Below are 54,914 nucleotides of genomic sequence, written 5' to 3'. Positions count from 1 at the left end.
AGCATCCCGCCCGCCTTCCTGACCGCGGGGCACGCTCCGCACCACTTCCGGGCGTCCCCCTGGACGCACGGGGACTTCGTGCCGCTGTGGCGGCCCTCCGAACCGGGCACCGGGCCCGGCTAGTCGCGTTCCGATCTTCCGCCGTCGTGTGCTCCGCGGCGCGATCCGCGCTGCCCGCGACCGTCGTACTCGAATCGAAAAACCACGCGTGGAAGAGGGAACGAAATGGAAGCGAGCGTGTTCGACCTGGGAAAGGTGCGAAGAGACGCGGTGGTCACCATCCGCCTGGACGCGATGGCCAACGTCAGGCTGCTGACCGCGGTCAACTTCCAGGCCTACCGGCGCCGGCAGTACTACCGGATGCACGGCGGGGTGGCCACCGCGCCGATGTTCAAGATCCACATCCCGGCCAACGCCCACTGGTTCCTGGTGATCGACGTCGAGGGCCTCGAAGCGCGGCCCCTGCGCCCGCGGGTGAGCGTCGAACCGGAAGCGGCCGTCACGACCCGGGGACCCGGCGCCCCCCGGTGAACGTCGCGGCCCCGGTCGCACGGTCGGGGCCGCCGCGGGGGATCTTCCCCCGCGTCGGCGGCCGGGTGCCGGGGTACCCGGCCCGGATGCAGACGTTCCTGCCGTGCGCCGACTTCACCGCCAGCGCCCGCACGCTCGACCGCCGCCGCCTCGGCAAGCAGCGCGTGGAGGCGCTCCAGGTGCTGCGCGCGCTCGTGATCCCCGGCTACGGCTGGCGCCACCACCCGGCGGCGAAGATGTGGACGGGGTACGAGGAGGCGTTGACGCGCTACGGCCTCGAGGTCTGCGCGGTGTGGTGCGAGCTGGGCGCGGCGGACACGTGCGCGGTCAAGCTGGGAGAGGAGTTCACCCGATCGGTGGGCGGTCCCGAGGTCCGGACGCAGGCCGAGCTCAAGGCGGCGGGTGACGTGCCGCCGTGGCTGGGCGACGAAGCGCTCCACCGCAGCCACCAGTCGGCGCTGGTGCGCAAGGATCCGGACCACTACGGCACGCGGTTCCCGGGGGTGCCGCCGGACTTGCCGTACGTGTGGCCGCCATCGGACCGCCCGAGCCGGACGGCTTGAGCCGACGCGCACCTGCCTGAAGTCGCTCGGCGCGCCGGATCCGGTGCAGCTCCGGGGCGCCGAGCGAGGCCGCTCGGTGGCCTGGGTCAGGGGCGGTTGCGCGCCGCTCGAAGCTAGCGCCCTCGGCCGCCGTGGGTGAGGGCTGCCGCGAGCCGCGCGAAACCTGCTGCTCGGCCATCCCGCGCTGCCGCGAGCCGCACCGCAACTCCACCGAAATCCCAGCCGAACCCCCACCGGACCTGCGGCGTCACTGGTCCGCACCCGCGCCCGCACCGACCCTTCGGCGGATTTACAACGTTGTACCAACGATGTAAAAAAGTCCCTGCCCGGCTCGCCCGCCGTTGGAAGGGGCCACCGATGTCCTCCCGAGAACGCGATCACCTCACCCGCCGTGACCTGCTCCGCCTCGCCGGGGGCACCGCCGCCGCCGTGGCCGCCGCCCTCTGGCTGCCCGAGACGGCCGCCGCGGCCGCCGGGACCACCACTGCCGCCGGGACCTTCAGCCCGATCCGGCCGCCCGCCACGCCGCTGATCGTCCGCTCGCCCTACCTGTCCACCTGGCAGCCCGCCGACACGCTCCCCGGCACCTGGTCGAGCTTCTGGACCGGCCACATCACCGCCCTGTGCGGCCTCGCGCGCATCGACGGCGCCGCCTACGTCTTCGCCGGGGCACCCGCCCTGCCGTCCGGGCCGGCCCTGACCCCGATGACGCAGGTGAGCCTGCAGGTCACCGGCACCCGCTCGACCTACCTCCTCACCGGCGGCGGGGTGAACCTCACCGTCACGTTCTTCTCCCCGGTCGACCCCGCGAACCTGCAGCGCCAGTGCGTCCCGTTCGGGTACGTCACCATCCAGGCCGCCAGCGCCGACGGCCGCGCGCACACCGTCGACCTGCACTTCGACACCTCCGCCGAGTGGGTGCACGGCAACACCGCCACCCCGGTCACCTGGCAGCAGCAGCAAGCGAACGGCTACACCCTCCTCAGCTGCACCCCGGCGAACCCCGCCGTGCTGCAGGAAAACGGCGACCAGGCGAGCTGGGGCTCGCTCGTCCTGGCCGCGCCGGCGGCCGGCGTCAGCTGGCAGATCGGGGCGGACACCGTCGTGCGGGCCGCGTCGGCGGGTCAGGGCGCCCTGAACAACACCAGCGACACCGCGCAGCCACGGGCGATCAACGACCGCTGGCCGGTGCTGGCCTTCAACAAGAACCTCGGCACGATCCCGGCCGGTGGCACGGCGACCCCGTTCACCCTGGCGATCGGGCACGTCCGCACGCCCGCCGCCCGCTACCTCGGCACCGAGCTGCGTCCCTGGTGGACGCACTACTGGGGCAGCTGGCAGGACATGGCGGTGTGGTTCGCGAACGACTACGCCGCCGCGCTGTCGGCCGCCACCGCGATCGACCAGCGGCTGCACGACGACGCCGTCGCCGCGGCCGGGGGCGGCGGCACCGGCGAGCACTACGCCGGGATCTGCGCGCTCGCCCTGCGCCAGGCGTTCGGCGGCACCGAGCTGGTCGACCGGGGCGGCGCGCCCTGGGCGTTCCTCAAGGAGATCTCCTCCGACGGCAACATGTCCACAGTGGACGTCACCTACCCGGCGTTCCCCGCCTTCCTGTACCTCTCGCCCACCTACCTGCGCCTGGTACTGGAGCCGCTGCTCGACTACGCCGAGCGCGGCGGCTGGCCGATGGCGTACGCCGAACACGACCTCGGCGCGCACTACCCGGACGCGACCGGGCACAACGACGGCAACGAAGAGAGCATGCCGGTCGAGGAGTCGGCGAACATGCTGATCATGGCGGCCGCGCTGGTGCAGCGGCTGCCGTCGGCGGAGGCGGCCTCGTTCGTCACCGCGCACTACCGGATCCTGCGGCAGTGGGCGGAGTACCTGATCGCCAACACCCTCGACCCCGGCTTCCAGAACCAGACCGACGACTTCACCGGCTTCATCGCCCACAGCGCGAACCTCGCGCTGAAGGGGATCGTCGGCATCGGCGCGATGGGCATCATCGCCGCCGCGGCCGGGAACCCGGCCGACGCCCAGCGGTATCGCTCGACGTCCCGCAGCTACGTCAGCCAGTGGGTGACGCTCGCCGAAGACGGCCAGCACCTGCGGCTCGCCTACGACCAGCCCGGCACGTGGAGCCTGAAGTACAACGGCTTCGCCGACCGCGTGCTCGGCCTCGACCTGGTCCCGCTCGGCGTCGCGGCGCAGGAAGCCGCCTGGTACCAGGCCCGTGCGGGCGCCCACGGCGTCGTGCTCGACCCGCGCAACAACTACACGAAGGCCGACTGGGAGCTGTGGACCGCGGCGTGGCTGGCCGACCAGCCGAACATCCGCACCACGCTCGTCGAGGGCGTCTACAGCTACGCGAACACCACGCCCCAGCGCGTGCCGTTCAGCGACTGGTACGTGGTCGCCGACGCCAACCAGCGCGGCTTCCAGGCCCGCCCGGTCGCCGGCGGCTACCTGGCGCTGCTGACCCGCCCGGCCGCGTCGACGACAGTGTGGCGGAAGCTGCAGAACCAGCGGTCGGGCAAGGTGCTGGCCGTCTCGAACATGTCCTTGGCCGACATCGCCGAGGTGACGCAGTGGGCGGACAACGGCACCGCCGACCACCTCTGGGCCGTCGTGGACAGCGGCGACGGCACGGTCCGGATCGTCAACCGCAACAGCGGCAAGGTCCTCGCCGTGCACGACCAGAGCCTCGACAACGGCGCCCACGTCCAGCAGTACCAGGACAACGGCACCCCCGACCACAACTGGCGGATCGTCGACGCCGGCGGCGGCTGGTCGAAGCTGGTCAACGTCCGCAGCGGCAAGGTGATGGCGGTCGACCAGCAGTCCACGGCGGACGGCGCCCAGGTCACCCAGTGGGACGACAACGGCTCGCCGGACCACCTCTGGCGGTTCGTCTGACGCCGTTTGCGACACTGGCGCGGTGTGCGCCGACTTCACCCGGATCCGCCGCTTCCTCGAGGAGCGCGACCCGCCGACGCCGTGCCTGGTCGTCGACACCGACGCCGTCGCGGCCCGGGCGGGGGAGTTCGGCGCGGCGTTCCCCGGCGCGCTGATCCGGTACGCGGTCAAGGCCAACCCGGCGCCGCCGGTGCTCGACGCGCTGGTGGCGGCCGGGATCGGCTTCGACGTGGCCGGTCCGGCGGAGCTCGAGCTGTGCCTCGGCCGCGGCGCCGCCCCGGCGGAGATCGCCTACGGCAACCCGATCAAGAAACCGCGGGAGATCGCCTTCGCGTTCGGACGCGGCGTCCGGGAGTTCACTTCGGACGCTCCCGCCGACGTCGACCACCTGGGCCGGTACGCGCCGGGCGCGGCGGTGTCGATCCGCGTCGTGCTCGACGCGCCGGACTCGGCGACGCCGTTCGGCCGGAAGTTCGGCTGCGCCCCGGCCGAAGCCCTCGACCTGGTGCTGCGCGCGGCCGCGCTGGGGCTGCGGCCCGGGATCGCCTTCCACGTCGGCTCGCAGCAGCCGGACGTCACCGCCTGGGGGATCGGGGTCGCCACGGCGGCGAAGCTGTTCGCCGAGGCCGCGGCGCACGGCGTCGAGATGACGCGGCTCAACCTCGGTGGCGGCTTCGCGACCGCCCACCGCACCGCCGTCCCGTCCCTGGCCGCGTACGCGGCGACGATCGCGGCGGCTCTCGACGCGGCCTTCCCGGCCGGGCGCCCGGAGCTGCTGCTCGAGCCCGGCCGTGTCCTCGTCGCGGACGCCGGCCTGCTGCGGACCGAGGTCGTGCTGGTCGCCGACCGGGGCGAACGGCGCTGGGTGTACCTCGACATCGGCCGCTACAACGGCCTGGCCGAGGCCGAGAACGAAGCGATCGCCTACCGTTTCGAGCCGGTGGGCTGCCACGACGGCCCGAGCGGGCCGGTGGTGCTCGCCGGTCCCACCTGCGACGGCGACGACGTGCTCTACCAGCGGACGCGGTACGAACTGCCCCGCTCGCTGCGGACCGGCGACCGGCTCGACGTGCCGGGCACCGGGGCCTACACCGCCAGCTACGCGTCGGTGGGGTTCAACGGGATCGAGCCGCTGCGCACGTACTGCGTCGGGCGGTGGGGAGATGCAGATGCCTGACGTCGGCCGGTTCACCGGGCGCCACGTGCTCGCCGAGCTCCACGGCGTCGACCCGGAGCTGCTCGACGACCCGGAGCGGCTCGGGGAGCTGCTGCGGGCCGCGGTGACGGAAGCGGGCGCGACGGTCCTCGACGTCGTGGCGCAGCGGTTCGCACCCCAGGGGGCCACGGTGATCGCGCTGCTGGCCGAGTCGCACGCGTCCGTCCACACCTACCCCGAGCACGGGTCGCTCTTCGCCGATGTGTTCACCTGCGGGGAACGCGCCGATCCCGAGCACGCTCTGCGGCTGCTGGCGACCTCGCTGCACGCCGCTTCGGTCCACCTGTCGGTCCTCCACCGGGGAGAACGCTGATGCCCCTGATCCACGAACCGGTCGGCGACGGCCTCACCCGCGTCTGGGAGGTCGGCGACGTGCGGTTCCACGAGCGCACGCCGTACCAGGAGGTGCTGATCGGGACGACGGCGCAAGGGGTTTCGCTGTTCTGCGACGGCGAACGCCAAAGCACCGAAGCCAGCCAGCTGGTGTACCACGAAGCTCTGATGGTGCCCGCGCTCCTGCTGGCCGAGCGGGTGCGGCGGGTGCTCGTCGTCGGCTCGAGCGAAGGGGTCGCGAGCCGGCTGGCGGTCGCCGCCGGCGCTTCGCTGGTCGACCACGTGGACATCGACGCCGACGCCGTCCGCGCCTGCGCCGAGCACCTGCCCTACGGCTACACCCCGGCGGAGCTGGCGCGGGCCGAACGCGGCGACGGGCCGGTCCGGGTGTCCTATGCGGACGGCTGGGCCTTCCTCGCCGCGGCCGAGAGCCGGGGCGAGCACTACGACGTGATCGTGATCGACCTGCCGGACGAGAACACCGACCCGGACGCCCAGCACAATCGCTTGTACGGCACGGACTTCCTCGCCCGCTGCGTGCGCCTGCTGGCGCCGGGCGGGGTGGTGACCTGCCAGGCGGGCTGCCCGACGCTGTGGCGCAACGAGACGCTGCGGGCGTCCTGGCGGCGGTTCCGGGAGGTGTTCGGCGCGGTGCTGTACTTCGGCTCCGACGAGCACGAGTGGGCGTTCCTGTCCGGCCGGGCGGACCCGGTCGAGGACCCGGGCGCGCTGGTGGCGCGGCGGTTCGCGGAGCGGGGGAGCGGGGCGGCGACGCTGGACGCCGAAGCGCTGCTGGGCGGGTGCACCCCGCCGCGTTCCCTCCGCGTCGGTGGTCTGAACCAGCCGTCTTGACCTTCGATTCCCCGAATATCGAGCCCCGGGAAACGTGAATTAGCGGGAAATGGATTTCCCGCGCTCGGTGCGTGTTCGTGTTACTCCATTCAGTGGCCGTCGAAAAGGTTGCGATCGCGCTACGATCCTCTCCGCGCGCGATCATCATCACCACCAGGCACCGTGGCCCATTTGGAGGAGCGTCATGCTCGGTATGTCGGTCGTAGGCGCATTGATTCTGTCCACCCTCGTCGCTCCCGTCGATGCCACGGCGGATTCGGCCCCGAGCGAAAAGATCACGCTCGACATCAAGACGATCAACGGCTCCGGCTGCCCGGCGGGCACGGCCACCGCGTCGGCGGACGTCGCGTCCGACAACACCTCGTTCACGGTGCGCTACACGAACTTCACCGCGAAGGCGGGCGGCGGCGTGTCCGCCCTCGAAGGCCGGAAGAACTGCCAGATCAACGTGCTCGTCCACGTGCCGCAAGGGTTCACGTACGCGATCGCCGAGGTGGAGTACCGCGGCTTCGCGCACATCGAGAGCGGAGCGAGCGCGCTCGAGCAAGCCAACTACTACTTCACCGGGACGTCGCCGACCGCCCGGGTGCGGCACACCTTCCCCGGCCCGTTCCACGGCGTGTGGCGGGCCACCGACACCACCGACGTGGCCGAGCTGGTGTTCGCCCCGTGCGGGGAGAGCCGCAACCTGAACATCAATGCGGAACTGCGGGCGGACGCCGGTTCCTCGTCCGGCGGCAGTTACATCGAAATGGATTCCGAACACGCGAGCGTGGACACGATTTACCACTTCGCGTGGAAGACCTGCTGAATTACGGCGGTCATTGTCGAGGCGCCCGCTCACCGACTGAGGGCTTTGGGCCGGTGAGCGGGTTTGCCGTACCCTTTTGCCCGTACCCTCAGACGTGGGTGACCAGTAACGTCACGCCCGCTTCCTCACCCGCACCGTGGCTCGCGGGCCCTTCGGCGGCTGGTTCTCGTTCGTCATCGCTGCCTCCCTCGCGCCCGCCCGGTTCTCCTCGAGCCGGATCTACCTCGTCAGTCGACGAAGCGGCGGCCGAGGTTCTCTCGGGAGAAGAGTGAGACGCGGATCACGCGAGAGGGTGACCGGCGATCAGCTCGGCGCCGCACCGCGTTCGGTCTCGGCGCTCGGCGCCAAGCGGCACCGGCGTTCGAACCGCTCCATCAGGACGGTAGCGATCAGGACGGCCACTGGGGTGCTCACCGCGATCCACATGTAGGGAGAGCTACCCAGGCCCGCGCGCTCTCAATCGCCCGCGGACAGCCGGGTGATCAGGTCCAGCAGGCCGGCGCGGAACGCGTCGTCGTCGCCGAGCCCGCCGAGCAGCGCGGGTTCGGCCCGCACGGCCTGCTCGTGCACGGCCCGGCCCTGGGCGGTCAGCCGGGTCAGGTGGCGGCGGCCGTCGGCCGGGTCCGTGGCCCGGCTGACGAACCCGGCCTTGGCCAGGCGGTCGAGGGTGCGGCTCATCGTCTGGTCGGTCACCTGGCAGCGCTGGGCCAGCGTCCGCTGGGGGAGCGGCCCGTCCCGCAGGGTGTGCAGCGCGATGAGACCCGCGTGGGTGAGGCCCATGCCGTCGAGCACGGCCACCCAGCGTTGCTCCACCAGCCGTGCGGCCACGGCCAGCAGCCGGCCCGTCGGCCACGTGCCGAGGTCGGGTTCGGGGGTTGTGCTCACCATCACTCCGGGTCGTCGTGCAAAATGTTCAGCTTGCTGAACAATTGGGCGTGTTCGCGCTCGAAAGGACCTTAGCGACCATGAACGAGAACCCGCGCCGCCTCCGCTGGCTGATCCCGGCTCTCCTGGTGATCGCCTGGCTCGGCCTGGGTGGGTTCGGCGGCCCGTTCGCCGGCAAGCTCGGCGAGGTTGCGAAGAACGACAACGCCGCCTTCCTGCCGCGCTCGGCCGAAGCCACCGAGGTCGCCGACGAGCAGAAGGCGTTCAGCCCGCGCCAGGTGCTGCCCGCGACCGTCGTCGCCGAGCGCCCGAGCGGCCTGACCGCCGCGGACCGGCAGTTCCTCGAGGCCAAGGCGCAGGAGCTGAGCCGCGTACCCGGCGTGGCCGGCCCGCTGGGCAAGCCGGAGCAGGCGCCGCGGGACGACCAGGCCGCGCAGCTCGCCGTGCCGATCTTCGCCGAGGGCAACCCCGCCGACGTCGTCAAGGAGGTCCGGGCGCGCCTCGGCGGCGCCCCGGACGGCCTCACCGTGCTCGTCACCGGGCCGGCCGGGCAGATCGCCGACCTGGTCAAGGCCTTCGGCGGCATCGACGGCATCCTGCTGCTCGTCGCCGGTGGCGTGGTCGCGCTGATCCTCGTCGTGGTCTACCGCAGCCCGCTGCTGCCGTTCCTGGTGCTGCTCTCGGCCGTGTTCGCGCTCGGCCTGGCCAGCCTCGTCGTCTACTTGCTGGCGAAGCACGACGTCCTCGCGCTCAACGGCCAGAGCCAGGGCATCCTCTCGATCCTCGTCTTCGGCGCGGCGACCGACTACGCGCTCCTGCTGGTGGCACGGTTCCGCGAGCAGCTGCGTGACACGCCGAGCCGGTTCGACGCCCTGAAGCTCGCCTGGCGCGCAACGCTCGAACCGATCGCGGCTTCGGCGGGCACCGTCGTGCTCGGCGTGCTGTGCCTGCTCTTCAGCGACCTGAACTCCAACAAGGGCCTCGGCCCGGTGGCGGCGATCGGCATCGGCGCCGCTCTGCTGGCGTCCACCACGTTCCTGCCGGCCGTGCTGGCCCTGTGCGGCCGCGGCGTGTTCTGGCCGTTCAAGCCGGCACTGGGCTCGCCGCACCCGGAGACGGCCGGGATCTGGGGCCGGGTGGCGCGCCTGGTCGGCCGCCGGCCGCGCACGGTCTGGGTGGTGACGGCCCTGGTGCTGGGGATCGGCGTCGCGTTCCTGCCGCAGCTCAAGGCGTCCGGCACCGCGCAGTCGGACGTCTTCCTGACCGAGGTCGATTCGGGGACGGGCCAGGAGATCCTCGGCCGCCACTTCCCGGGCGGCCTCGGCGCACCCGCGATCACGATCGCCGACGCCGGCGCGCTGCCCGCGGTCCTGAAGGCGTCCACAATGGACGGAGTGGCGCAGTCCTTCCCGGTGCCCGGCCCCGGCGGCCGCCCGAAGGAGGTCGGCGGCCGCGTCCAGATCCTCTCGGTGCTGACGGATCCGGCGGACTCGGAGGCGGCGGTCGCCACGGTCGGCCGCCTGCGCGACGCGGTGCACGCCGTGCCGGCGGCGAACGCCAAGGTGGGCGGCCCGACCGCGATCCAGCTGGACACGCAGCAGACGTCCAAGCGCGACCGCGCGCTGATCATCCCGATCGTGCTGCTGGTGATCTTCCTGGTGCTGGCCCTGCTGCTGCGGTCGTTGCTCGCGCCCCTGCTGCTCATCGCCACGGTGGTGCTGTCGTTCGCGGCGACGATGGGCGTGTCGGCGCTGGTGTTCAACCACGTCCTCGGCTTCCCGGGCGCGGACCCGGTGGTGCCGCTGTTCGGGTTCGTGTTCCTGGTGGCGCTGGGGATCGACTACAACATCTTCCTGATGACCCGGGTGCGGGAGGAGGCACTGACCCGGGGCACCCGGGCCGGGACGCTGCGCGGGCTGTCGCTGACGGGCGGGGTGATCACCTCGGCCGGCGTGGTGCTGGCGGCGACCTTTTCGGCGCTCGCGGTGATCCCGATCCTGTTCCTGGCCCAGATCGCGTTCATCGTCGCGTTCGGCGTGCTGCTGGACACCCTGCTGGTGCGGTCGCTGCTCGTGCCGGCGTTGACCGTCGACGTCGGGCGGCGGATCTGGTGGCCGTCGAAGCTGGCGCGCGCGGAGGCGTAGGGGACCGGCTCAGGAGTCGCGGCGGGCGCGCGAGTCCACGCCTTCGCCGGTGAGGTACGCGGCCGTGCCGGTTCGGGTGAGCAGCCGCTCCGGAGCGGCCCGGCGGTGGTCCAGGCGCAGGCGGGCACCCGCGTCGGCGACGACGCGGAGCACCTTCAGCAGCTCCGACGAGTCGCAGAAGCCGAGCTCGCCGCAGTCCAAGCGCACTTCGCGGACGCCGGGGCAGGCGGCCAGCCGGTCGGTGACCAGCCGCAGGAGCGTGCCGGTCGTCGCGAATTCGAGGTCGCCCGCGATCGTCACGCGGGCCGTCCCCTCCTCCGGGGTGGTCCACGTGCAGGTCAGCCCGGTGGTCATGCCGGCTGCTCCGATCCGGCGGCCGGCTCCGCCAGGCTGCCCTGGGTTTCGGCCTCCTCGACCCGCCGTCGGCCCGCACGATCAGCGGTGGCGGGTGGCCCGCGCAGGTCAGCCGCAGCCGGACGGTGGCGCCTTCGCGCCGCGCGGAGGCCAACACGAGGGTGACGAACCGGGCGTCGGCGTTGTCGCCGAGCGTGCGGTTCAGCCGGCCGGGCAGCCGGTGGTGGTCGACGGCCATCGGCAGCAGCGCCCGCAGCGTGGTGCGGATCTTGCCGGTCAGCACGGCCGCGTCGAGGCCCTTGCCGCAGACGTCGCCCAACACGGCGAGGGACCCCTCGCCCTCGGCGGTGACCACCGGGTGGACGTCGTAGAAGTCGCCGCCGATCCGCTCGCCGTCACGGGCCGGGCGGTAGCGGCCGGCGAACTCGATGCCGCCGAGCTGTTCGAGGGTCGGCGGGAGCAGATCGCGCATCAGCGTGTCGGTGATGGACGCCTGCAGCGCGAACACCCGCGCCGCCGACATGGCCGCCCCCGCCCCCGCCCCCGCCCGCGCCGCGAACAGCCGGGCGAAGAGTTCCTCCTGGTCGGTGAACGACGCCCGGTCGCCGCGGCGGAGCAGGACCAGGGCGCCGGCGGGGACGCCGTGGCCGGGCAGCGGCGTCACCACGATGGAGCCGACCGGCCCGAAACCCTCCGGCAGCACCCAGGCCGGTGCCGCGTCCGGGTCGAGCCAGCGTGACGGCACCGGCGGGAAACCCTGCAGCGCTTCGCCGAGCCCGGGCAGCTCGTCGGGGTCGATGTCCAGCCGCGCCCGGACCGGCTCGCCGCCGCGCACGCAGGAGACGGCCGGGAAGTTCGCGCCCGCGGCGGGGGTCAGCACGAGTGCGGCGTCGGCGAGGTGGTGCGCGGCCAGCCGGGCGGCGACCTCCAGGCAGCGGTCCAGGTTGAGCGAGCCCAGCAGCGCGGCGGAGGTGTCGCCGAGGAACGTGGTGCGCTCCCGCTCGCGGGCCAGTGCCTCGCGCGCCGAGCGGGCGTCGGTCTCGTCGACGAGCCACCAGGTCACGGCCTCGCCGTGCGGGACCGGGTGCGCGGCGAAGGCCCGCTCGCCGACCTCGCCGCGGACGACCTCGTCCGGGCCGCGGTCGTGGGCGGCGGCCAGCCAGTCCGCGACCGCCCCCGCCGCGGGGCAGCCGGAGCCGGCGCTGGGGACAGCAGGCGGGCGGCCTCGTTGAGCGCGCGGATCGTGCCGGACGGTCGATCACCACGGCCGCGGCCGGCGCGGCCGCCCAGCCCCGGTGCCGTCGATCGCGACGGCGGGCGCGGCAGGCGCCGGATCAGCTACAGGCACCGGCCGGATCGGGGTCGGTGGCCAGTTCCGCCCACAGGGTCTTGCCGCTGGGCCGGCGCAGCTGGCCCCAGGCCGCGGCGCAGCGTTCGACCAGCAGGAGCCCGCGCCCGCCCTGGTCGGACGGGGCCCGGCGGCGAGCGGGCTCGCCCTCGCTGTCGTCGACCTCGATCCGCAGCTTGGCGACGCCGGGCAGCAGGCGGACGTAGTAGGGCGCACGGCCGTGGCGCAGCGCGTTCGACGTCAGTTCGTCCACCACCATGACCGCCGTGCCGACGAACTGCGCCGGGAAGCCGCGCAGGACCGTCCGGACCCAGTGGCGGACCCGCGCCAGTTCGGAAAGCTCGGGGGAGATGCCGAGTTCGTGCCGGGTAAATCGGAGTTTCACGTCGGCCTCCTTCGCCGTGCCGGCCTCCGCGGGGAGGCTCTCCCCTTCTTCATGCCCGGAACCGGGCTCCCCGACACGCGTGTCCGAGGTCGTCATGCCGCACCCCAGGAAGCTTCGGCCGCTTCACGAGCGGCGTGCACGGGCAGGACGACGCCGGGGCCGAGGCGGCCGGAGCCGCCGTACCGCACCTCGGCCGCGTCCACGACGACCCGCGGCCGGGGCGGCGCTGCGTCGGTGGTCATCGACAACTCCAGGATGGGGGACCGGGATCCGGGCTGGCGGTTCAACCCCTTCCGGACGCAATCTACCAGCGCTGTCGACCCCGGGCAGCACGGTGTCCCGTCACTGTCCTTTAAGGACTTCCTCACGGGGTGCGGGCGCCGGCACCGGTTCCGCGGCGGCCGGCGGCACCACGGCGGCGTTCACGGTGCGGGTCAGCCGCTCGTAGGGCGCCCGGTGCTCGTTGTCCAGCAGCACCGCCAGCGGCGTCCACACCCCCACGACGAACACCGACGCGGCCAGCGCGACCGGCAGGAGCAGCCGCTCCGGGTGGTGGCCCAGGTCCCAGTGGTCCAGATCCAGCAGCAGCCAGGTCAGCCACAGCGGCGAGAGCAGGACGCCGTTGCGGACCAGCAGCGCGATCGGTCCGGCCCGGCGGCCGCCGCGGCGGGTCACCCGCAGGAGCATCGCCCGCTTCCCGGGCGTCGACCCGGTCACCGCGGGCAGCACCACGAACCACACCAGGGCGAGGATGACGACCGGCGTGTCGCGGTGGCGCAGGTCCTCGCCGAACAGCGTCAGCAGGCCGAAGAGGAACCCGAGCAGCGCGGCGAACCCGAGCAGGTCGGTGGCCAGCGCGAACAGCCGCCGGGTGAAGGTGACCTTCGTGGCGTAGCGGCGCCGGTCGTGCTCGGGTTCCGGCGACGGCAGCAGGCGCCCGAGCGGGCCGGCCAGCAACCAGCCGACGACGACGCCCGCGGTGTTGAGGATCAGGTCGTCGACGCTGAAGAGCCGGTACGGGCACGGGTAGACGAACCACAGCCCGGTCAGCTGCGTCAGCTCGAAGAACAGCGACACGCCGAAGCCGACCAGGGCCGCGGGCAGCAGCCGCATCCGCTGCGCGTACCGCACGTAGAACCCCAGTGGCGCCAGCATCACGACGTTGAGCGCGGTGGTCCAGACCGCCGGGTTGTGCAGCAGCGCACCGGGGCTCCAGTGGCCGCGGGCCCGCTGGGAGACCACCTCGACGAAGTAGAACGGCCGCAGCTGCGGCGAACTCGCGTAGGTGTGGCCCGCGCAGTACGCCGGGTCGGCCGGCAGCGGCAGCACCGTCTGCGTGGCGATCGCCAGCAGGTAGAACAGGAAGGCGTAGAAGACGAACGTCGGCCATCCGCCGGCGCGGCCGCGGCGGCGGTAGCTGACGAAGGCGGCCGGGAGCATGACGGCCAGCGCGACGAGCGGGAAGAGGAGCAGGGCGGTCCGGACGGGGACGAGATAGGTGGCGACCACGGAGCCGGTGGTACCCAGCCGTGGGGGAAGCGAAGCGTGCTTCCCCCGGACGACTGGGCGAGCACCGGCCCGGGCCTACTGCGGCGGCGCTTCCTGCTGGCCGCCGCCCTGGTTGTGCAGGTAGTCCTTCACCTTGTCCGAGCCCTGGTCGATCTTGTCGGCGTGGTCGCCGAAGCGCTGCTTGGCCGCCTCGGCGGCCTTGTCGACGCCCTGGTCGGCCTGGTCGGGGTGCTTCCCGAGGGTTTCCTTCGCCTTGTCGAACAGATTCATCGTGCGCCTCCGTCGGTGAGCCGATCTTCGGACTCCCCGAGGAGAACACCGGCGGCGCGGGCCCGCAACGCTCCTTCCCTCGTCCCGGGGATTCCCGGTGTTTCCGCGGGTGAAAGACGGGGTGCGAGGGTTTGCCGCGGCCGGGCGCGGGTATCGGGGGCCGCTTTCCGGCCGGCCGGTCCTCGTCGCCCGGCGCGGTGGCGGCAGCATCATCCCGGCCACCGGCGGCGTGCGGGACCCGGCGGCGCGTGAACCGCGCGCCGCCCCCGCTCGTATATCCGGTGACGATCGCCGCCCCGCCGCACGGGCCGGCGGTCACCACCGTGCACACGACGTGAGGCTCGCCATGGTTGGAAACACCGGTCTGCCGCTGGGGCGGCTCACCCGCCGCCGCACCTCGGGCCCGGGGGCGGCCCTGCCCGACTTCGGACTGCCCCGGCTCGGACAGCGGCGCCACGTCGTCGCGAGCCGGGTCCTCACGGTGCTGGCCGCGCTGCTCGTGCTGTTCGGGCTGCTCGCTCCGGACGACCTCAGCTCGTTCTCCGCCGCCGCACTCGTGCGCGTGCCCGTCGAGGGGCTCGTCATCGGCGCGTTCCTGCTGGTCCTGCCGCCGCGGCCGCGCCGCGTCGCCGCCGTGCTCGCCGGGCTGGGGCTCGGGCTGCTCACCCTGGTGAAGGCCCTCGACACCGGCTTCTACGCCACCCTCGAGAAGCCGTTCGACCCGATCTACGACTGGAGCTTCTTCCACGCCGGCGTCGAGTTCCTGGCCGGGCAGATCGGGGACGCGGCCACGATCGCCGCGCTGGTCGGCGCCGGCCTGCTCGCGGTGGCCGTCATGGTGCTCATGGTGCTGGCGATGCTGCGGCTGAGCCGCGTCGCCGCCGGACGGCGGACCGCCGCGACGCGGGTGGTGGCCGTCCTCACCGTGGTCTGGATCGTCTCCTCGGTGTTCGGCGTCGAGCTCGCGCCGGGGCAGCCGGTCGCCGCGCAGAGCGCCGCCGCGCTGGCCTACGGCGACCTGCGCCAGGTCGGCGCCGACCTGCGGGACCAGCGGCCGTTCGGGGAGGTGGCCGCCGACGACGCGTTCCGGACCACTCCGGGCGCGCAGCTGCTGAACGGGCTGCGGGGCAAGAACGTCGTGCTGACCTTCGTGGAGAGCTACGGGCGGATCGCGCTGGACGACCCGGTCATCGGGGCGAAGATCGGCCCGACGCTCGACGCGGGCACCGCCGAACTGCGCGCCGCGGGCATCGGCGCGAAGAGCGCATTCCTGTCGTCCTCGACGTTCGGCGGCGGCAGCTGGCTGGCGCACTCGACCGTGCAGTCGGGGATGTGGACCGACAACCAGCAGCGGTACAACGACCTCCTCGCCAGTGACCGGCTGACCCTCGGCGGGGCGTTCCAGCGGGCGGGCTGGCGGACGGTCTGGGACGTGCCCGCGCACACCAAGGACTGGCCGGAGGGGCAGAAGTTCTACCACCCGGACGCCTACTACGACGCCCGTTCCATCGGCTACCACGGGCCGGGTTACGCCTACGCCACCATGCCCGACCAGTTCTCGCTCTCGATGCTGCAGCGCAAGGAGCTCGCGAACACGGCGAAGCAGCCGGTGATGGCGGAGGTCGACCTCGTCTCCAGCCACGCGCCCTGGTCGCCGCGGCCCTGGCTGGTCGACTGGAACCAGGTCGGCGACGGCTCGATCTTCAACCCCCAGCCCGCGGCGGGCGAAGCACCGGAGTCGGTCTGGAAGGACCCGGAGAAGATCCGCGAGGCCTACCGCGACGCGACCGACTACTCCCTGAAGACGGTGATCTCGTTCGTCAAGCAGTACGGCGACGAAAACACGGTCCTGGTGTTCCTCGGTGACCACCAGCCGCCGGTGGTCACCCCGCAGGGCGCGGTCCACGACGTGCCGATCACCATCGTGGCCAAGGACCCGAAGGTCCTCGACCGGATCGCCGGCTGGGGCTGGCAGGACGGCCTCCACCCGGGTGCGCAGGCGCCGATCTGGAAGATGGACTCCTTCCGCGACCGCTTCCTCAACGGCTTCGCGCGCTGACCGTCCTCTTCGGACGCTCTGGGGTGGTGGTGCCCCGCGCCGGGGCCCGGTTGACCGGCGCCGCGGCTGCGCCGACGGCACCTCGCGGCGACCATCCCGGCCCGATCCGGGCGACGCCGAGGCCATCGAGCAACGGCAGCAGCTGCGGGGCGGGTCGATCTCGACCACCGCCGGTGGTGGGAGAAATCGGTTTTTGCGGGTGAGGATGGCGAATGCGCCATCCGTCCAGGGGCCCGGGCTAGCCCGGATGGAGCAGCGGGGTGACTTTCCGCTGCGCGCGGATTCACTGGCCCGATGAATTGCCGGTAATTCTCGCGCACTTCTACGCTCAAGACGTCGGGTTCTCGGCGGTTGAGGAGTGGTCATGCGAAGGAAATGCGCGGTTTTTGCGATCGCGGTGTTTTCCCTGTTCGGTCTGTCGGTCGTGCCGGCGGCCGCGGCGACCGGTGCTGTCGCGCCACCCGGCTGCCTCGGCGAGCGCTACGGGACCCTGTTCGGGCAGGGCGTGTCCGTCAGCTGCTTTCCCGGCGAGGGCTACGGATATCGGGTGATCGCGTACTGCGCGAACGGCAGTGCGTTCTGGCTGGCGGCCGGTCTTCCGGTGCCCTACGGATTCGGCCCGGCGGTCGCGGAGTGTTCCGGTGCGCTGTTCGTGCCCGCCCGGGTGGTCGCCTACCGGGTCGACGAAATCTGATTCACGCACGGAACCGCCCGGCCGCCGTTTTCCCGGTGGCCGGGCGGCGGCGTGCCCGGATTCCCGTGTCGCATTCACGGGTGGAGTGCGCCCGTGGAGGGGACGGCAGGGCACGTCCGGTGCCCGGCAGACTCCGGTCCGGGCTCTCCGCCTCGCAGCCGTGTTGTACTTGGTCCAGACCTTTTTGCAACGCCGCGAAGAAGGGGTGGTGACCGGCGCGGGCGGGCCGTCGGCCAGTCCGCGCTTCGGTCGTGCGCGAGAAAACCCATGTTCGGCAACCAGTCTTCAAAGTCCATAGTGGATGGACGGCACGGAATTCCGGACAGAAGACCGGACAAATCTGGACCGGCGCGGGCCGCGACCGCACACTCGGCGGACGGTGTGTTTCTTTCCCCCGGCCTTGGAGGAGTTCCCATGCGTCGAAGAATCGCCCTGGCTCTCGGCGGCGCCGCCGTCCTCACCGCGTCACTCGCCTCCGCCTCCCTCACCCCCGCGGCCGCCCAGGCGTCGCCCGGCCTGATCGCCGCCATGCAGCGGGATCTCGGGCTCACCGCCGCCCAGGCGTCGGCCCGGCTCACCCAGGAAATGACGGCCACCCGGGTGCTGCCCGGCGCGCAACGGGCCGCCGGCACCGCGTTCGGCGGTGCGTGGTTCGACCCGGCGCGGGGCAAGCTGGTCGTCGGCGTGACCGACCCGGGCGCGGCCGCCGCCGTCCGGCAGGCCGGGGCCGAACCCGTGGCGGCCCGGACCAGCGCGGCGAAGCTCGACGCCGCGAAGGCCGCGATCGACGCCTCGGCCAAGGCGGAACCCGCCCCGGCCGCGGTGAGCGGCTGGCGCGCCGACCCGCGCGCCGGCAGCGTCGTGGTCACCGTGCGGCCGGGCGCGCGCGGCGCCGACGTCGACGCCTTCCTGGCCCGGGCGGCGAAGGCCGGCCCGGTCACGGTGGCGACCGCACCGGCCGCCGAGCCCTTCTCGGCCGGCACCGTCGGCGGCGATCCGTACTACATCAACGGCAACACCCGCTGCTCGATCGGCTTCTCCGTGCAGGGCGGGTTCGTCAGCGCCGGGCACTGCGGCGGCGCGGGCAGCTCGGTCGTCGGCTGGGACGGCTCGTGGATGGGCACCTTCGCCGGCTCTTCCTTCCCGGGCAACGACTATTCGTTCATCCGGATCGGCGGCGGCTGGTGGACCGCGCCGGTCGTGCTCGGCTGGGGCACGGTGAGCGACGCGCTCGTCCGCGGGTCCTGGGTCGCGCCGGTCGGCACGTCGGTGTGCCGCTCGGGCTCGACCACGCACTGGCACTGCGGCACGGTGGAGGGCCAGAACGAGACCGTCAACTACGCCCAGGGCGCGGTCTACCAGATGACCCGCACCAACGTCTGCGCCGAGCCGGGCGACTCCGGCGGCTCGTTCATCACCGGCGACCAGGCCCAGGGCGTCACCTCCGGGGGCTGGGGCAACTGCAGTTCCGGCGGCGAGACGTGGTTCCAGCCGGTCAACGAGATCCTGCAGACCTTCGGCGTGTCCCTCGTCACGGCGTAGGAAGTGCCCATGCCGGCGGCGGCCGATGAATCCGGCGGCCGCCGCCGGTAGGTACCGGTGCGGCCGCGCCACCGGGGCGCGGCGATGAGGCACCGGGAGCAATCATGAGCGTGATCGTCGTCGAGTTCATCACCCTGGACGGCGTGGTCGAGGACCCGGACGGCTCCGGCGGGACACCGGGCGGCGGCTGGGCGTTCCGGCACGGGCGGGAGGCGGTGTCCGGGGACAAGTTCCGGCTCGGCGCCCTGCTCGACACCGGCGTGCTCCTGTTCGGCCGGACCACGTGGGAGCTGTTCGCGAAGCTCTGGCCCGGCCGGACGGGCGAGTTCGCCGACCGGCTCAACAACGCGGCCAAGCTGGTCGCGTCGCGGACCCTCCACGACGTGTCCGCGTGGCAGAACTCCGTGCTGCTGCAAGGAGAACTCATCGAAACGGTCGAGCGGGAAGAACGGGACGTCATCGTCATCGGCTCGGTCGGACTCGCCCGCGAACTGACCGCGCACCGCCTCGTCGACGAGTACCGCCTGCTCGTCTTCCCGACCGTGGTGGGGGCGGGCCGTCGGCTCTTCGACGACGTCGTGCACTTCGAGCCGGTCCCGACCACCCGGTTCGGGCCCGCGAACCTCGGCATCTACCGGACGCACTAGGTCCGCAGGAGGCTCCCGAGCCACGCGCCGAGGACCTGCTGGACTTCGGCGCGCGTCCGTGCCGGGTCGTCGGCCGCGGCGATCATCCGCGCGGCCTCCATCACCGCGCTGAGCATCAGCTGCGCCAGGGCGTGGACGGGCAGTTCGACGATCAGCCCGTCCGCCCTGGCCTGCGTCAGCACGGCGACGATCAGGCCGAGGCCGTACTCCGCCTCGATCTCGCGCCAGACGTCCCAGCCGAGCACGGCGGGCGCGTCGGTGAGCGAAATCCGGCGGACCTCCTCGCGCAGGCAGGCGTCGAGGAAGACGCCGAGACCCTGCAGCATGCCGGCGAGCGGGTCCGCGCCGGCGGCGAACGCGGCCCGCACCTCTTCGGTCAGCTCGCGTTCCAGTTCCTCGACGACGGCGCGGAACAAGCCCTGCTTGTCGGCGTAGTGGTGGTACAGGGCGCCGCGGGTCACCCCGGCGGCGCGGGTGATCTCCTCGGCCGGCACGGCCTGGTAGCCGCGGGCGGCGAACAGTTCGCGCGCGGCGGCGACCAGGGCGGCCTTCGTGCCGGCGGAACGGTCCTGCTGGGTACGTCGCACCCGCCTAATCTGCCATGGCGCCCGCGAACTCGACGACGTGGCGGGCCAGCACCGCGGGCTGGTCCTCGGACAGGAAGGTGTAGGAGTCCGGCACCTCCACGAGTTTCGCGTCCGGCAGCAGCGCGGCGAGCCGGTGGGCCAGCCGGATCGGGAACAGCTTGTCCTCCGGCGCCCACGCGAGCAGCACCGGCCGGTCGAGCGTCCGCAGCGCCTCGGCGGCGGCCAGCGTGTGCCGCGGGTGCACCTCCCGCAGCAGCTTGCGCAGGTCGCGCCGCACCCCGGCGGACTTCCGCAGCGGCGAGAGGTAGGCCTGCGCCACGGCGTCCGGCAGCGGCCGCTTGACGACCCAGCCGAAGAGGACCGGCAGCGGGTACAGCGCGCGGATCCGCAGCAGCTGCCCGAGCACCGCCATCGACCCGGGAATCCGGGCGAGCGGCGGCAGCGCCTTGAAGATCGGCGGGAAGAAGTATTCGAAGCAGTCGGACGGCGTGAGCACGACCCGCCCGACCCGCTCGGGGCGGCGGCTGAGCAGGATCTGCGTCAGCGCGCCGCCGGTGTCGTTCGCGACGAGCGTGACGTCCCGCAGGTCCAGCGCGTCGAGGAAGTCCGCGATGACGTCGGCGTTGCCGGCGGGGGAGAGGTCGGCGCCGGCGCGCATCGGGAGGTCGTGCGAGCCGAGCGGCAGATCCGGCGCCAGGCACCGGAACCCGGCCGCGGCGACGTCGGGGACGACCTTCCGCCACAGCTCGGCGTTCGTCAGCACCCCGTGCACGAACACCACCGGGGCGCCCGTGCCCCGCTCGCAGTACCGCACCTCGCCGGCGGCCAGCCGGACGCGGTGCTCCTGACCCAGGGTTTCGCTGCACTTCGTCATGGGGGCAGGTTACATACATGGCGTATGTATGTAAATGGGCCGGGAATTCACGGAGACTGAGAACGGCTCCGGCGGGTCCGGGGCGCGACCGGGGGCAGGGGCTTGGCGGATCTTTGGCCGCCGGGTGTCCGCTGCGCCTCCCCGTTGCCGAGCCCTGGCAAGATCGGTGCGGCCACGGTCAAGGAGAACGTCCGGCGGCTGATGGACGAGCTGGAAGCGCTGCGGCTCAAGGCGGGCGGCCGGGCGATCACGATCTCGTCGGGGTTCCGCGGCATCGCGCACAATCGAGCCGCCGGCGGCGCGTCGAGCTGAGTGGTGCGGTGGTGCCCCGGGACTTGGCTTCGGGGAAAGGTCGGATCCGGGGGCACCACCGCCCGCGGGACAGCTGACACGGTGTCCTGCGGTGGATTCACCCTACGAACCGCCGGGGGTCCTGACCAGGGCCTCGATGCGGTGTCGAAGGTTTGTCGCCCGGTCGGTCGGCGGACCTACCGAGAGTGGGTCCCGGTGAACCCTGTTCGCCGAGTCCGACCTGCGGGCCCGGTTCGCCGCGTTCGCCGTCTTCAACACCGCGGCCATGCGGCGGACCGCGCGGCTGCACCTGGCCGTGCGCGGCGCGGCGGCCAGTGAGCCCGCGGCGGCGGCGATGCTCGACGAGATCGACCGTCAGCGGCTGGAGTCGATGACCCGGCACGCCCGCGCGGCCGCGGAGACCGGGCAGCTGGCGGTGGCCGAGGACGAGTGCCGGGACGTGCTGTGGTCCACGACGGACGGCACGCTGTGGCACCAGCTCGTCGAGCGGCGCGCGTGGTCGGACGAGCGGTACGCGGCCTGGCTCGGCCGGCTGTGGGTGTCGGCCCTGCTGCCTTGACCGGGCCTCGGGGCGCGCTTAACCTTAAGTTGAAACTTCAACCGACTTGCGCGCAGCACGGAGCCCCGATGTCGATCTTCCGCCTGAACCACGCCGTGCTCTACGTCCGGGACCTGGCCGAAAGCGTGGCGTTCTACCGGGACGTGCTCGGCTTCGGGTACATCGACGGCGGCGACGCGCACCGGGGCGCGGCGTTCCTGCGGGCGCCCGGGTCGGCCAACGACCACGACCTCGGGCTGTTCGAGATCGGCGCGGACGCCGCGGACTCCGGGGCCGGGCGGACCTCGGTGGGGCTCTACCACCTCGCCTGGGAGGTCGACACCCTCGGGGACCTCGAGCGGCTCGCCGCCCGGCTCACCGAAGCGGGCGCGCTGGTCGGCTCGTCCGACCACGGAACCACGAAGTCGTTGTACGCCAAGGATCCCAGCGGGCTGGAGTTCGAGGTCGTCTGGATCATCCCCCGCGAGCTGCTGACCGATGAGGACCGGACGAAGAGCGCGTCGACCGGGCGCCTCGACCTCGCGCGGGAACTGGCGAAGTACGGTCCCGACGCGCGCAGCGGCGTCGGGATCTCCCGCACCTCCTAGACCTTCTGGACCGTGGCGCGCTCCGGCGCCGGCTCGGAAGACCGCTGCCGGACCGAAAGGTTGCCCAGTGCGAAGCGGCCCGCGCCGACGAACGCGATGAGCAGCAGCGACCAGCAGAACAGCACGGCCGCTTCGCCGCCGTTCTGGATCGGGAACAGGCCGGTCGGCAGGTGGACGGAGAAGTAGGCGTAGGCCATCGAGCCGGAGCCGAGCACGGCGGCGACCCGGGTGCCGAGGCCGACGCAGACGAGCACGCCGCACACGAGCTGGATGACCGCGGCCCACCAGCCGGGCCAGGACCCGACGGCGGCGGCGGACTTCGCGCCGAACAGGCCGAAGAGCGTCTTGAGGCCGTGGCAGGCGAAGAGGAAGCCGATGACGATGCGGTAGAGCCCGAGGACGTGGTCTCGGGCCGGGTCCAGGCGGTGCATGGTGCCTCCGGGGAGCGGGGAGAGGGCAGCGGCGAATCGGCCGGTGGTGCGGCCGGCCGCGAGGAATTCCGGTCACCCAGATATACCGGTCGTGGACAGTTGCCACAAGCGCCGAATGTCGTGTAAGCGAGTTTCGTAAATGTTAACCCGCTGGTCGTCGCGGTGCGGCTGCCTTGCGGCGCAACGGAAAGCCGCCGGATGGGTGATCTTTCTCCTGTGGTCTGGACCGCCGGATAATCCGGTCCGCTGTTTCGGGATTATTTTCGAGTCTTTCGATGTGGCTGCTTAACGGGCGACTTAACAAAATGGTGGATCCGAATGTCGTATTCCACGCACCCGAATGATGTGTTGATTCCCCGGTGACCGCGTCGGACGAACATGTTCGTACCGAACGGGCTCGTGACGAACATGTTCGCTACACTGGGGGCATGACTCCGGGAAGCACCTACAACCGCCGGGAGCGCCCGGCGAAACCCGCCTTGACGCGCGAGGCCGTCGTGGCGGCCGCCGTCGCGGTGATGCGCGCCGAGGGCGTCGAGCGCGTCACCATGCGCCGGCTGGCCAAGGAGCTCGACACCGGGGCGGCGTCGCTCTACGTCTATGTCAAGGACACCGAGGAGCTGCACGCCGCGGTGCTCGACGAACTGCTCGCCGAGGTCGGCCCGGACGGCGAAGGGGACTGGCGCGAACGCCTGTGGGCCGTGCTGGACTCCTACCGCGCGGTGCTGTTCGCGCACCCCAGCCTGGCCAGGGTCGCGCTGGTGACCCGGCTGAGCGGCCCGCACTACCTGGCGCTCGTCGAGGCGGTGCTCGCGCTGCTCGACGAGGGCGGTATGGCGCCGGGACAGGCCGCGTGGGCGGTCGACGTCCTGCTGCTGACCGCCACGGCCACGGCCGTCGAACACGGCACCCGCCGGGAGAAACCCGGGGCCGCCCGTGAACACGAGGAAATGACCGAGTCCCTGGCGGGCGTCTCGCCGCGGACGCACCCGCACATCGCCGCGCTGGGCACCGACCTGGTGTCCGGTCCCGGCCCCGCCCGCTCGAGGTGGGCGTTCGACGCGCTGCTGAACGGCGCGCTCGCCACCCCGCGCCCCGCACCCGAGGAGAACCGATGACTCCCTCCGTCACGATCGTCGGCGGCGGCCTGGGCGGCTTGACGCTGGCCCGGATCCTGCGCACGCGCGGGATCCCGTCGACCGTCTGCGAACTCGAAACCGGGCCGACCGCCCGCGACCAGGGCGGCACCCTCGACCTGCACGAGGAGTCCGGCCAGCGGGCGCTGGCCGAAGCCGGGCTGACGACGGAGTTCCGCGCCGTCGTCCGCGAGGAGGGCGAGGCGCTGCGCATCCTCGACCGCCACGGTGCCGTCCGGTTCGAAGAAGGCGCCGGCGAGGGCGGCGGGACGCGGCCGGAGATCGACCGCGGCGAGCTCAAGCGGATCCTGGCCGGGTCGCTGCCGGACGGCGTGGTCCGCTGGGGGGCCAAGGTGACCGCGGTGTCGCCGGGGAAGGCCACCTTGGCCACCGGCGAGGTCCTGGAAGCGGACCTGCTGGTCGGCGCGGACGGTGCCTGGTCGAAGGTCCGGCCGGTGCTTTCCGGCGCCGTGCCGAGCTATTCCGGGCTGTCCTTCGTGGAGGCCCGTCTGTCCGATGTGGACGTCCGCCACCCGGCGGCGGCCGCACTGGTCGGGCCGGGATCGATGTTCGCGCTCGCCGAAGGGAAGGGCCTGATCGCCCAGCGCACCGGCGGTGGCGGGATCCGGGTGTACGCCGCGGTCCGGACCGCCAACGCCGACGCCGTCACCGCACTGGCCGACCGGGACCGGCTGCTCGACGCCTTCGCCGGCTTCGACGCCGGCCTGCGGGCCCTCATCGCGGACAGCGAGGGTCCCCTGATCCCGCGGCCGATCCACGCCCTGCCGGTCGGCCACCGCTGGGCGCGGGTGCCGGGGACGACCCTGCTCGGCGACGCCGCGCACGTCATGTCGCCGTTCGCCGGCGAGGGCGCGAACCTCGCCATGCTCGACGCCACCGAGCTGGCCCTCGCGCTGACGGACCACGACGACGTCGAAAGCGCTCTCTCGGCCTACGAGGCGGCGATGTTCCCCCGCGCGGAAGAAGCCGCCCGGGCCTCGGCGGACAACCTCGAAGCCTGCTTCGCCGCCGGCGCGCCCGACGCGATGGTCGAGCAGATGACGCGCTTCGCCACACAAGCCACACAAGACTGACGAAAGGAAAGCTCATGGATTACGACCTCCTCGACACCGGCGGCGGCGACCGCGCCGTGCTGGTCCTCCACGGTGGCTCCGGACCTCGCAGCGTCACCTCGATCGTCGAGCACTTCGCGCCGCGCGCCCGGGTACTGGCGCCGACGCACCCGGGCTGGTCGGGCACCCCGCGCCCGGACGTGTTCACCGGCGTCGACGACCTCGCCCTGGCCTACCTGGACCTCCTCGACGACGAAGACCTGGCCGACGTCGTCGTCGTGGGCAGTTCCTTCGGCGGCTGGGTCGCGGCCGAACTGGCCGTGCGGGACCGCGGCCGCCGCGTCGGCCGGCTCGTGCTGCTCGACGCCATCGGCCCGGAGATCGCGGGACACCCCCTGCGGCTGCCGCAGCCGCCGCCCGGTGCGCCGGGGCCGGACCCGGCCGACCTGGCCGCGCTGCGGACCTATGCCGGCCCGGGCCTCGCCGACCCGAAGCTGCTGCGCCGCCTCGCCCGGGTCCGGGTCCCGGCCCTGCTGCTCTGGGGTGAAGACGACGTCGTCGTCCCGCCGGCGTTCGGCAAGGCGTACGCGGCCGCGTTCCCCGACGCGCGGTTCGAGCCGGTGGCGGGCGCCGGGCACCTGCCGGCGCTGCAGGCTCCGGAGAGGACGTTCGACTTGATCGACGAGTTCCTCGCCTAGCTTGAGGTGCCACCCCCTAAGGTGGCTCCATGGTGGACGAAGAAGTCGTCTCGGAGCGCATCCGGCAGATCGCCGCCACCCTCGAGGGCCGCGCGGCCGAACTCACCGGCGAGCTGGTCCAGCTGTACGCCACCGATCTGCCGCAGCTGGTCAACGACGACGAGCGCATGGTGAGCCTGCTGTCGGCGAGCGTGTACCAGAACATCGAGACCGCGCTGCAGATCTTCCGGCACGGCATCGACCCGGCCGGTGTCGAGCCGCCGGCCGCGGCGGTCGAGTACGCGCGCCGGCTGGCGCAGCGCGGCACCCCGGTGTTCGACCTGATCCGCGCGTACGACCTCGGGCAGGCCGCGATGCTCGACTTCGGGTTCCAGGAGTGCATCCGGCTGGTCGACGACGCGGCCCTGCTCGGCGCCATGATGCGCCGGCTGCTGCGGGTCGCCTACGAGTTCATCACCCGGGTCGTCCGCCAGCTCGTCGGCATCTACCAGGACGAACGCGACCGCTGGCTGCTCAACCGCAGTGCCGCGCGAGCGGCGAAGGTGGCGGACCTGCTCGACGGGAACGGCGAGCCGCCCGACGTCGACGCCGCCGAGGCGGTGATCGGCTACCGCCTGCGCGGCACGCACGTGGGCATGATCGTCTGGCACGCCTCCGAGGCCTTCGTCGACGACGCGCTGTCGTTGCTGGAGTCGGTCGCGGGCGCGGTGTTCGAGCGCGTCCGCGGGCAGGGCCGTCCGCTGTTCGTGCCGCGTGACGAGGCCAGCGCCTGGGTGTGGCTCCCGCTCGCGCCGGGCGCGACGATCCGACGGGATCACCTCGACGCGGCGCTCGCCGAAGCCGAAGCCGGCGTGCGGGTGACCGTCGGCGACCCGGGCACCGGCGTGGCCGGCTTCCGCGACACCCACCAGCAGGCCCGCCGGGTGCACGCGCTGGCGCTGGCCGCCGGGGAGCACTGCGACCGCGTGCTGACCTTCCGGGAGGTCGGCACGGTGGCGCTGATGACGAGCGACCTGAACGCGGCCCGCCTGTGGGTCGCGAGCACGCTCGGGCCGCTGGCCGCCGACGACGAGAACGGCGGACGGCTGCGCGAGACGCTGCGGGTGTTCCTGACGACCGGCGGCAGCTACACGGCCGCGGCCGCGGAGCTGATGATGCACAAGAACTCGGTGCAGTACCGGGTCCGCAAGGCGCAGGAGCTGCTGCCGCGCGGCCTCGGCGAGGACCGGCTGGACGTCGAGCTGGCGCTCGCCCTGTGCCGCCGGCTGGGCTCGGCGGTGCTCTCCCCGGCGTGACTTTGGTGTCCGGGACCACCCGGCCCCAAGATCGTTGGGTCGTGGGCACGAAGCCTTGATCCGCCTTTTGGCCTACTTTCCGGGCTATGGGTGAAAACGGTGGGATGCTCGCATTGGTGCGGCTACGCCGAGGCGTCGTCGGCGAGAGCAGACGCGTCTGCCACCTGATCCCGGTGCCCACCGGTCCGGTGCCGGGGCACCTGACGGCCTTGTGCGGCGAGTCGATCTTCCCGGGCGAGGCCGAGGTGCTCGACGGGCTGCGCGGCATGCCGTGCCACGCGTGCCTGGTGCGCAGCGCCCCGTCGGGGACGGGCTTGCTGGCCAACGCGGGCTGACTGTTCCGCGGGGCTCGGCTGCGTGCCGCCGTGGCAGGATGGCGCGATCATGGTGATCGACGACAAGCCGGTGGTGGTGCTGCTCGCCCACCCGCGGCCCGGCAGTTTCAACCACGCGCTCGCCTCGCGAGTGGTCGCCGCGCTGGACCGGGCCGGGGTGCCCGTGCGGTTCCACGACCTGTACGCCGAAGGGTTCGACCCGGTCCTGACCGCGGAAGAGGCCTACACCAGCGGGACCCGGGCGGAGGAGTTCCTCGCCGCCGAACCGGACCCGCTGGTGCGGCGGCACCGGGAAGAGCTGGGAACCGCGCGCGGGCTCGTCGCGATCCACCCCAACTGGTGGGGCAAGCCGCCGGCGATCCTCAGCGGCTGGCTCGACCGGATCCTCGTCCCCGGCGTGGCCTACCGGCTCGACGACGCCGGCGGCGCACCCGAGTCGCTGCTGTCCCTGCGACGGCTGCTGGTGGTCAACACGTCGGACACCCCGGAGGAGCGGGAGCGGACGCTGTTCGGCGACCCGCTGGACGCGATCTGGCGGCGCTGCCTCGCGCCCTACCTCGGCGAGCCGGAGGTGCACCGGCTGGTGCTGCGGGTGGTGGCCGACGCCGGCGCGGCGCAGCGGGCCGCGTGGCTCGACGACGTCTCATCGGAGGTGCGGCGCCTCTTCGGTTAGCTTCGGAAGGCGTCGAGGGCCAGCTTCGCGGCCTGCGCGATGAGCCGGTCGTCGTGATCGGCGCTCTCGGCCTGGCGGCTGGACATGACGATCAGCACGATCGGCGCGCGCCCCGGCGGCCAGACGACCGCGATGTCGTTGCGCGTGGCGTAGCTGCCGGACCCGGTCTTGTCGGCGACCGCCCAGCCGGCCGGCGCGCCCGCCCGGATCAGGGCCGCGCCGGTCGTGTTGGCGCGCATCATGTCGGTGAGCACGGTCTGCTTTTCCGGCGGCAGCGCGGGGCCGAGGGCGAACGCCCGCAGGCTGCCGGCCATCGCGCGCGGGGTGCTCGTGTCCCGGACGTCGCCCGGCGCGAGGTCGTTGAGGCCCGGTTCGATCCGGTCGGCGTGGGTGGTCGTGTCGCCGATCTCGCGCAGCGCGGCGGCGAGCCCGGCCGGCCCGCCGAGCTCGCGGAACAGCAGGTTCGCGGCCGTGTTGTCGCTGTAGCGCAGCGCGGCGTCCATCGCCTCGCGCAGCGACAGGCCGGTGGTGACGTGCTTCTCGGTGACGGGGGAGTTCGGCTGCAGGTCGGCGCGGGTGTAGGTCAGGTTCTTCGCGAGCCCGTCGAGGCTGGTGCGCCGGAGGACGGCCCCGGCGGAGAACACCTTGTGCGTCGAGGCGTAGCCGAAGCGCTCGTCGGCGCGGTGGGTGATCTCGCGACCCGAGCCGGTGTCGAGGGCGTACACGCCGAGGCGGGCGTCGAAGCTGCGTTCGAGCGGGGCGAAGTCCGGCTGCGGGGCCGCTGCCGGGGTCGCTGCCGATGCCGGTGCCGGCTGGGGCGCTTGCGCGGTGCAGGCGGCCAGCGGAACGAGGAGCAGCGCGGCGAGCGCGGCCCGCCGGGCTCGGGGGAACGGCACGAGGACTTCCTTCCGGTCTTCTTGATCGTCTTTTCTTGATCGTCCTCCGCAGTCTCACGACGTTCGTTCATGCTGTCCAAGACGGAACCGTGCGGTTTGATGCCGAATCGGCATAAGATCAGGTCGTGGACCTGGTCGGCGGCTGCAGGGCGTTCGTGAGCGTGAGCGAAACGGGGAGCTTCACGGCCGGCGCGGCGCTCGCGCGGATCCCGCAGCCGGTCGCGAGCCGGCGCATCGCCGCCCTCGAACGGCACTTCGGGGAGCGGCTCTTCGACCGCTCGACCCGCCGGGCGCGGCTCACGCCGTTCGGCCGGGACGTGCTGCCCTCGGCCCGGCGGCTCGTGCAGCTGGCCGAGGCGATGGAACACGACGCGAAGCAGGCGCGGCTGCGGCCGGTGCGGGTGGCCGTGCCGGCGACGTGCGGGGTGCGGGAGCTCGCCGGGCTCGCCGCCGAAGCCCGGGCGCGGGCGATCCACCTCGAGTTCCGCGCGGCGGGGCCGGCGGAGCGGGCCGAGCTCGTCCGCACGAACGAGGTGCGGGCCGCGCTCACGGCGGTCCCGGCCGAGGAAGCCGTGTGGTCGGTACCGCTGGGCGTGGCCGGCGTGGCGCCCTTGACGAGCCGGGTCGTGCACTTGGAGACGCTGCGGGCAGGCCGGTCCACCGGCGTGCGGCGCCGGGTCTGGATCCAGCCGGAGGACGACGTCCCGCACGTCCGCGACCGGGTGCTGCGGGTGCGGGACGCGGTCGGGCTGTCGCCGGCCCAGGTGGCGGTGGCCGATTCGCTGACGTCGGCGGCCGCGGAGGTGTTCGCGTCCGAGGACCTGCTGCTGTGCTCGGTGGCGCAGGCGGAGGACCTGGGGCTGTCCTGGCGGCCGATCGGCGAGCTGGCGCCGGCCCGCGGCTTCGGCGTCACGGCGGCACTGGCCGAGGACGCGGACCGGCTCCGGACGACGTTGCACGCGGCGGTCGGCCGGTGCCTCGGAGCCGGCCGGTGACCGCCTCGCTGGTCCGCGAGCTGCGGGCGGCACTGGACGCGGGCGGCCTGCGCGGCTCGTTCCTGGTCCGGGACCTGCGATCGGGCGCTGAACTCGGCATCGACCCGGACCGCGAGTACCCGATCGCCTCCCTGGTCAAGGTTCCCCTGGCGGCGGTCACCCTGGACCGCGTCCGCCGGGGCGAGCTCGACGTGGCCGCCCAGCTGGAGGTGCCACCCGGCGGCGTCACGACACCCGGCCCGATCGGCCTGACCCGCTTCCGCCACCCGGCTCGCGTGGCTGTCGGCGACTTGGTGTACCTGAGCACGTCGCTGAGCGACGGGACGGCCGCGGACGTCCTCTTCGGACTGACGCCGCCGCCGGAGATCACGCGGGTGCTGGGGGAGTGGGGCATTCCCGGGATCGCGGTGCGCCACCTCATGCGCGACCTGGTGCAGACCCCGGCCGAGCGGTTCGATGCGGGCGAGGCGGACCTGGCCCACGCGCTGGCCATCGGCGCGTCGACGGCGGGCCAGGGCCACCGCCTCCCCCAGCTCGACGTGACGCGCGCGAACTCGGCGTCGGCCCGGGCGCTGCTCTCCCTGCTGGAAGCGCTGTGGACACCGTCGAAGATCGACTCGGCGGTGGCCGCCGGCGTGCGCGACCTGATGGCGAACAACGTGCTCCGCCACCGGTTGACCCCCGAGTTCGCCTCCGACGCGGCCCGGTGGTCGTCGAAAACGGGAACGCTGCTGAACTTGCGCCACGAGATGGGCGTGGTCGAGCACGCGGACGGCGGGGTGTTCGCGGTGGTGGCGCTGACGGAGTCGAGGGTGCCGGCGGCGATCCAGCCGGAGGCGGAGATCTTGATGACCCGGGTGGCGCGCGCCTTGCGCGACGAGCTGCGCGGACGCTGAGAACCCCGGCCACCTCTCAGGCCGGTGCCTTCACCCCGAACTCCACCTCGGCCGTCTCCAGCGTCCCGGCCGTCCGCCCCGGCGCGGTCTGGTACTTCCAATACAGGTTCGTGTGTGCGATGACCTGCCCCGGCGGCGGCGCCCCATAAGCCGTCAGGTCCTCCGTCGTGTGCGCGTCCGCCACCAGCGTCACGTCATAACCCCGGGCCAGCGCCCCGTGCAACGTCGAGCGGATGCACGCGTCCGTCTGGGCTCCGGCCACCACCAGCGATCCCACGCCCCGGGCCGCCAGCACCTCCTCGAGGTCGGTGTCCTCGAACGAGTCCCCGTACTCCTTGTGCACCAGCGGTTCCGCCTCCGCGCGCACCAGCTCCGGGACGTACTCCCACGGCCGGCTCCCGCGCGGCAGCTCCTCGCTGGTGTGCTGCACCCACACCACCTCGGTGCCGGCGGCGCGGGCGCGGTCCACCAGCGTGATGATGTTGGCCAGGACGGGTTCGCGCTCGTGTGCCGTCTCCATCACGCCGTTCTGCACGTCGACGACGAGCAGGGCGGTGTGCGGACGGCCGGTCAGTGTGGTCATGGCGCCACCCTAGCCACCGGTACCGACAATTTCCGCGAAGTAGCATGCCCCGCATGGACTACGGAATGCTCTTGCTCGGTGTCGTCCTGCTGGTCGCGGTCGTCGGGCTGGCGTCGTCCTCCACGGACCGCAAGCTCGGCCGGGTCGACCGCCGCCTCGCGCGGGTGGAGCGGAAGCTCGACGCGATCGCCGAGCGGCTCGGCGTGTCCACCGAGGAGCCGGAACTCGCGGAGGTGACCGCGTTGCTGCGGCAGGGCAAGAAGATCCAGGCGATCAAGGCCTACCGCGACCGCACCGGCGCCGACCTCAGGGAGGCCCGGGACGCCGTGGAGCGGCTGACCTAAGGCCTAAGGCGCCCCGCCGATGTGCTTGGCGGACACCGCCGCCCACACCGCGTCGAAGTTGTCGTACCGGTCGCTGTCCGACAGCCCGCCGAGCGAGCCCAGCACCGAGTCGCCGCCGCCCGCCGCGGCCGCCCGGCGCAGGAGCTCGTCGCGGCCGCAGGGGTACTCCGTCTCGGACAGGTGCTGCTCGAGGCTGGTCCGGTCCGGATCGGGCATCGCACACCTCCTGATCGTTCTCCTGACCCGGCGTACCCGGGGCAGCGGCGAAGGAAACTCAGCCTACGACGATCGTGTGCTCCGAGCGCGGTTCCAGGAACCCGATCACCGGGTGGCCCGGCAGTTCCCCGGCGACCAGCAGGCCACCGGACGTCTGCGCGTCGGCCAGCAGCAACGCCTCGTCGGGCGAGATGCGGGACAGGTCGGCGTGCGGGCGGACCCAGTCGAGGTTCCGGCGCGTGCCGCCGCTGACGTACCCGTCGCGCAGCGCCTCCCGCGCGCCCTCGAGGTACGGCACCGCCGCGGGGTCCACCCGGGCCGTGACACCGCTCGCGCGCGCCAGCTTGTGCAGGTGCCCCAGCAGGCCGAACCCCGTCACGTCGGTGGCGCACACGGCCCCGGCGGCCAGCGCGGCCCGGGCCGCGGGCGCGTTCAGCGTCGTCATCGCGTCGATGGCCTGCGGGAACCGTTCGCCGGTGGCCTTGTGCCGCGAATTGAGCACGCCGATGCCGAGCGGCTTGGTCAACGTCAGCGGCACGCCGGCCCGGCCCGCGTCGTTGCGCAGCAGCCGCGCGGGGTCCGCGATGCCGGTCACCGCGAGCCCGTACTTCGGCTCCGGGTCGTCGATGCTGTGCCCGCCGGCCAGGTGACACCCCGCCTCGGCGCAGACGTCGAGGCCGCCGCGCAGGACCTCGGCGGCCAGCTCGAACGGCAGCGTCTCCCGCGGCCAGCCGAGCAGGTTCAGCGCCACCACCGGTGTGCCGCCCATGGCGTAGACGTCGGACAGCGCGTTGGCCGCGGCGATCCGGCCCCAGTCGTAGGCGTCGTCGACGACCGGGGTGAAGAAGTCCGTGGTGGCGATCAGGGCGGTGTCGCTGGAGATCCGGACCGCGGCCGCGTCGTCGCCGGTGTCGAGGCCGACGAGCAGCTCGCCCGGGGGATCGACGGGTACGGCGCCGGTCAGGCCGGCCACGGCCGCTTCGAGTTCGCCGGGCGGGATCTTGCACGCGCACCCGCCACCGTGCGCGTACTGCGTCAGTCGGTAACCCACCGGTTCATCGTGCCCGCCGGGCGCGAACTTGGCAGGATGGCCCCCATGGTGCAGGGAGGCGTATCCGGCCTGGTGACCGGCGCGGTCTTCAAAACCGTCGAACGGCAGGTTCTGCCGCTGGCGGGTTCGATTCCCGTCCGCCTCCGCCATGCCTGACCCGCGCCGCGCGATCCCGCGGACCGACGCGGTCCTGGCCGAGCCCCGGATCGCCAAGGCCGCCGGGTCGCTCGGGCGGGACCTGGTCAAAGCGGTGGTCAACGACGTCCAGCAGGCGGTGCGGGCGGGGGAGATCGGCCCCGGCGACGTCGTCGACACCGTGCTGGCCCGGCTCCCGGCGAGCGCCTCGTCGCTGCGGCCGGTGATCAACGCGACCGGCGTCGTCGTGCACACCAACCTCGGCCGCGCCCCGCTGTCGGCGGCCGCGCGCGACGCCCTCGTCGCGGCCGCTGGCGCCACCGACGTCGAATTCGACCTCGCGACCGGCGAGCGGGCCCGGCGCGGCCGCGGCGCCCTCGCGGCGCTGCGAGCGGCCGTGCCGGACGCCGGTGCGGTGCACGTGGTCAACAACAACGCGGCCGCCCTGCTGCTCTGCGCGCTCGCGCTGGCGCCGGGCCGGGAGATCGTCGTCAGCCGGGGCGAACTGGTCGAGATCGGCGACGGCTTCCGGATCCCGGACCTGCTGGAATCGGCCGGCGCGCGGCTGCGCGAGGTCGGGACCACGAACCGGACATCGGTCCGGGACTACGCCGCGGCGATCGGCCCGGACACCGGGTTCGTGCTCAAGGTGCACCCGTCGAACTACCGCGTCACCGGGTTCACCGCGGAAGCGGCGATGGGCGAGCTGGCCGGCCTCGGCGTGCCGCTGGTCGCCGACATCGGCTCGGGGCTGCTGGCCCCGCACCCGCTCCTGCCGGACGAACCGGACGCGGCGAGCGCGCTGCGGGCGGGCGCCACGATCGTCACCGCGAGCGGGGACAAGCTGCTCGGCGGACCGCAGGCCGGCGTGCTGCTCGGCGACGCGGACGTCGTCGAACGGCTGCGGCGGCACCCGGCCGCGCGGGCCCTGCGCGTCGACAAGCTCACCCTCGCCGCCCTCGAAGCGACGCTGCGCGGGCCGGAACCCCCGGTGCGGGCCGCGCTCGACGTGTCCGTCGCGAGCTTGCGGGAACGAGCCGAAGCGCTGGTCAAGGCCATCGAGGGCGTCGATGCCCAGGTGGTCGCGTCGGTGGCGGCCGTCGGCGGCGGGGGAGCGCCGGGCGTCGAACTGCCCAGCGTCGCGGTGAGCCTGCCCGCCCGGTACGCGGCCGCGCTGCGCACGGGCGAGCCCGCCGTGGCCGGCCGGGTCGTCAAGGACCGCTGCCTGCTCGACCTGCGGACCGTGCGCCTGGAAGAGGACGCCGAGCTGCGGGAAGCCGTCCGCCGATGCGGGTGATCGTCACCGCCGGGCACGTCGACCACGGGAAGTCCACGCTCGTGCGGCGGCTGACCGGGATGGAACCGGACCGCTGGGCCGAGGAACGCCGCCGCGGCCTCACCATCGACCTCGGCTTCGCGTGGACCCGGATCGGCGCCGAGGACGTCGCGTTCGTGGATGTGCCGGGCCACGAGCGGTTCGTGCCGAACATGCTCGCCGGCGCCGGGCCGGCCCCGGCGGTGCTGTTCGTCGTCGCCGCGGACGAGGGCTGGATGCCGCAGTCGGCCGAGCACCTCGCGGCCCTGGACGCGTTCGGCGTCCGCCGCGGCCTCTTGGTCGTCACCAAGGCCGATCGCGCCGACCCGGCCGCGGCGACGGCCGCCGCGCTGCGGGAGATCGCCGCGACATCGCTGGGGGCCATCCCGAGCGTCGCCGTCAGCGGCACCACCGGTGCGGGCCTGGACGGCCTGCGCACGGCCATCGGGGAGCTCACCGCCGAGCTGCCGACGCCCGATCCGGCCGCCGACGTGCGGCTGTGGATCGACCGGGCCTTCACGGTCTCGGGGGCCGGCACCGTCGTCACGGGCACGCTGGCCGCCGGCACGATCGCCGCCGGCGACGAGTTCCTGCTGGGGCCGGCGCGGGTGAAGGTCCGCGCCCTGCAGGCCCTCGGCGAACCCTACGACCGGATCAGCGCCGTGGCCAGGGTCGCGGTGAACCTGCGCGGCACCGCGCGGGGCGACGTCCGCCGCGGCGACGTCCTGCTCACGCCGGGCCGCTGGCGCACCACGGCCGAGTTCGACGTCCGGCTGCGCGGCGCGGCCGCCGCGGACCTGCACCGCGAACTGGTGCTGCACCTGGGCACGGCGGCGGTGCCGGTGCGGGTCCGTCCACTCGGGACGGACACCGCGCGGCTCACCACGGCCACCGCGCTGCCGCTGCGCACCGGCGACCGCGGGCTGGTGCGCGATCCCGGCGAGCACCGGATCGCCGCCGGGTTCGACGTCCTCGACGTCGATCCGCCCGCCCTGTCCCGCCGCGGCGCGGCGCGCGCCCGCGGCCGCGAGCTGGCCGACCCCGACCTCGCCCGGGTTTACCTGCGCCGCAAGGGTTTCGTGCGCGCCGGGGACTTCACGGCGATGGGCCTGCGCTCGACGGGGGAGCGGCTGGGCGAGTGGTGCGCGGACGAGGAGCGGCTCGCGGCGTCGCGCACGCAGGCGGCCGAGATCGTGGGCGCGTGGGACAGCACGGCCGCGGGTGTACCGGTGGAGGCGTTGCGGCAGCGGCTCGGGCTGCCCGCCCCGGAGCTGGTCGTCCCGGTGCTGCGGGGCACCGGCTTCGAGGTGGCGGGCGGGCTGGTCCGCCGTCCCGGCGCCGGGCTCGCTCCCGCCGTCGAGAAGGCCCTCGAAGTGGTGGCGAAACAGCTCGCGGAGCACCCGTTCCGCGCGCCCGAGGCGGACGAGCTGCGCGCACTGGGCCTCGGCCGCCGCGAACTGGCGGCGGCGGTCCGCCTCGGCCGGTTGACGGCGCTCGCCGAGGGCGTCGTGCTCGGCCCGGACGTGGCGGAGCGAGCGGTCGAGCAGCTGCGCCGGCTGCCCCAGCCGTTCACGGTTTCGGAGGCGCGCAAGGCTCTCGACAGCACGCGCAGGGTGATGATTCCGCTGCTGGAACGCCTGGACGCCGCCGGGCGCACCGAACTCCTCGGCGACGGCACCCGCCGCACGACGGGTTAGCTCCGGCGAGGGTGCTCTTCGACCCCGAGCGACTGCGTCCCGAGGACATCCAGCAGCGCCAAGCGGTCTGCCTCCTCGCTGCCGGGTTCGGCGGTGTAGACCATCAGGCGCAGGTCGCTGCCCGCGACGCTGAGGACGTCGCAATCCAGGGTCAGCGTGCCGACGTCCGGGTGGTCGATGGTCTTGCGGGCGGACTCGTGGTGCCCCACGGCACCCGAGTCCCACAGTTCGGCGAAGCGGGTGCTGAGCCGCCGGAGGTCGGTGATGAGCGCGCGGAGGTCCCGGTCTTCGGGGTAGCGGCCGGCGGTGCGGCGCAGGTCGGCGACCAGCGCCGCCTGCAGGGCGTCCCGGGATCCCGGCGTGTCGCGCACCCGGCTGTCCGGGCTGAGGAAATTGCGCCGGACGCCGTTGAGGTCGCTGCCGTGCCATTCGCCCATCAGGGCCGTGTAAAGCGGGTTGGCGAGCAGCTGGTTCCACGCCGCGTCGAAGACGGCGACGGGGGTGCCGGCGAGCCGGTCCAGCATGCGGTGGACGCCGGGGGTGATGTGCCGCGGGACCGTGCCGGGGCCCGGGGGTGCCAGGCCGGCCAGCCGGAACAGGTGCGTCCGTTCGTCGTGGGTGAGGCGCAGGGCGCGGGCCAGTGCTTCGACGACCTGGGCCGAGGGGCTGGTGGCGCGGCCCTGTTCGAGCCGGATGACGTAGTCGGCGGAGATGCCGGCCAGCTGGGCCAGTTCCTCGCGGCGCAACCCCGCGGCGCGACGGCGGCTGCCCGCGGGCAGGCCGGCGGCCTGGGGTGAGACGCGGTCGCGCCAGTGGCGCAGGGCGGTGCCGAGTCCGGTGTTCGCCATACCTCGATTGTGCAAGCCCGCCGGCCGGTTGTCCTGGTACCGCCGGTCCCAGGAAAACCGGACCACTTCCGGCCGCCGCGGTCCGGGCCGATGCTGGTGGCAGCATCCCCGGAAGGAACGGAATCCATGAACCAGCTCGCCCTCGTCACCGGCGCCACCTCCGGCATCGGCCGGGCCTTCGCCGAACGCCTCGCCGCCGACGGTTACGACCTGATCGTCACCGGCCGCCGCGAGGACCGCCTCGCGGAGTTCGCCGCCGCCCACCCGGACGTCAAGGTGCGCACGGTGGTCGCCGATCTGTCCACCGACGACGGCGTCGAGGCCGTTGCCGCGCTCTGCGCCGCCGAGCCGCTGACCATGCTCGTCAACAACGCCGGTGTGGCGCACTACATGCCGCTGGCGCAGCTGCCCGCCGACAAGGCCGCCGAGCTGGTCCACGTCAAGGTCGCCGCGCCCACCATGCTCACCCGCGCCGCGGTTGCGGGCATGCAGGAACGCGGCGAGGGGAGGATCGTCAACGTGGCCGGGATGATCGCCTTCAGCGGCCCTGCCGACTCCTCCGTCATGCCCCGGCGCGCGGTCTACGCAGGCGCCCTGGCGTATCTCGTCGCGCTGTCGCAGACCCTGAACGCCGAGCTCGAGGGCACCGGTGTCGGGGTGCAGGTGCTGTGCCCTGGCGTCGTCGCCACCGAGTTCCACGAGCGCCAGGGGCTCGACCTGAGCGCGGTGCCGCGCATGTCCGCCGCCGACGTCGTCACCGCGTCCCTGCGCGGCTTCGAACTCCGGGAAGTCGTCACCGCTCCGGGTATCGAGGACACCGGCCTGCTCGAGGCCGTCTTCAAAGCCGACCTGGCCGCCTTCGGCGGGCAGCGCCCGGAACTCGCTTCCCGCTACCGCTGAATCCCGCCAAGAAATCCCCCGGACATGAGCCCGCTGCCGCACCCCGGTTTCGGAGTGCGGCAGCGGAGAAACGCGTCACTTCTTGTCCGTGACACCCTTCACGGCGTCCTTGATCTTCTCGCCGGCCTGCTTGAGCGAGCCCTTGGCCTGCTCGGACTTGCCTTCGGCCTGCCACTGCTCGTTGTCGGTGGCGTCGCCGACGGCTTCCTTGGCCCGGCCCTTGAGCTCTTCGCCCTTGTTTTCCAGCTTGTCGTTCATCAGGGTGCACCTTCCGTCACGGCGACATTTCCGGATCGGCCAGTCGCCAAAAGGGCCTTGACAGACTGATACCCACTCTGCGCGCGACTACACATCGGCGGGCAAATGGCCGCCCATCCGCTCGATCCGCTGGATCGCCGGCTCCGCGAGGACGCCGTGCACGATGACCGACACCGCGACGGCGAGCGCGCCGACCCGCCACAGCACGTCCTGCTGCGGCACGGGGAGCCGGTTGAGCGTGTAGGCCAGGTAGTAGAGCGTGCCGATGCCGCGCACGCCGAAGAACGCGATCGCCGCGGCGGCGGGCCGTCCCGGCGACGGCGCGCCGAGCAGGGAAAGCCAGCCCACCACCGGCCGCACCACCAGCACCGCGACGACGGCGATCACCACTTCGAGGGGCTGCAGCCCGCGCAGCAGGCCGTCGCCGATCGCCAGGCCCAGCCCCAGCAGGGCGAGCGGGACGAACAGCCGTTCCAGCTGGTGGCCGAAGGCGTGCAGCACGCCGTGGTACTCGTGCTCCCGCTCCTGCGTGCGCACCGCGACCGCCGCGACGAAGACGGCGACGAACCCGTTGCCGTGGGCGGCTTCGGCCAGCGCGTAGGGCACGAACGCCAGCGCGAGCAGGACCAGCCCGTCGGCGTACTCGGCCAGCCGCAGCCGGTCCGACGGCGTCCGGAAGATCGCCCAGCCGAGCAGCCGCCCGGTGACCAGGCCGGCCACCACCCCGACCACCAGGGGCAGCAGCAGGTCCACCAGCACCCAGGACAGGTCCCAGCGGGCCTCGCCACCGGCCAGGGCCAGGCCGAGGAGGACGAACGGCATGGTGAGGCCGTCGTTGAGCCCGGCTTCCGTCGTCAGCGTGAACCGGATCTCGTTGTCCCTGGCCAGTTCCGGCTCGACGTCGGGGTGCGGGACGCCGATGTCGCCGGCCAGCACCGGGTCGGTCGGGGCCAGCGCCGCGGCCAGCAGCAGCGCGACGCCGGGCGCGAGCGCGAGCCACCAGTGCCCGAGCACGGCGATCGCGAGGATCGACACCGGCATGGTGATCGCGAGCAGCCGCCAGGTGGACCCCCACCGGCGCAGGCCGAACGGCCGGTCGACCGACAGCCCCGCTCCGGCGAGCGCGACCAGAATGCCCAGCTGGGCGAAGGATTCCACGCTGTGCAGGTGGGCGGCCGGGTCGCCCCAGCCGTTGCCGTAGGGGGCGGGCAGCGGGAGCAGCCCGAGCACGATCCCGGCCAGGAGCATCACCAGCGGCACCGAGAACGGCCGGTCGGCGACCAGCTTGGGCACGATCGCCGCCGCGAGCGCGAGTAGGCCCGCCACTCCGAACAACACCGTCAACGACGCCAAAGGTCTCCTCCTGCCGCTCGTCCCGCACCACCGCGGCCAGGAGACCCGGTCGAGCGTGATGCCGGGTTCCACCGGGGCGCACCGTGATCGGCCAGGCCCCCGGGAGCCGGGTAGCGTGGCGGGAAGAGGCGCGCCGCGACCCGGATTCCCGGCGTGCGAGCGGCGAAACCGAGGAGGCCGCGGTGACGGCGATGAACGGGGCGGGCAGTCCGTGCCGGTTCTGCGGCAGGCGGCGCGACCCCCGGGTGCCCGGCCGGAACGGGCCGATCTGCGTGGACTGCGTCCGCGCCGGCCTGCGCGTGGTGCGCGACGGCGCGGACCGGGAGAGCGGCGCGGGTGACGTGCTGGCCGCGGTGACGTCGCCGCTGGCCGCGGTCTGCGAGTTCTGCGGCCGCCGCGAGCGCCGGACGTTCCTCGGGCTCCGGCGTCCGCTGCTGCGCGTGGACTGCGCGGCCCGGGACGCGGTGATCTGCGTGGACTGCCTCGACCACGCCGGCGATGTGCTGAACGTCGCCCTGCGCGGCTGAGGCGTTTCCGGCTCGGCCACCGCGGGTAGCCGGGGCCCATGACGTCCACTCGGGAACACCGCACCCGACCGGAGGCCGCTTCGGTCGCCGAAACCCTGCGTGTCGCGTTGGAGGTGGCGCTGCCCACCCTGGCCGGCGGGGTCATGAAACGCCGTCCCGCGGCGATGGCGCTGGCCGGCAAGCTGCAGTTCGACCGCCCGGCCGTGCGGTTGCTGCGCCGGCTGCGCGACCGCCACCACGGCCGGGCGCTGAAGCTGCGCGTCCCCGGCCGGTCGGTGGAACTGGCGCTGTCCGGCGCGGACGTGAAGCGGCTGCTCGCCGGCGCGCCGACGCCGTTCAGTCCGTCCACAGTGGAGAAACGGGCCGCGCTGGGGCACTTCCAGCCGCACGGCGTCCTGATTTCGGACGCGGCCGACCGTCCCGGCCGCCGCCGGTTCACCGAGTCCGTGCTCGACACCGGCCGTCCGCTGCACGAGCTCGCGACGCCGTTCGCCCACGCGATCGCCGAAGAGGCGGCCGTCCTGCCGAGCGAGGGTTCGCTCGACTGGGACACGTTCAACGTCGCCTGGTGGCGGCTGGTCCGGCGCGTCGTGCTCGGCTCGGGCGCCCGCGACGACACGACGCTGACCGACCAGCTCGAACGCCTGCGGCTCGACGCGAACTGGGCGTACCTGCACCCGAAGCGCAAGCAACTGCGCGAGGAGTTCCGGCGCCGCCTGACCGAGCACCTGAACCGGGCCGAGCCGGGCAGCCTCGCCGCCGTGATCGCCGCGGTCGGCGAGGACACCGCGCCCGATCAGGTGGCGCACTGGCTGTTCGCGTTCGACGCGGCGGGGATGGCGACGTACCGGACGCTGGCCCTGCTGGCGAGCCACCCGGCGGAGCAGGAGCGGGCCCGCGCGGACCTCGGGGACACCGGGGACACCGAGCCGGCTCAGCTGAGTTACCTGCGCGCGTGCGTGCTGGACGCGGTCCGGCTGTGGCCGACCACGCCGATGATCCTGCGCGAGACGACGGAGGAGACGTCCTGGGGTCCGGCGGGGACGACGGTGCTGATCTTCACGCCGTTCTTCCACCGCGACCCGGACCTGCCCTACGCCGACCGGTTCGAGCCGGACCTCTGGCTCGACGGCCGCGCGGCGGAGAACCCGGCCCTGGTCCCGTTCAGCGCGGGCCCGGCGATCTGCCCGGGCCGCGACCTGGTGCTGTTCTGCGCGAGCACGATGCTGGCGAACCTGCTGCGCCACCACCGGTTCGAGCAGGCTTCGGGACCGGTCCTGTCCCCGGACCGCCCCTTGCCGGCGACCCTGGACAACTTCCACCTGAAGCTCGACCTGGTCGGCTGAGCCGGTCACGCCGGAGCGGTGAACACGTACGAGCCCGACGGCACGAAGTACGTCCCCGCCGCCGAAGGCACCGCCTCGGGCGGCGCGGTGATCCCCGCCGGCCGGGACGTCGGCACCACCACCGTCGCCGAGGAGCCGGCCGGGACCGTCACCCGCAGCGTCAGCTTCCCGTTCGCGATCGACCAGTCGCTGACCGCGCCGCCGTACGGTGTGTCGTACGCCGACTTCGCCGAGGTCAAGCCGCCACCCGGGACGGGGGCGATCCGCAGCGACGCGTAGCCCGGGGACGCCGGGGCCAGCCCGCCCACCGAGCGGTACAGGAAGTCGCCCACCGAGCCGAGACCGTAGTGGTTGAACGAGTTCATCCCGGGGTCGTTGAACGAGCCGTCCGGCTTGATGCCGTCCCAGCGCTCCCAGATCGTCGTCGCGCCGTGCCCGATCATGAAGCCCCAGCCGGGGAAGTCCGGCTGCAGCAGCACCCGGTAGGCGACGTCGGCGTGGCCGTGCGCCGCCAGTACCGGCAACAGGTTCTCCACGCCGAGGAACCCGACGCTCAGGTGCCCGCCGGCGGCGGCCACGCGAGCCGCGAGTTTGTCGGCCGCCGGCTGGACGCGGTCGGCCGGGAGCAGCCCGAACGCCAGCGCCAGCACGTACCCGGTCTGCGTGTTCGACCCGACCGTGCCGTCCGCCGCCACGAACCGGTTGGTGAACGCGACGCCGACCTGGTCGGCGAGCGTCCCGTACTTCGCCGCTTCGGCGGTGTGCCCGGTGGCCGCGGCCATCCGGGACAGCAACCGCGCCGACCACGCGACGAACGCCGTCGAGACCAGGTCGTGCGGGGTCTCGTCGTTGACGTTGAGCCAGTCCCCGTAGGTCTGGTGGTCGCGGATCAGGTCGGCGCCGGAGGTCGAACGCAGGTACTCGACCCACCGGACCATCGCGTCGAAGTGCTCGTTGATCACGCCGGTGTCGCCGTACCGCTGCCACAGCGTGTAGGGCACGATGACGCCCGCGTCGCCCCAGCCTGCCGTGCCCGAGCCGCCCAGCACCCCCGGCGCGACGTCGGTGAACGACCCGTCGTCGTGCTGCGCGTCGACGAGGTCGTCGCTGAACTTGCCGAGGAAGTTCGCGACGTCGAGGTTGAACGTCGACGTCCCGGCGAAGATCCCGATGTCGCCGGTCCAGCCGAGCCGCTCGTCGCGCTGCGGGCAGTCGCTCGGCACCGACAGCATGTTGGAGCGCTCACCCCACAGGATGTTGTGCTGCATCTGGTTCACCAGCGTGTTCGACGTCGTGAAGGTGCCGGTCTGCGCGCCGGACGTCCACATCGCCCGGCCGGTCAGGGTCGACGCCGTCGGCGCCGAGGGCAGGCCGGTCAGCTCGACGTACCGGTAGCCGTGCACGGTGAACCGCGGTTCGTACGTCTCGGCGCCGCCGGTGCCCGCCAGGGTGAACCGGTCGGTGGCCTGGGCCGCGCGGAGGTTGGCCGTGTAGATCGTGCCGTCCGGGTTGAGCACTTCGGCGTGCCGCACGGTGACCGTGGTGCCGGCCGGGCCGGTTACCGAAAGCCGGTTCCAGCCGCTGAAGTTCTGCCCGAGGTCGGCCACCCACACGCCGGGCTTCGGCTGGGTCCAGGAGACGGGCTTGAACTCCTGCTGCACGGTGACGCCGTTGTCCACCTGGGGCACCAGGTTCGGCTTGGCGTCGCCGCGCACGCGGGGTGCTGCCCAGGCGCGGTCGTCGAAGCCGGGCCGGTCCCAGCCGGCCGCCGCGAGCCGGGCGTCGTAGGTTTCGCCCTGGTAGAGGTCGTCGGCGCGGATCGGGCCGTCGCCGGCCTTCCACGTGCCGTCGGTCGCGATCGTGGTGCTCGTGCCGTCGGTGAACGTCAGTCGCAATTGCGCCGAGTACCACGGTTCGGTCCCGTACTTCTGGCTTCCCGCGATGCCGACGCTCCCGGAGTACCAGCCGTTGCCGACCATGGCGCCCAGCACGTTCTCCCCGGCGCGGATCTGCCCGGTGACGTCGGAAACCCGGTACTGCACGCGTTTCGCGTAGTCGGTCCAGCCGGGTGCGAGCACCTCCGAGCCGACCTTGACGCCGTTGAGGTGGGTCTCCTGCAGCCCGAGCGCGGTCGTCAGCAGCCGCGCACTGGCGACCCGCTTGGTGACGGTGAAGCTCTTGCGCAGCAGGGGAGCGGGGGCGCTGACGGCGACGTTCGCGCCCCACGGCCCGGTGCCGTAGGCGGTCAGCGCCCGCGCCGCGGGCCAGGCACTGTCGTCGAAGGCGCGCTGCTGCCAGCCGTCCGGGCCGCTCTGGCTCGCCTTCCACGTGCCGTCGGTGACCACCGGCGGTCCACCTTGGACGGTCAGCTTCGCGATCGTCCCGGCCGGGCTCTGCGTGGTGTTCTCGGTGCTGACCGCGATGGTGTTCGTCCCGGCCGTCAGCAGGTTGCCGACTTCGACGACCGCGGCCGTCTTCCACGAGTCGGCGACCCGCGGCGAGTCGCTGACGCGGGTGCCGTTGACCCAGACGGTCGCGGTGTCGTCCCCGGTCACGACCAAGGTGGCCTTCGCCGGGGCCGCGGCCAGGTCCAGGGTCTTGCGGAAGAAGCGGGTGGACGGCGGTACGCCGCCGAGCGGATCGCCTTCGGGGTACCAGATCCAGCTCGCCCCGGCGAGGTCCGGGCCGGCCGTGGCGCGGCCGAGGAACGCGCCGGTCCACTCGGTCGCCGGGGCCCGCAGCGCGGTTTCGAAGCGCTGCACCGGGTTCCAGCCGCTCGTCCGGCCCTGAGCGTCCCACACGCGGACGCGCCAGGTGTAGGCGGTCAGCGAGGCGAGCGCCGGGCCGCCGTAGGCGATGTCGGCCTGCTGTGCGGACGTGACGCGGCCGCTGTCCCAGAGGTCGTGCCCGCCGGCGGACACGACGATCTGGTACGCCGACTGCCGCTGCTGCGGCCCGGAGGACGTCAGCTTCCAGCCGAACCGCGGCTGCGCCGGATCGACGCCCAGCGGGTTGACGCGGTTCGCGACCGTGGCGCTCGCGACCGACAGCGGTGACGCTTCGGCCTGGTTCGGGATGGAGACGCCGGTGCCCCACGGCCCGGTGCCGTAGGCGCCGAGATCCGCGGCGGCCGCCCACGTCCCGTCCGCGAACCCGGGCTGTTCCCAGCCCTCCGGCACGGTCGACGCGCTCTTCCAGCCGGTCCCGGTGGCCAGGTCGGTGCGGCCGGCCGCGGTCGTGACCCGCAGCCGGCCGAGCAGGCCGGCCGGGCCGCCGGCGTTGCGGACGGCGACGGCGAGGGTGTTGACGCCGGGAGTGAGCGCGGGCCGCAGGTCCACCGGCAGCGCCGTGCGCCACGAGTCCCGGGTGCGGGCCGAGGACGCGAGCGGGGTGCCGTTGAGCCAGACGTCGGCGGTGTCGTCGCCGGTGAGGACGAGCCGGGCGTCGGTGACCGCGCCGGCCGGGACGGTGAACGTCGTGCGGAAGTACCGGGTCCCGGTGGCCGCGGCGTGGCCGTCCGGATACCAGATCCAGTGCGCGCCGGCCAGCGCGGGAGGCGGCGCGGCGCCGGCCGGGGGAACCGCGGCGGCCGACAGGGCCAGGATCGCGGCGAGGGTCGTGGTGGTGGCGCGCCAGAGCTTCGAGGGCAGCATGCAGGGCTCCCTTGCGGCGGGGACGAACGAGGGATTAGAACGTTTCAACCAGGCGTGGTAGGTGACTGTAATGAGAAGCTCACGCATTGGCAATACGCCGCTGGTAGGCCTGCTGCCCGCAGGCTACCGTTTTCCCGGCTTTTCTAAATCGTTTCAGGTCGCCGGTTCCGCTGCGTCCGGACGACCACGACGACCGACGCGACACCCAGCACCACCAGCGCCGTCGGCAGCCACGGCCACGCCTGGCCTTCGAAGACGACGCCGTCGGTGGGCAGCTCCAGCACCTTCGCCGTCCAGCGCGCGGTGGCGACCTCGCCGACGCCCGACCCGCTTCCGCGGCGCACCCGGTCGGCCAAGTCGGGTACCCAGCCAGTCGGCCCGCGCACCCAGACAGTCGGGTCACGTACTCAGACGGTCGGCTCGCCAACCGACGCTTCAGTACGCGAACCGACCACCCAGACCTCCCCCGCCACCCCGATCCGAAGCCGGCACGCGGACGGTGGTGCCGGGTCAAGGCACGCTTTCCCGCCTTGACGCGGCGCTACCGTCCGTCGTCACAATCCGGCTTCGGGGTGGTGGGACCACGGAAGCCGCGTGGGGTACTCGGGTGCTTCCCCGAGGGCCCGGTTCATGCGGTCACTGTGGAGGCTGCGGGCGGCCGCGGTCAACCACGAAAGCGCTCACCCGGCCGTTCGGCGCCCCGGCGCTTACGCTGGAAGCCACGGCGAGGCCGATACGGGGGTTTGACATCGATGTCAGTGCTCTGGGGCGTGTCCTTCGACGCCACTCCGCTGTCCGGGGTCGTGGTCGAGTTCCTCAAGACGGCGCACCGCTTCGCCGCGCGCGGGCACCGCGTCCACCTGGACCTCGGGTACGACATCAAGGCCGACAAGGGCGCGTTCTTCCGCCCCTACCGCGACGAGGCCCGGCTGCTGCCGGACTGGGTCACGCTCGACCGCGTCGAAGGCGTCGAGCGGATCCGCGGCTACGACCGCGAGTTCGTCGAGCGGGTGCTGAGCGAAGTCGTGCAGGGCGGCGACGACGCGCTGCGGCCCGAGATCGATCGCGTCGCCGGCGAGCTGGCGGACCGGATCGTGGCCACCTGGGAACGCCTCGGCGTGACCGTCGTGATGGTCGAGAACGGGACCCTGCCGGAAAACCTGGCCTACACCGAGGCGTTGTACACCGCCATCGGCCGCTACGGCGCCCGCCACCGGCTCGGCCGGTTCGTCTTCTGGCGCGACCACGACCTGATGTGGCAGAGCGAACCCGGCATCGCCAAGTACGGCACGTTCCCGTACCCCGGCGTCCCCGCGCCGCGCAACTCCCCGCACATCCACTACTTCGCGCTGCACGAGCAGGCGAAGGCGCGGACCCTGGAGTGGGTCCCGGAGCTGGCGAACATCGACGTCCTGCCCAACAGTTTCGCCATCGCTCCCGCGCGCATCGACGACCGCAACGCGGCTTTCCGGCGCGACCACGGGATTCCCGAAGGCGTCCCGCTGCTGGCCCGGATCACCCGGATCATCCCGCAGAAGCGCATCGACCGGGACCTGCACCTGCTGGCCCTGCTGCCGGACGTGTGGCTGTTCGTCGCCGGCGATGTCGGCGAGACGCCCACCGAACACGCCCGGCTCGTCGACCTCGCAGACCTCCTGGGGGTGCGCGAGCGCGTCGTGTTCGGCGGCTGGCTGACCCCGTACGACACAGCCGTTCCCGGCCGGTACTCCGTGCGCGACCTCCTCGCGCACGCGACGATCGTGTCGTTCCTGACCTCTTACGACTACGAGAGCTACGGCAACCCGATCAGCGAGGCCATCGCGTCCGGGACGCCGTACATCACCAGCGGATACGAGCTCTACGACGTCGTCTACGGCAGCTTCCGGGCGCCGGTGCTGGACATCCGGGCCCGCGACCTGCCGGACGCGGCGTTCGCGCGGGAAGTCGCCGAGCTGATCACCGACGAAGGGAAACGGGCGGAAGTGGTGCGGGTGAACTCGGAACTCGGGCAGGCGCGGTTCGGCGCGCGCGTCGTCGACGACCTGGTGGACCGGCTGTACCCGCCGCCGATGGGCGCGGCGACGCGGCTGAGCGTCGTGCTGCCGGTGTACAACGAGGCCGCGAACCTCCCGGAAGTGCTGCGGACGCTGCACGACCAGCGCGACGGCGACGCGCCCCTGGACAAGGGCCGGTACGAGGTCGTGCTCGTCGACAACAACTCCACCGACGACACCGTGGCCATCGCGCACGCCTTCGCGGCGGCGCACCCGGACCTGGCCCTGCACGTCATCCACGAACCCGAGCAGGGCGTCTCGTGCGCCCGGCGCGCGGGGATGGACTTCGCCGCGGCCCGCAGCCGGAACCGGCCCGACAGCGACCCGGGGGAGCGGTTCTACCTCGTCTCCGCCGACGCGGACTGCCGGGTCGACCCGCACTGGCTGAGCGAGCTGTTCGCCGCGATGGAGTCGAGCAAGGCCGCCATCGGCGTCTGCGACTACTACTACAACGCCGGGCACTTCACCGGGCGGCCACGGCTGTGGGACGCGATCCAGCGGACGCTGCGGTGCCGCGCCGTCACCTTCGCGCTCTTCGGCGGCTTCCCCGACGGCAAGGGCTTCGCGGTCGAGCGCGACGCCTACGAGCGCGCCGGCGGCATCGAGATCTTCTACCAGCTGCAGGACGGCAAGTTCGTCAACCACCTCTCCGACGACTGGGACTTCGGGATCAAGGTCGCCAGCGGCGGCGACGCGATCACCTACGCGCCGCGCTCGCGCGTCGAGATCAACCCACGGCGCGTCGACCACGCCATCGACGAGGTCATCGCCGGCCGGGCCTACGGCTCGGACGGCATCATCGTCATGCGCGACATCCGGCCGTCGGCGCCTTCGGCGACGGCCGACCTCACCGAAGCCGAGGCACAGCAGGCCTGGGAGTTCTCGATCAAGGACTTCACCCCGAAGAACACCATCCTGCCGGTGCTCCTGACGCCCGCGCTGCTGGAGGACGACGCCGTCATCGCGTTCTTCGGACCCGATCTCGCCGCGCGGCTGGCCCGGCGGATCAGTGAGCTCCGGCACGAGATGCGGGTCGTCGACTTCACCCCGATCCACGCCTACAAGACGCCGTCCTACCGGCTGTACTTCGAGTTCGCCGACGAACTGTTCGCCTGCCTGCGGCGGCACGTCGGCGCGGACATCGGCCACCCGCCGCCGCTGCCGCCGTGCCTGGCGGAAGTGCCGGCCGAACGGTTCGCGGAATTCGTCCGCTACTACTGCGAGGACCGCGAATCGGGAGAAGCCCACAACTACTTCGGCAACGGAGGGGTGTTCTGATGAGCCTGGGTTATGAAGAAGCGGTCGGCTCGCTGCACGCGATCGACCCGGCGTGGCCGCGGCCCGCCGTGCTCGACGTCCTCGAAGCGCCCGAGAACCGGCACCTGCTCGACTTCGTGCAGGAGGACCCGTTCGGGGCGCACGTGTTCCCCGGCAACGTGCCCGGCTCGCCGGCGGAGTTCCTGCGCGACCTGGACGCGCAGCTGGCTTCGCCGTCCGGGCCGATCCACCTGTGGTCCTACATCCCCACGTGCGCCTACCGCTGCCGGTTCTGCCAGTACCCGGTGGTGCTGGTCAAGGGCAAGATCGAGAAGGCGGCGGACTGGGTCGACCTCAACATCGCCGAGGCGCGGCTGTGGCTCGACGCCGTGCCGCATCTGGCGGGGGCCGAGGTGGGGGAGTTCAACGTCTTCGGCGGCACGCCGTCGCTGCTGCCGGAGCCGGAAATCCGCCGCCTGCTGGAGTTCTACCGCGCGCACTTCGGGTTCACCGACCGCACGACGATCCGCTTCGAAGGCGACCCGAGCACGTTCACCCCGGCCAAGCTCGAGCTGCTGCGGGAACTGGGCTGCACCAAGCTTTCCAGCGGTGTCCAGTCGTTCGACGACCACGTGCTCGAGCTGTGCGGCCGCGAGCACACCGCGCAGATGTGCGTCGACTTCGTCCGCAACGCGACGGCGGCCGGCTTCGAGTGGGTGAGCATCGACCTCATGTACGGCCTGCTCGACCAGACGCTCGACAGCGTCCGCCGCGACCTGGACGTCGTGCTGGAGAACGAAGTCACGGCGGTGGTGTGCACGAAGCTGCACCTGGCGTCCTACAGCGACACCCGCACCGGCGTCACCGGGGAGAAGCCGGCGGCGTGGCAGCTGCCGTCCTACCGGGACAAGCTGGTGCGCGACGGGCACCGCTGGCCCACGCTCGGCGAGCAGTACCAGATGCGGGAACTGCTCACCGAGGGGCTGCGCGCGGCCGGGTACACCGAGCACCCGACGATGTACTTCGCGCGCGACGGCCTCGGGCCGGAGAAGTGGAAGTCCATCATGGTCGACCAGGACAAGCAGGAGGCCGAAGTCGCGATCGGGCTGGGCGGCAGCTCGAGCTGCCGCGCGTCCGAGGCGATCACCGACGTGAACTCCCGCCGCTACCCCGAAACCGTGCTCTCCGGCCGGATCCCGCTGGGGTCGGCGACGCGGTTCACGCCCGAGGCGCAGGCGGCCCGGGCCGTCAAGATGGCGCTGACGACGTTGCAGCCGCTGCGGGATTCCCTGCACTCCGCCCGGTTCCCCGGGCGGTCGCTGTTCGCGGAACCGTGGCTGGGCAAGTTCCGCTCGCTGGCTTCGCGTGGCCTCGTCCGGTTGCGGCCGGGCGTCGTCGAGCTCACCCCGGCCGGGGAAGTGCTCGTCGAGGCGATCATCACCACCGAACTCTGAAGATCACTGCATCGGGTGACACAAGCCTCGCGGGGACCGGGCACGGCGGGCAGCATGGATTTCGGACCTGCTGCTACCGAGATCGGAGCCCGGATGAACCGAACCGTGGCGGGGCTGGCGGGTGCGACCGCGCTGGCGGTGTTCGCGGCGGTGGTGGTCGCGACGCCCGCCCGAGCCGGCTATGCCCTGGCCGACACGAACTACGCGGGAACCCAGATCGCCCGTCACGAAGGCGTCCAGGGCACTCCGCGGGCCGACCCGCCCGGGCAGACGCTCGGGCACGACGTCAGCGGGCACCAGGGCCCGGTCGACTGGGCCGCCGCGGCCGGCGCCGGGGCGAAGTTCACCTACGTCAAGGCGACCGAGGGCACCGGGTTCGTCAACCCGCAGTTCGGGCAGCAGTACGACGGCGCGCACGCGGCGGGCATCATCCGCGGCGCCTACCACTTCGCCCGCCCGGACGTCTCGGGCGGCGCCGAGCAGGCGGAGTACTTCATCGCCAACGGCGGCGGCTGGCGCGCGGACGGCACCACGCTGCCCGGCGCGCTCGACATCGAGTACAACCCGTACGGCGACGTCTGCTACGGCAAGAACCCGGCCGACCTGACGGCGTGGATCGCGGACTTCACCCGCACGTACCTGGCGAAGGTCAAGCGCAGTGCGTTGATCTACACGAGCACGGCCTGGTGGAAGCAGTGCACGGGCAACACGGCCCGCTTCGGGAACACCGATCCGCTGTGGCTGGCGCGCTACGGCCCGGACGTCGGGGAACTGCCGGCCGGGTGGGAGAAGCAGAGCATCTGGCAGTTCGCCCGCGCCGGCAGCCTGCCGGGGGACCAGAACTACTACAACGGCCCGCTCGGCCGGGTGCAGGCGCTGGCGAAGGGCTAGCGCCGGCGTGCGCGCAGGTCCGGCCACGGCGGCCGGTGCACCATGGCGATCCCGGCGAGGGTGGCGGCGACCAGTCCGATGCCCACGCCCAGCAGGGCGACGCGGGTGGCGTCGACCGCCGGTGCCCACTGGGCCTGGCCGTCGCGGACCGCGAACACGCCGACCGGCCGGTGGACCGGCACCACCGTCGTCCCGTCCGGGGTTTCGTACGGATCGCCGAAGATGCGGGGTTCGGTCATGCCGCCATCGAACCGGAGACCGCCGCCGCTGACAAGATCGGACAAAACCTTGTCGCTTCCGTGACCGGCTGCTTACGATCGGCAGGCAGTACTTCGTCGTACGTCCTTTGTGGACTCGGGAGGCGCCGTGCGCAGGTTCGCCGTCCTCGCCGCGGTGTCCGTGGCCGCGGCCGCCGTCGTCTCCGCTCCGGGCGCCGCCGGGGCCGGCCGGACGTGGTTCACGTCGTGGGCGCAGTCCCAGGACGGCCGGGCCGACACGGCGGTCACCGGCCAGTCGCTGCGGATGATCACCCACCTCAGCCAGGGCGGCGACGCGGTGCGCGTCCGGTTCCAGAACACCTTCGGCACCGGGCCGCTGACCATCGGGCACGCCACCGCCGGGCCGAGCGCGGGCGGCGCCGCCGTCACCGGGGTCCGTGACCTGACCTTCTTCGGGCGGCCCGCCGTCACGATCCCGGCGGGTGGCGAGGTCTGGAGCGACGAGACGCGGCTCGCGACGCGCCCGGACTCCGACCTCGCGGTGAGCATGGCGGTCGACGGGACCGCCGTGCCCGGCCGCCACGGCGCGGCGTTGCGCGACAACTACCTGACGCCGCCGGGCTCGGGCGACCACGCCGGCGACGCTTCGGGCGACGCCTTCACGGCCACGGTGGGCGCCACGTACGTCGTCAGCGCCGTCGACGTGCACAACGCGGCTTTGCGGGGCGTCGTCGTCCCGTTCGGCAGCTCGGTCGTCGACGGCATCGGCAGCACCAATTGTGGCTCCGGCTGCACCGAGCCCGGCACGAACCGCCGGTGGACCGACGACCTGGCGCGGCGGATCGTCACCTCGTCCGCGCCGCTCGCCGTGGCCAACGCCGGCGTCTCCGGCACGACGAGCGCCCGCTCGTGCCCGGGGATGCCGCCCTCGGTCGCGGGCCTGGATGCGGCGAGCCGGCTGGACCGGGACGTCCTGGCGCTGCACGGCGTCACGGCCGTCCTCTACTACTACGGAACCAACGACCTGGCGTACGGCTGCGACGCGGCGACGATCCTCGACAGCTACCGTTCGGTGTTCGCGCGGCTGCGAGCGGCCGGGATCTCGGTGTACGTCACGCCGAGCACGCCGAGGCCGGGGTACGGCGACCAGGCGAACCTGGCCCGGCACGAGATCGCGCTGTTCGTCGAGCGCTGGAACACCTGCGGCGGAACGTGTTCCGGCGTCGTCGACTTCGACACGGTGCTGGCCGATCCCCTGAAACCGAACAGCATCCGGCCGGCCTACGACAACGGGGACGGCATCCACGCGAACGCCGCCGGCCAGCAGGCACTCGCGGACTTCGTCTCGGTGCCGATGCTCACCCGATCCGGGCCGGCCGGTCACACGATGGGGTGAGCCGGCGAGTCGGAACGGCGGCACTGTGCGTGCCGGTCAGCAGAGTACGTCCGGTGATGAACGAGTCGATGGACGACGCCGGGTGCTGCCTGCTGTCGGTGGCCTGGAACGTCGCCCCGCTGACCGAAGGACCACCCGGCTCCCGCCGCGCCGACCTGCGGCGCACGGTGGAGGCGGTGTGCCGCACCGCCGGCCACGGCGCCCGCGACTGGGCCGCGCGGCACGGGGCGGGCACGGAGGCGCAGTACCGGCCGTTCCTCCAGCTCGCCGACGTCGCCTACGAAATGGCGACGCTCCTGCTGCTGGTGGAGGACTTCCTGGTGCCGGACCTGGAGCGCGAACACCGTCGCTGGGCGGAGATCGAGGAGCTGACCGGCCGGCTGACAGAGCTGTCCGAGTGGACGGCGGCCTTTCTCTTGTCAGGAGCTCCCTTACGACTGTAAGGTCGCGCCTGACAAGGGAGGCCTGATGAGTGCTGCGGTGTTCGCGCGCTGCTCGTTCTGTTCGAAGCCCAACACGGAAGTGGACACGCTGGTCGCCGGCCCGGGCGTGTTCATCTGCGACGGGTGCGTGCAGCTGTGCGTGTCGGTGATCGAAGGCAAGCCGGCGGACGTGCCGCTCATCGCGCCGTGGGAGCACGACCTGCCCCTGGAGCAAGTGCTCTCGAACCTGCGCCCGGTCTCGGCGGCGAGCACCCAGGTCCAGGACAACCTGGCGGCCTGGGTGGGCAAGGCCCGCGCCTTGGGCGGCACGTGGTCCCAGATCGGCGAGGCACTGGGCATGACCCGCCAGTCGGCTTGGGAGCGGTTCGCCTAGGGCCGGTGCCGCCGGAAGGACTCGATCAGTGCCCGGGTGGGGGAGCCCAGGCCGGTGACCGTGTTGTAGCCCGGTGCGTAGACCAGGTTCGCGTCCGCGTATTGCCCGGGCGTGATCAGGTCGACGAACCCGTACTTCTCGACCGCGAACGCCACCGTGTCCGGCGTCCCGGCGGGATTGCCGTCGATGGCGTGGTAAGCCGACAGAGGCCGGGCGTACAAAGCCGGGTTCGCGAAGCCGAGGGGACCGTGTGCCTGGACCAGGAGGGCCTCGACCCCGGCGAAGGCCGGCGAGGACAGGCTCGTGCCGCCCCCGTTGCCCACCTTGTAGGACAGGCTGTCGTCGACGTTGTACTCGGTTTCGCCGATGAGCAGGCACAAGTCGGGGTCCGCCAGGGCGGCGACGTCGGGCAGCGTGCGCATCGCCGGGGACCCGGCGAACGACGCGGGCACGACGCCGCGCTGGTAGAACGGCTGCGGGAACACGGTGCTGGTCCCGCCGCCGGAGGCCTTGCCCTGGTAGCCGGGCGGCGCCGCCTCCCACGAGCTGCCGTCGCCGGACAGCGGCACTTCGTCGGTCGCCCAGCCGATTTCCCACCGGTAGGAGTTGCCGGGCCCGATCGCCAGCGTGGTGCCGCCCACCGCGGTCACCCACGGGCTGGACGGCGGGTAGTCGACGATGCCGCCGCCGCCGGAGTCGCCGCTGGCGAAGGTGACCGTGATGCCCTCGACCGCGGCTTCCTGGAACGCGCGTTCGTACGCCCCGATGGCGTCCGGGGCCTCGCCGGGGGTGGCGCCGACGGTGACCGAGCCGGACACGACGTCGGCGAGGTGCCGGTCGACGATCTGGACGATCGAGTCCAGCACGTCGTCGCCGTAGCGGGCACGGGAACCCACCACGAAGGCGATGTTCGCCTCGGGGGCGATCGCGTGGGCGGCCTGGACGTCCATGGCGAACTCGCCGCTGGCCTCCTCGGGCCGGGCGTCGGCCGGGATGTAGGCGGTGAACTGGCCGGGGGCGAACGGCGGCTCGCCGTGCTCGGTCGCGAAGCGGTTGGCGTCGGGCAGGGTGTTGATTTCGTTGCCGATGCTGATGATCCCGATCGTCACGCCCTTGCCGGTGAGGCCGGTCCCGGTGATCCCGTAGGCGTCGCGCACCTGGCGCGGCGTGTACCCGCACGGCGCCCATTGCGCGGGATGCCCGTAGGCGGGCGGGAGGTCGGTGGCCGGGGTGTCGCCGTAGTGGTCCGGGCAGGGGCTGGTGGGCACCGTCGCCCGGGCGGCGGCGCGGGGGGCCTTGCGGGACCCGCTTCCGGGAGGCGGACCCGGCGGGCGGCCGGTCCCGGTCGCGACGGTGAGTCCGGTGACGGTCAGGACGTCCTGGCCGACCGCCGCGGGCACGGTGACCGGATCCACCGCCGCCCGGAACGGGATGCCGTAAAGGGTGTAGGTGCGGAAGCGGGTGCCGAACGCCTCGCCCGCCTGCGCGAGCGTGCCCTGGGCGACGACGGCCCGCGAGTCGGCGCTGACGATCGACAGGCCGGTGCCGCGCAGCCACGCGCTGACCGCGTCGATGCGGCGCTGCGCCGGCCCGAAGCGGGCGCGGGTCTGCTCGGGGGTCAGGTAGTGGCCGTAGCGGGGATCACGCGGGTCCGACACCGCGCGTGCGTAGGCGGCCAAGCTGCGGGAGTCGCCCGCGAGGAACACCTGGGCGGTGACCGGGGCCGCCGGATCGGCCGGCCCGGTGTCGGTCCCGTCGTGGACCACGTGGGTGGATCGGGTGCCCTCCAGCCAGCGAACCGGTACCCGCTCCGGCGTGGCCGCGAACGCCGGCGCGGCGGGCAGGATCACGGCCGCGATCAGGACGCTGACCAGCAAGGCCTTGCTCTGTCGTCGGCTTCGCACCGGCTGTCCTTTCCTCGAGGTTTCCGGGGCGGTCAGCACGCGACCTGCTTGCCGTCCGCGATTTGGACGCGAAGGGCGCCGAGCCCCCGGGAGATGTGGCTGCGGACGGTGCCGACCGCGCACCCGAGCACCTCGGCGATCTCGCTGTCGTCGAGGTCTTCGTAGAACCGCAGGACGATCGCGGCCCGCTGCGCCCGCGAGAGGGCGCCCAGCAGCCGGGCGAGCCGGTCGGCGTCGACGATCCGGTCCGCGTGGTCGGGAGTGGCCGCTTCGGCGAACGTCGTGA

Annotated in this window: 56 protein-coding genes, 1 tRNA gene and 1 pseudogene (2 of these 58 only partly in view); 37 read left to right on the top strand and 21 right to left on the bottom strand. The window is 73.0% G+C overall.

The window, feature by feature from the left end; all coding sequences use genetic code 11:
* The 8 genes from ISP_RS26845 to ISP_RS26810 all read left to right on the top strand — a co-directional run.
* Window positions 1-123: the 3' end of a hypothetical protein gene (locus ISP_RS26845; protein ID WP_141748451.1), read on the top strand. Its footprint begins 1,281 nt before the window's first position; 123 of the gene's 1,404 nt are visible here — the last part of the coding sequence; the start codon falls outside the window, past its left edge; the stop codon is at window positions 121-123.
* Between the two features lie 114 nt (window positions 124-237).
* Window positions 238-531 carry a DUF1883 domain-containing protein gene (locus tag ISP_RS26840; RefSeq protein WP_230468368.1) on the top strand — a complete coding sequence of 98 codons (294 nt, stop codon included), beginning with the start codon at window positions 238-240 and terminating at the stop codon, window positions 529-531.
* An 86-nt stretch (window positions 532-617) separates the two neighbouring features.
* Complete coding sequence (locus ISP_RS26835) at window positions 618-1,094, top strand: MSMEG_6728 family protein (RefSeq protein ID WP_014467217.1); 477 nt, start codon at window positions 618-620, stop codon at window positions 1,092-1,094.
* A 357-nt stretch (window positions 1,095-1,451) separates the two neighbouring features.
* A complete protein-coding gene (locus ISP_RS26830) occupies window positions 1,452-4,016 on the top strand; it encodes a glutaminase domain-containing protein (protein ID WP_013226977.1) in 2,565 nt (854 codons plus the stop codon).
* A 22-nt stretch (window positions 4,017-4,038) separates the two neighbouring features.
* A complete protein-coding gene (locus tag ISP_RS26825; RefSeq protein WP_013226976.1) occupies window positions 4,039-5,193 on the top strand; it encodes a type III PLP-dependent enzyme in 1,155 nt (384 codons plus the stop codon).
* Window positions 5,186-5,545, top strand: coding sequence for an adenosylmethionine decarboxylase (gene speD / locus ISP_RS26820; protein WP_013226975.1), 360 nt, complete (start codon window positions 5,186-5,188; stop codon window positions 5,543-5,545). Before ISP_RS26825 ends, speD begins: the two co-directional genes overlap by 8 nt.
* On the top strand, window positions 5,545-6,417 hold the full coding sequence (locus ISP_RS26815) for a spermidine synthase (RefSeq protein ID WP_013226974.1): 873 nt from the start codon (window positions 5,545-5,547) through the stop codon (window positions 6,415-6,417). Before speD ends, ISP_RS26815 begins: the two co-directional genes overlap by 1 nt.
* 184 nt (window positions 6,418-6,601) lie before the next feature.
* Complete coding sequence (locus ISP_RS26810; RefSeq protein ID WP_013226973.1) at window positions 6,602-7,228, top strand: DUF4360 domain-containing protein; 627 nt, start codon at window positions 6,602-6,604, stop codon at window positions 7,226-7,228.
* Between the two features lie 456 nt (window positions 7,229-7,684).
* Here ISP_RS26810 and ISP_RS26805 read toward each other — a convergent pair whose 3' ends face one another.
* Window positions 7,685-8,116 carry a MarR family winged helix-turn-helix transcriptional regulator gene (locus ISP_RS26805; protein ID WP_013226972.1) on the bottom strand — a complete coding sequence of 144 codons (432 nt, stop codon included), beginning with the start codon at window positions 8,114-8,116 and terminating at the stop codon, window positions 7,685-7,687.
* Window positions 8,117-8,193: 77 nt separating this feature from the next.
* Between ISP_RS26805 and ISP_RS26800 the strand changes: the two genes are divergently transcribed.
* Window positions 8,194-10,257: an MMPL family transporter gene (locus tag ISP_RS26800; protein ID WP_013226971.1), complete on the top strand. Its 2,064-nt coding sequence runs from the start codon at window positions 8,194-8,196 to the stop codon at window positions 10,255-10,257.
* A gap of 463 nt (window positions 10,258-10,720) precedes the next feature.
* Here ISP_RS26800 and ISP_RS26795 read toward each other — a convergent pair.
* The 5 genes and pseudogenes from ISP_RS26795 to ISP_RS26775 all read right to left on the bottom strand — a co-directional run.
* Window positions 10,721-11,083, bottom strand: a pseudogene (locus ISP_RS26795) (PP2C family protein-serine/threonine phosphatase); the annotation flags it as partial.
* An 862-nt stretch (window positions 11,084-11,945) separates the two neighbouring features.
* Window positions 11,946-12,344 carry an ATP-binding protein gene (locus ISP_RS26790; protein ID WP_013226969.1) on the bottom strand — a complete coding sequence of 133 codons (399 nt, stop codon included), beginning with the start codon at window positions 12,342-12,344 and terminating at the stop codon, window positions 11,946-11,948.
* A 92-nt stretch (window positions 12,345-12,436) separates the two neighbouring features.
* Window positions 12,437-12,586, bottom strand: a complete 150-nt coding sequence (locus ISP_RS26785; protein ID WP_014467212.1) for a hypothetical protein — start codon at window positions 12,584-12,586, stop codon at window positions 12,437-12,439.
* A gap of 100 nt (window positions 12,587-12,686) precedes the next feature.
* Complete coding sequence (locus tag ISP_RS26780; RefSeq protein ID WP_013226968.1) at window positions 12,687-13,853, bottom strand: VanZ family protein; 1,167 nt, start codon at window positions 13,851-13,853, stop codon at window positions 12,687-12,689.
* A 75-nt stretch (window positions 13,854-13,928) separates the two neighbouring features.
* A complete protein-coding gene (locus ISP_RS26775; protein ID WP_013226967.1) occupies window positions 13,929-14,123 on the bottom strand; it encodes an antitoxin in 195 nt (64 codons plus the stop codon).
* Window positions 14,124-14,469: 346 nt separating this feature from the next.
* On the opposite strand from ISP_RS26775, the gene ISP_RS26770 reads away from it, so the two are divergent.
* The 4 genes from ISP_RS26770 (at window position 14,470) to ISP_RS26755 (ending at window position 19,065) form a co-directional block, all read left to right on the top strand.
* Window positions 14,470-16,182 carry a sulfatase-like hydrolase/transferase gene (locus tag ISP_RS26770; protein WP_013226966.1) on the top strand — a complete coding sequence of 571 codons (1,713 nt, stop codon included), beginning with the start codon at window positions 14,470-14,472 and terminating at the stop codon, window positions 16,180-16,182.
* A 364-nt stretch (window positions 16,183-16,546) separates the two neighbouring features.
* Window positions 16,547-16,876 (top strand): hypothetical protein, encoded by a 330-nt coding sequence (locus ISP_RS26765; RefSeq protein WP_230468367.1) that lies wholly within the window; start codon window positions 16,547-16,549, stop codon window positions 16,874-16,876.
* Window positions 16,877-17,290: 414 nt separating this feature from the next.
* Entirely contained in the window at window positions 17,291-18,418 is a 1,128-nt protein-coding gene (locus tag ISP_RS26760; RefSeq protein WP_013226964.1) for a S1 family peptidase, read from the top strand.
* 104 nt (window positions 18,419-18,522) lie between these two features.
* Entirely contained in the window at window positions 18,523-19,065 is a 543-nt protein-coding gene (locus ISP_RS26755) for a dihydrofolate reductase family protein (protein WP_013226963.1), read from the top strand.
* Here the strand turns inward: ISP_RS26755 and ISP_RS26750 are convergent.
* Window positions 19,062-19,652, bottom strand: a complete 591-nt coding sequence (locus tag ISP_RS26750; RefSeq protein ID WP_013226962.1) for a TetR/AcrR family transcriptional regulator — start codon at window positions 19,650-19,652, stop codon at window positions 19,062-19,064. The genes ISP_RS26755 and ISP_RS26750 overlap by 4 nt on opposite strands.
* A gap of 4 nt (window positions 19,653-19,656) precedes the next feature.
* A complete protein-coding gene (locus ISP_RS26745; RefSeq protein ID WP_013226961.1) occupies window positions 19,657-20,526 on the bottom strand; it encodes an alpha/beta fold hydrolase in 870 nt (289 codons plus the stop codon).
* A gap of 144 nt (window positions 20,527-20,670) precedes the next feature.
* On the opposite strand from ISP_RS26745, the gene ISP_RS26740 reads away from it, so the two are divergent.
* The 3 genes from ISP_RS26740 to ISP_RS26730 all read left to right on the top strand — a co-directional run bounded on the left by ISP_RS26740 (window position 20,671) and on the right by ISP_RS26730 (window position 21,984).
* Window positions 20,671-20,838 (top strand): D-Ala-D-Ala carboxypeptidase family metallohydrolase, encoded by a 168-nt coding sequence (locus ISP_RS26740; protein ID WP_013226960.1) that lies wholly within the window; start codon window positions 20,671-20,673, stop codon window positions 20,836-20,838.
* A gap of 265 nt (window positions 20,839-21,103) precedes the next feature.
* A complete protein-coding gene (locus ISP_RS26735; protein WP_013226959.1) occupies window positions 21,104-21,397 on the top strand; it encodes a hypothetical protein in 294 nt (97 codons plus the stop codon).
* Window positions 21,398-21,465: 68 nt separating this feature from the next.
* Complete coding sequence (locus ISP_RS26730; protein ID WP_013226958.1) at window positions 21,466-21,984, top strand: VOC family protein; 519 nt, start codon at window positions 21,466-21,468, stop codon at window positions 21,982-21,984.
* Here the strand turns inward: ISP_RS26730 and ISP_RS26725 are convergent.
* Window positions 21,981-22,415 (bottom strand): DoxX family protein, encoded by a 435-nt coding sequence (locus tag ISP_RS26725; protein ID WP_013226957.1) that lies wholly within the window; start codon window positions 22,413-22,415, stop codon window positions 21,981-21,983. The genes ISP_RS26730 and ISP_RS26725 overlap by 4 nt on opposite strands.
* A gap of 428 nt (window positions 22,416-22,843) precedes the next feature.
* Between ISP_RS26725 and ISP_RS26720 the strand changes: the two genes are divergently transcribed.
* The 6 genes from ISP_RS26720 to ISP_RS26695 all read left to right on the top strand — a co-directional run bounded on the left by ISP_RS26720 (window position 22,844) and on the right by ISP_RS26695 (window position 27,625).
* On the top strand, window positions 22,844-23,533 hold the full coding sequence (locus tag ISP_RS26720) for a TetR/AcrR family transcriptional regulator C-terminal domain-containing protein (protein WP_013226956.1): 690 nt from the start codon (window positions 22,844-22,846) through the stop codon (window positions 23,531-23,533).
* Window positions 23,530-24,645 (top strand): FAD-dependent oxidoreductase, encoded by a 1,116-nt coding sequence (locus ISP_RS26715; protein WP_013226955.1) that lies wholly within the window; start codon window positions 23,530-23,532, stop codon window positions 24,643-24,645. The genes ISP_RS26720 and ISP_RS26715 overlap by 4 nt, the downstream gene beginning before the upstream one ends.
* 14 nt (window positions 24,646-24,659) lie before the next feature.
* Window positions 24,660-25,322 carry an alpha/beta fold hydrolase gene (locus tag ISP_RS26710; protein ID WP_013226954.1) on the top strand — a complete coding sequence of 221 codons (663 nt, stop codon included), beginning with the start codon at window positions 24,660-24,662 and terminating at the stop codon, window positions 25,320-25,322.
* 29 nt (window positions 25,323-25,351) lie between these two features.
* Entirely contained in the window at window positions 25,352-26,617 is a 1,266-nt protein-coding gene (locus tag ISP_RS26705) for a PucR family transcriptional regulator (RefSeq protein ID WP_013226953.1), read from the top strand.
* 104 nt (window positions 26,618-26,721) lie between these two features.
* Complete coding sequence (locus ISP_RS26700) at window positions 26,722-26,952, top strand: hypothetical protein (protein ID WP_014467211.1); 231 nt, start codon at window positions 26,722-26,724, stop codon at window positions 26,950-26,952.
* Between the two features lie 49 nt (window positions 26,953-27,001).
* Window positions 27,002-27,625 carry an NAD(P)H-dependent oxidoreductase gene (locus ISP_RS26695; protein WP_013226951.1) on the top strand — a complete coding sequence of 208 codons (624 nt, stop codon included), beginning with the start codon at window positions 27,002-27,004 and terminating at the stop codon, window positions 27,623-27,625.
* On the opposite strand, the gene bla is transcribed toward ISP_RS26695, so the two are convergent.
* Window positions 27,622-28,521, bottom strand: coding sequence for a class A beta-lactamase (gene bla / locus ISP_RS26690; RefSeq protein ID WP_014467210.1), 900 nt, complete (start codon window positions 28,519-28,521; stop codon window positions 27,622-27,624). The genes ISP_RS26695 and bla overlap by 4 nt on opposite strands.
* Before the next feature lie 125 nt (window positions 28,522-28,646).
* Between bla and ISP_RS26685 the strand changes: the two genes are divergently transcribed.
* Together ISP_RS26685 and ISP_RS26680 are read left to right on the top strand one after the other, a co-directional pair.
* Window positions 28,647-29,516, top strand: a complete 870-nt coding sequence (locus ISP_RS26685) for a LysR family transcriptional regulator (protein WP_013226949.1) — start codon at window positions 28,647-28,649, stop codon at window positions 29,514-29,516.
* A complete protein-coding gene (locus ISP_RS26680) occupies window positions 29,513-30,412 on the top strand; it encodes a serine hydrolase (protein WP_013226948.1) in 900 nt (299 codons plus the stop codon). Before ISP_RS26685 ends, ISP_RS26680 begins: the two co-directional genes overlap by 4 nt.
* 16 nt (window positions 30,413-30,428) lie before the next feature.
* On the opposite strand, the gene ISP_RS26675 is transcribed toward ISP_RS26680, so the two are convergent.
* The gene (locus tag ISP_RS26675; protein ID WP_013226947.1) at window positions 30,429-30,995 is read right to left on the bottom strand and encodes a cysteine hydrolase family protein; all 567 of its coding nucleotides are present in this window, start codon (window positions 30,993-30,995) and stop codon (window positions 30,429-30,431) included.
* A gap of 53 nt (window positions 30,996-31,048) precedes the next feature.
* Here ISP_RS26675 and ISP_RS26670 point away from each other — a divergent pair, with 53 nt between their 5' ends.
* Entirely contained in the window at window positions 31,049-31,339 is a 291-nt protein-coding gene (locus ISP_RS26670) for a hypothetical protein (RefSeq protein WP_013226946.1), read from the top strand.
* A gap of 3 nt (window positions 31,340-31,342) precedes the next feature.
* Here ISP_RS26670 and ISP_RS26665 read toward each other — a convergent pair whose 3' ends face one another.
* Both ISP_RS26665 and selD read right to left on the bottom strand, forming a co-directional pair.
* Window positions 31,343-31,555 (bottom strand): DUF2795 domain-containing protein, encoded by a 213-nt coding sequence (locus ISP_RS26665; RefSeq protein ID WP_013226945.1) that lies wholly within the window; start codon window positions 31,553-31,555, stop codon window positions 31,343-31,345.
* Between the two features lie 58 nt (window positions 31,556-31,613).
* Window positions 31,614-32,606 (bottom strand): selenide, water dikinase SelD, encoded by a 993-nt coding sequence (selD, locus tag ISP_RS26660; protein ID WP_013226944.1) that lies wholly within the window; start codon window positions 32,604-32,606, stop codon window positions 31,614-31,616.
* A 54-nt stretch (window positions 32,607-32,660) separates the two neighbouring features.
* Between selD and ISP_RS26655 the strand changes: the two genes are divergently transcribed.
* The 3 genes from ISP_RS26655 (at window position 32,661) to selB (ending at window position 35,753) form a co-directional block, all read left to right on the top strand.
* Window positions 32,661-32,755, top strand: a tRNA-Sec gene (locus ISP_RS26655).
* Window positions 32,755-34,038, top strand: coding sequence for an L-seryl-tRNA(Sec) selenium transferase (selA, locus tag ISP_RS26650; RefSeq protein WP_013226943.1), 1,284 nt, complete (start codon window positions 32,755-32,757; stop codon window positions 34,036-34,038). The genes ISP_RS26655 and selA overlap by 1 nt, the downstream gene beginning before the upstream one ends.
* Window positions 34,029-35,753 carry a selenocysteine-specific translation elongation factor gene (gene selB, locus ISP_RS26645; protein ID WP_013226942.1) on the top strand — a complete coding sequence of 575 codons (1,725 nt, stop codon included), beginning with the start codon at window positions 34,029-34,031 and terminating at the stop codon, window positions 35,751-35,753. Before selA ends, selB begins: the two co-directional genes overlap by 10 nt.
* On the opposite strand, the gene ISP_RS26640 is transcribed toward selB, so the two are convergent.
* Window positions 35,750-36,601 carry a helix-turn-helix transcriptional regulator gene (locus ISP_RS26640; RefSeq protein ID WP_014467209.1) on the bottom strand — a complete coding sequence of 284 codons (852 nt, stop codon included), beginning with the start codon at window positions 36,599-36,601 and terminating at the stop codon, window positions 35,750-35,752. The genes selB and ISP_RS26640 overlap by 4 nt on opposite strands.
* Window positions 36,602-36,727: 126 nt before the next feature.
* Between ISP_RS26640 and ISP_RS26635 the strand changes: the two genes are divergently transcribed.
* Window positions 36,728-37,501, top strand: a complete 774-nt coding sequence (locus ISP_RS26635; RefSeq protein ID WP_013226940.1) for an SDR family NAD(P)-dependent oxidoreductase — start codon at window positions 36,728-36,730, stop codon at window positions 37,499-37,501.
* Between the two features lie 75 nt (window positions 37,502-37,576).
* Here ISP_RS26635 and ISP_RS26630 read toward each other — a convergent pair whose 3' ends face one another.
* Entirely contained in the window at window positions 37,577-37,759 is a 183-nt protein-coding gene (locus ISP_RS26630) for a CsbD family protein (RefSeq protein WP_013226939.1), read from the bottom strand.
* Between the two features lie 87 nt (window positions 37,760-37,846).
* On the bottom strand, window positions 37,847-39,112 hold the full coding sequence (locus tag ISP_RS26625; RefSeq protein ID WP_013226938.1) for a cation:proton antiporter domain-containing protein: 1,266 nt from the start codon (window positions 39,110-39,112) through the stop codon (window positions 37,847-37,849).
* Between the two features lie 191 nt (window positions 39,113-39,303).
* Here ISP_RS26625 and ISP_RS26620 point away from each other — a divergent pair, with 191 nt between their 5' ends.
* Window positions 39,304-39,639 carry a hypothetical protein gene (locus ISP_RS26620; RefSeq protein WP_230468949.1) on the top strand — a complete coding sequence of 112 codons (336 nt, stop codon included), beginning with the start codon at window positions 39,304-39,306 and terminating at the stop codon, window positions 39,637-39,639.
* Between the two features lie 38 nt (window positions 39,640-39,677).
* Window positions 39,678-40,985, top strand: coding sequence for a cytochrome P450 (locus ISP_RS26615; protein WP_013226936.1), 1,308 nt, complete (start codon window positions 39,678-39,680; stop codon window positions 40,983-40,985).
* Between the two features lie 5 nt (window positions 40,986-40,990).
* On the opposite strand, the gene ISP_RS26610 is transcribed toward ISP_RS26615, so the two are convergent.
* Together ISP_RS26610 and ISP_RS26605 are read right to left on the bottom strand one after the other, a co-directional pair.
* Complete coding sequence (locus tag ISP_RS26610; protein ID WP_013226935.1) at window positions 40,991-44,638, bottom strand: family 78 glycoside hydrolase catalytic domain; 3,648 nt, start codon at window positions 44,636-44,638, stop codon at window positions 40,991-40,993.
* A 143-nt stretch (window positions 44,639-44,781) separates the two neighbouring features.
* Complete coding sequence (locus ISP_RS26605) at window positions 44,782-45,024, bottom strand: hypothetical protein (RefSeq protein ID WP_230468363.1); 243 nt, start codon at window positions 45,022-45,024, stop codon at window positions 44,782-44,784.
* Between the two features lie 366 nt (window positions 45,025-45,390).
* Between ISP_RS26605 and ISP_RS26600 the strand changes: the two genes are divergently transcribed.
* The 3 genes from ISP_RS26600 to ISP_RS26590 all read left to right on the top strand — a co-directional run bounded on the left by ISP_RS26600 (window position 45,391) and on the right by ISP_RS26590 (window position 50,294).
* Complete coding sequence (locus tag ISP_RS26600; RefSeq protein WP_230468362.1) at window positions 45,391-47,970, top strand: glycosyltransferase; 2,580 nt, start codon at window positions 45,391-45,393, stop codon at window positions 47,968-47,970.
* Entirely contained in the window at window positions 47,970-49,403 is a 1,434-nt protein-coding gene (locus ISP_RS26595) for a radical SAM protein (protein ID WP_013226932.1), read from the top strand. Before ISP_RS26600 ends, ISP_RS26595 begins: the two co-directional genes overlap by 1 nt.
* Window positions 49,404-49,496: 93 nt before the next feature.
* Entirely contained in the window at window positions 49,497-50,294 is a 798-nt protein-coding gene (locus tag ISP_RS26590; RefSeq protein ID WP_013226931.1) for a GH25 family lysozyme, read from the top strand.
* Here the strand turns inward: ISP_RS26590 and ISP_RS26585 are convergent.
* A complete protein-coding gene (locus ISP_RS26585) occupies window positions 50,291-50,533 on the bottom strand; it encodes a hypothetical protein (RefSeq protein ID WP_230468361.1) in 243 nt (80 codons plus the stop codon). The two genes, ISP_RS26590 and ISP_RS26585, sit on opposite strands and share 4 nt — an antisense overlap.
* Window positions 50,534-50,660: 127 nt before the next feature.
* Between ISP_RS26585 and ISP_RS26580 the strand changes: the two genes are divergently transcribed.
* Genes ISP_RS26580 through ISP_RS26570 form a run of 3 tightly spaced genes read left to right on the top strand, consistent with a single transcriptional unit; the run spans window position 50,661 to window position 52,724 of the window.
* Window positions 50,661-51,908 carry a GDSL-type esterase/lipase family protein gene (locus ISP_RS26580; RefSeq protein ID WP_014467208.1) on the top strand — a complete coding sequence of 416 codons (1,248 nt, stop codon included), beginning with the start codon at window positions 50,661-50,663 and terminating at the stop codon, window positions 51,906-51,908.
* Between the two features lie 56 nt (window positions 51,909-51,964).
* Complete coding sequence (locus tag ISP_RS26575; protein WP_014467207.1) at window positions 51,965-52,351, top strand: hypothetical protein; 387 nt, start codon at window positions 51,965-51,967, stop codon at window positions 52,349-52,351.
* Window positions 52,352-52,376: 25 nt separating this feature from the next.
* Entirely contained in the window at window positions 52,377-52,724 is a 348-nt protein-coding gene (locus ISP_RS26570) for a ClpX C4-type zinc finger protein (RefSeq protein WP_013226927.1), read from the top strand.
* Here ISP_RS26570 and ISP_RS26565 read toward each other — a convergent pair.
* Together ISP_RS26565 and ISP_RS26560 are read right to left on the bottom strand one after the other, a co-directional pair.
* The gene (locus ISP_RS26565; RefSeq protein WP_230468360.1) at window positions 52,721-54,628 is read right to left on the bottom strand and encodes a S53 family peptidase; all 1,908 of its coding nucleotides are present in this window, start codon (window positions 54,626-54,628) and stop codon (window positions 52,721-52,723) included. The two genes, ISP_RS26570 and ISP_RS26565, sit on opposite strands and share 4 nt — an antisense overlap.
* Before the next feature lie 32 nt (window positions 54,629-54,660).
* On the bottom strand, window positions 54,661-54,914 hold the 3' portion of the coding sequence (locus ISP_RS26560; RefSeq protein WP_013226925.1) for a SigE family RNA polymerase sigma factor. It continues 244 nt past the right edge of the window; only the last 254 of its 498 coding nucleotides appear in the window; its start codon lies beyond the right edge, outside the window; it ends in the stop codon at window positions 54,661-54,663.

The organism is Amycolatopsis mediterranei (assembly GCF_026017845.1).
Taxonomy (GTDB): domain Bacteria; phylum Actinomycetota; class Actinomycetes; order Mycobacteriales; family Pseudonocardiaceae; genus Amycolatopsis; species Amycolatopsis mediterranei.
The sequence above is the reverse complement of the archived record's forward strand: the minus strand, read 5'-3'. Positions and strand labels throughout refer to the sequence as shown.

What these genes read in the sequence shown, in the direction of transcription:
- ISP_RS26835 (WP_014467217.1), top strand. Translation starts at nt 618, where the DNA reads ATGCAGACGTTCCTGCCGTGCGCCGACTTCACCGCCAGCGCCCGCACG.
- ISP_RS26830 (WP_013226977.1), top strand. Translation starts at nt 1,452, where the DNA reads ATGTCCTCCCGAGAACGCGATCACCTCACCCGCCGTGACCTGCTCCGC.
- speD (WP_013226975.1), top strand. Translation starts at nt 5,186, where the DNA reads ATGCCTGACGTCGGCCGGTTCACCGGGCGCCACGTGCTCGCCGAGCTC.
- ISP_RS26815 (WP_013226974.1), top strand. Translation starts at nt 5,545, where the DNA reads ATGCCCCTGATCCACGAACCGGTCGGCGACGGCCTCACCCGCGTCTGG.
- ISP_RS26810 (WP_013226973.1), top strand. Translation starts at nt 6,602, where the DNA reads ATGCTCGGTATGTCGGTCGTAGGCGCATTGATTCTGTCCACCCTCGTC.
- ISP_RS26805 (WP_013226972.1), bottom strand. Translation starts at nt 8,116, where the DNA reads ATGGTGAGCACAACCCCCGAACCCGACCTCGGCACGTGGCCGACGGGC.
- ISP_RS26800 (WP_013226971.1), top strand. Translation starts at nt 8,194, where the DNA reads ATGAACGAGAACCCGCGCCGCCTCCGCTGGCTGATCCCGGCTCTCCTG.
- ISP_RS26785 (WP_014467212.1), bottom strand. Translation starts at nt 12,586, where the DNA reads ATGACCACCGACGCAGCGCCGCCCCGGCCGCGGGTCGTCGTGGACGCG.
- ISP_RS26775 (WP_013226967.1), bottom strand. Translation starts at nt 14,123, where the DNA reads ATGAATCTGTTCGACAAGGCGAAGGAAACCCTCGGGAAGCACCCCGAC.
- ISP_RS26770 (WP_013226966.1), top strand. Translation starts at nt 14,470, where the DNA reads ATGGTTGGAAACACCGGTCTGCCGCTGGGGCGGCTCACCCGCCGCCGC.
- ISP_RS26765 (WP_230468367.1), top strand. Translation starts at nt 16,547, where the DNA reads ATGCGAAGGAAATGCGCGGTTTTTGCGATCGCGGTGTTTTCCCTGTTC.
- ISP_RS26760 (WP_013226964.1), top strand. Translation starts at nt 17,291, where the DNA reads ATGCGTCGAAGAATCGCCCTGGCTCTCGGCGGCGCCGCCGTCCTCACC.
- ISP_RS26755 (WP_013226963.1), top strand. Translation starts at nt 18,523, where the DNA reads ATGAGCGTGATCGTCGTCGAGTTCATCACCCTGGACGGCGTGGTCGAG.
- ISP_RS26745 (WP_013226961.1), bottom strand. Translation starts at nt 20,526, where the DNA reads ATGACGAAGTGCAGCGAAACCCTGGGTCAGGAGCACCGCGTCCGGCTG.
- ISP_RS26735 (WP_013226959.1), top strand. Translation starts at nt 21,104, where the DNA reads ATGCGGCGGACCGCGCGGCTGCACCTGGCCGTGCGCGGCGCGGCGGCC.
- ISP_RS26730 (WP_013226958.1), top strand. Translation starts at nt 21,466, where the DNA reads ATGTCGATCTTCCGCCTGAACCACGCCGTGCTCTACGTCCGGGACCTG.
- ISP_RS26725 (WP_013226957.1), bottom strand. Translation starts at nt 22,415, where the DNA reads ATGCACCGCCTGGACCCGGCCCGAGACCACGTCCTCGGGCTCTACCGC.
- ISP_RS26720 (WP_013226956.1), top strand. Translation starts at nt 22,844, where the DNA reads ATGACTCCGGGAAGCACCTACAACCGCCGGGAGCGCCCGGCGAAACCC.
- ISP_RS26715 (WP_013226955.1), top strand. Translation starts at nt 23,530, where the DNA reads ATGACTCCCTCCGTCACGATCGTCGGCGGCGGCCTGGGCGGCTTGACG.
- ISP_RS26710 (WP_013226954.1), top strand. Translation starts at nt 24,660, where the DNA reads ATGGATTACGACCTCCTCGACACCGGCGGCGGCGACCGCGCCGTGCTG.
- ISP_RS26705 (WP_013226953.1), top strand. Translation starts at nt 25,352, where the DNA reads ATGGTGGACGAAGAAGTCGTCTCGGAGCGCATCCGGCAGATCGCCGCC.
- ISP_RS26700 (WP_014467211.1), top strand. Translation starts at nt 26,722, where the DNA reads ATGCTCGCATTGGTGCGGCTACGCCGAGGCGTCGTCGGCGAGAGCAGA.
- ISP_RS26695 (WP_013226951.1), top strand. Translation starts at nt 27,002, where the DNA reads ATGGTGATCGACGACAAGCCGGTGGTGGTGCTGCTCGCCCACCCGCGG.
- ISP_RS26675 (WP_013226947.1), bottom strand. Translation starts at nt 30,995, where the DNA reads ATGACCACACTGACCGGCCGTCCGCACACCGCCCTGCTCGTCGTCGAC.
- ISP_RS26670 (WP_013226946.1), top strand. Translation starts at nt 31,049, where the DNA reads ATGGACTACGGAATGCTCTTGCTCGGTGTCGTCCTGCTGGTCGCGGTC.
- ISP_RS26665 (WP_013226945.1), bottom strand. Translation starts at nt 31,555, where the DNA reads ATGCCCGATCCGGACCGGACCAGCCTCGAGCAGCACCTGTCCGAGACG.
- selA (WP_013226943.1), top strand. Translation starts at nt 32,755, where the DNA reads ATGCCTGACCCGCGCCGCGCGATCCCGCGGACCGACGCGGTCCTGGCC.
- selB (WP_013226942.1), top strand. Translation starts at nt 34,029, where the DNA reads ATGCGGGTGATCGTCACCGCCGGGCACGTCGACCACGGGAAGTCCACG.
- ISP_RS26640 (WP_014467209.1), bottom strand. Translation starts at nt 36,601, where the DNA reads ATGGCGAACACCGGACTCGGCACCGCCCTGCGCCACTGGCGCGACCGC.
- ISP_RS26635 (WP_013226940.1), top strand. Translation starts at nt 36,728, where the DNA reads ATGAACCAGCTCGCCCTCGTCACCGGCGCCACCTCCGGCATCGGCCGG.
- ISP_RS26630 (WP_013226939.1), bottom strand. Translation starts at nt 37,759, where the DNA reads ATGAACGACAAGCTGGAAAACAAGGGCGAAGAGCTCAAGGGCCGGGCC.
- ISP_RS26620 (WP_230468949.1), top strand. Translation starts at nt 39,304, where the DNA reads ATGAACGGGGCGGGCAGTCCGTGCCGGTTCTGCGGCAGGCGGCGCGAC.
- ISP_RS26615 (WP_013226936.1), top strand. Translation starts at nt 39,678, where the DNA reads ATGACGTCCACTCGGGAACACCGCACCCGACCGGAGGCCGCTTCGGTC.
- ISP_RS26610 (WP_013226935.1), bottom strand. Translation starts at nt 44,638, where the DNA reads ATGCTGCCCTCGAAGCTCTGGCGCGCCACCACCACGACCCTCGCCGCG.
- ISP_RS26600 (WP_230468362.1), top strand. Translation starts at nt 45,391, where the DNA reads ATGTCAGTGCTCTGGGGCGTGTCCTTCGACGCCACTCCGCTGTCCGGG.
- ISP_RS26595 (WP_013226932.1), top strand. Translation starts at nt 47,970, where the DNA reads ATGAGCCTGGGTTATGAAGAAGCGGTCGGCTCGCTGCACGCGATCGAC.
- ISP_RS26590 (WP_013226931.1), top strand. Translation starts at nt 49,497, where the DNA reads ATGAACCGAACCGTGGCGGGGCTGGCGGGTGCGACCGCGCTGGCGGTG.
- ISP_RS26585 (WP_230468361.1), bottom strand. Translation starts at nt 50,533, where the DNA reads ATGACCGAACCCCGCATCTTCGGCGATCCGTACGAAACCCCGGACGGG.
- ISP_RS26575 (WP_014467207.1), top strand. Translation starts at nt 51,965, where the DNA reads ATGAACGAGTCGATGGACGACGCCGGGTGCTGCCTGCTGTCGGTGGCC.
- ISP_RS26570 (WP_013226927.1), top strand. Translation starts at nt 52,377, where the DNA reads ATGAGTGCTGCGGTGTTCGCGCGCTGCTCGTTCTGTTCGAAGCCCAAC.